Origin of the sequence: Curtobacterium sp. MCLR17_007 (assembly GCF_003234655.2) — a bacterium.
Taxonomy (GTDB): domain Bacteria; phylum Actinomycetota; class Actinomycetes; order Actinomycetales; family Microbacteriaceae; genus Curtobacterium.
In genome coordinates, this window is record NZ_CP126271.1 from 786,640 (window position 1) to 842,221 (window position 55,582).

Here is a 55,582-nt window from a genome sequence, read left to right on the forward strand (position 1 = left end):
GCAAAGCTAGCTCGGATGCGCGAGAGCCCGGCAACTGCAGGCACTCCGTTGGACTCGAAAGGCCCGGTATGAACGACTCGAACTCCCCGCCTCGGCCCGCCGCTGACGCTACCGATCCGAAGCAGCACAGAGCCCCAGTGATCTCCTCTGAGCAGCGTGCTCTCATTGAAGAGATGGAGAGGACTGCGCCAACGGAAGGACGGTTCTCGATAACGCGTGACGATGCCGCTGGCCTTTTCGTGGCTGCGAAGGATGACGTCGAGTTCGGTGGCGTGCTGTTCGCCGAGAGTGATGGTCAGGTGTTGCTTCTGTCGACATCGATCCTGCCGGCTTTCCGCGGCCAGGGCCTCGCTACCGAACTCACTCGGCGCGTACTCAACCTGCTGCGCGCCGAGGGAAAGAGTGTGACCGTCAGGTGCCCGGTGTTCAGGTCCTTCTTGCAGCACTACCCGGAGTATGAACAGCCTCTGCACGAACGGCCCGAAAGTGATCGGAACGAGGATGGTTAGTCAGATGAACGACTTCGGTCCTGTCCTTGAGACAGTGAGCTTCACGAACACGCGGTTCGACCCCAACCAGACCCGCTTCGGCCACTTGGCGGGCGAAATGGCAGCAGCCTTCGGATACGCGGCGGAACTCGTCGGAGATTCGCGCCTGATGCAACTTCTCAGGCTGCGCGTTGCGCAGCTGAACCCGTGCTCTTACTGCCTCATCTTGCATAGTGAGGTCGCAGCCAAGATCGGGATCTCCTCGGTCGTCATCGCGCACCTACCCTCATGGCGAGAGAGCAGGATGTTCTCCGAACCTGAACGAGCTGCTCTCGGGTACTGCGAAGCACTCACCATTTTCGACCAGGAGAGGTTCGAGACGGCGCATGACGAGCTGCGTGCCTACTTCAATGAGCGGGACGTCGCGGAGATCGCCGCGGTGGTGATTAACATGAACGTGTGGACCCGGCTCAAGCTCGCACAAGGTGCCGTGCCTGTCGCCGCGGATGAAGGAACGCGAAACCGCGCGGAGGACGACTCTGTGTGAGTCTCTTCGTACCCCAGGCGCGGCCCTAGCTGATGTCGCCCGCTCAGGCCGGCGCCTCGAAGGCTTTGACCTGGGCCAACGCTGCGTCGAGAGCGGCACGCATGGGATAGACATCCCGCGTAGCTTTGGCTAGCAGGTAGCCACCTTGCATGGCGGCCAGCAGAGTATTCGCGAGCGCCCGGGAGTCTGCTTCAGCCTGAAGAACACCGTGGGTCTTGAGCCGGTCAAGTGCCTTCCCTAGCACCTCGAGCCACTCGTCGAAGTGCGCAGCGATAGCGCGTCGTGCATCCTCGTCGTGATCGGCAAGCTCGTTCGCAATCGAACCAAGCGGGCAACCGTACGCGCCGTGACGGATCGCGTTGCGGTCGACGAGCTCGTCCCGCCACAGCTCGAACCCTCGAAGCGAGACGACTTTGTCGAGCCTGCTCCGCTGCTGCGCGAGCAGACTTTCGGCCCGAACATCGATAACCGTCCGAACGAGATCCCGCTTGTCGGGGAAGTGCTGGTAGAGCTGAGACTTGGACGTGGCGCTGGCGATACGCACGTCGCTCAGCGTGGTAGCGGCCACACCGCGCTCGCTGATCAAAGCATCTGCCGCCTCGATGATGCGCACCTTCGTCGCCGCCCCGCGCGCCGTCAAGCGGCGTTGGGGCCGTGGTTGGCCGCTGTTGCTCACATGAACCAGGATATCCCGCTCGCACCGTACTCGACTGGAACGCTACGGACCGCTGCTAGCGGGCATTCGGGGGATCGAGGCGGGCCGCTGGCCGAGCTCGCATGGCGCGCCGCCCTTACCGAGACGAGCGCATCCCGTGCGTTCGTGGTCTCCAGATCTGGTCCGATCCAGAAACTCGTGGACCAGCATGTCCAGAAGTGACATGAGCAGCGCGCGCAGATAGACACTTCTTGTCTCAGATAATCGGACCCCCTAGTCCATCCGCGCTATGCTCGGGCGATGACTACGGAACTGTCTGGAAACGTGCATCAGGAAGAGCCGAAGGGTTCGGCCCCGCGTGAAGCCGCCACGCTTCGAGCCTCGATCAGCGACGCAACGCCCCTGCAGGAACTACAGGCGCTCATCAGTGGAACGTCGTCGTCGGGCGTCATCGGCTGCAGCTGCGGCCTTGACCATTCCCTGGACCAACTGGCCGTCGAGTTCGACTTTCCCGAGGCATTGCGTGAGAGCTTGTTGATGGCAGGAACGCGTCCGAAGCTCGAAATTCACGGGAAGTCGTACCTGCTCCGCATCACGCGTGCATCCTTCGTCTCCAATGAAGTCGTGATCGCGCCGGTCCAGGTGGTGTGCCACGGACAGTGGATGGTCGTCTTCGAGGATCCGCACGAGGCTGCGACCGCGTGGCATCCGACTTCCACTGCCCCCGAGGGGGCAGGAATCGCGGGCGACACGAGCGGGGTACTGTCCGGCCTCATCGATGCGTCGGTCCAGTCCCATCGCCACGCAATCGACATGATCGAAGACGCGATGATCGATAGCGAAGCGCACGTTTTCAATCGCGAGGGCGAGGGAGTGGAAAGCGTCTACCGTCTCGGACAGCAGGTGACCACGCTCAAGGCTTCACTAACGACCCTGGCGCGGTTCATCAGACAGATCCCGCCGCCCGACGCGATGAACGACCATGACTGGGGCGCAATCATCGTCGGTCATTCAAACGAGGTGGCCGATATTCTCACGCACGTCGTCGACATACATGCGCAACTGACCCAGCTGGTCGCTGTCAACACCGCTCTGATCGCGCGGCGCCAGAACGACGACATGAAGAGAATATCCGCATGGGCGGCGATCCTTTTCGCGCCAACGCTTGTCGGTGCTATTTACGGCATGAACTTCGCCGTGATGCCTGAGCTTGAGTGGACTTTCGGATATCCTCTTGCCATCGGAGCCATGTTCGCCATCGGCGTGATTCTCTTTGTCATCTTCCGTCGTCAGCGGTGGCTGTGATCCGCCCCGAGGCAGGAGCGCATCTCCGCTGGTACTGCGGGTGATGACCTGATCGAAGTACGAGGCGTCGGGCCGATCCCGGGGCGACTCCGGCTGACTCAGCGCTCGGTTCCGTCGGCGATCCCACCCACTTCCTCCAGGGCTATCGCGGCGCGATGAGAGGAATCATCCCGCCGAATCTGATGAGCGTCCTCGAGAACTCGATCAATGTCTGACTCGGGAATGAAGACAGCGCCGGAAGCGTCGCAGAATACGTACTGACCAGGATGCACACCTACCCCACCGATAACAACGGGGACGTTCGTCTGATAGGGCGTCACGTCACCGCCACCCCATGCGATGGCTTCAGCTGAGCACCAGGCCGCGTAAGGCTCGTCGGCCAGCTCGCCGAAATCGCGCAATCGACCATCAGTCAGAACCCCGGCAAGTCCGGCATTCGCGAGCCGAGAAAGCTTGGTTCCTCCTGCAAGGGAAGTGTCGGTGTAGCCGTTGCTCGCCATGACGAGGACAGTGTTTTCAAGCGCTGTCTGCGCACCGGCCACCGCCTGATGGAACAGGCGTCCGAAATTGTAGTGGGCGGGATCCAGAGCCGCAGCGCACGACGGGAAGAACGAGATCGTGATAACTCGTCCGAACAGTTTTCGGTCGGGAGTGGGGCTCACAAGCCCCGTGATATGGGCTCGGTGTCCATGCAGCCTGCCCAAAGCGTCGGTGATGTCGGCGCTTGTGAGCTCCGCCGACAAGCCCACGCGTCGTGCATCGGCCGCTTCCGATTTGATAACTGCGTCGCCCATGGTTGTTCCTCCAGGTCGGTTGTGCGCCGGTCGCGTGGGGCTCTTCCGATCCCCGTTGGCGGCGTCCTATCGTCAGCCAATGCCGAGGCATCACCCGAGCGAAGGCTTTCCGGCGGGTCTATCCACCGTAGGGCATGTTGGACCCCAAAGACCATATGACGAGTGGCTCCGCCAAAATGATCAAGAAGAGCTCAAACTCGGTCTGGGCCGCACCAATGACGAGACATTCGTGACGTCGATGCGGTCGATCAACCGCGTGGTGGTAAACCCGTTGTTCCTGCTGCCGATCTTCTTGCCCCGGTGATCCTCGGTGGGCGGGGCTGCTCGATCAGAGTCAGCCCCGCTGATGGATGCTCGTCACCAGCGGTGTCGTCTTCTTTGCCGGAGCGACCCTCGTCACGGTCGCCGGCAACGTCCCGTTGAACACCGCGTTGGATGACTCGACGTCGGCTGCGACGGGGGCACGCGCTGCATTCGAGCGTCGATGGAACGTGCTGAATGGGGTACGCTCGGCGTCATCGTCGGCTCGGTACGCCCGCTCGAGGAGGCGGCGGACGCATTCCAGAGGCGAGCACGCATGCAGGGAAAGGTCATCATCCGCGTTGCGGATGATGACCTTTCGGGGTGACCCTCGTCCGAGGAGTGGAGACCGGGGCGCCCAGGGGTGTGGGGGGGCTGGGCGCCCCGGGGCTTTGTGATCAGGCAGACGCTGTCCGCTTGGGCAGCACCCATTCCGGGCGCACGAAGTGGCAGGTGTAGCCATTCGGGTAGGTGATCAGGTAGTCCTGATGTTCGGGCTCCGCCTCCCAGAACGGCCCGGCCCGCTCGATGGTCGTCACCGCATCGCCGGGCCAGAGCCCCGAGGCGTTCACGTCCGCAATGGTTTCCCGTGCGACCTCTTCCTGCTCTGAGGTGAGAGGGAAGATGGCAGAACGGTAGCTGGAGCCGAAGTCGTTGCCCTGGCTGTTCAGCGTCGTCGGGTCATGCACCTGGAAGAAGAACGCCAGGATGTCCCGATACGTCGTCTCCGTCGCGTCGAAGACGATCTCAACCGCCTCCGCGTGTCCGGGGTGGTTGCGGTACGTCGCGTGGTCGTTCTCGCCGCCGGTATAGCCCACGCGGGTGTCGAGCACACCGGGCTGTCGGCGGATGAGGTCTTCCAGCCCCCAGAAGCAGCCGCCGGCGAGGACGGCAGTCTCTGTCCCTGGGGTGCGGGTGACCTCGCCGGTGTCATCGATTCCACTGGTCATGATGCCTCCTCCTGAATGGGGGTTTCGTTGCTCGCGGCGTTCGAAGCCTCGAACAGGCCCTTGTACTGGCCGTAGCCCTGCGCGTCCAGCTCGCTGACGGGAACGAATCGGAGGGCCGCGGAGTTCATGCAGTAGCGCTCCCCGCCCTTGGCGGTGGGGCCGTCGCCGAAGATGTGGCCAAGATGGCTGTCCGCGCCACTCGAACGAGCTTCAATGCGCACCATGCCGTGAGACCTGTCGGTGACGCTGACCACCGCCTTGGGACTGATGGGTCGGGTGAAGCTCGGCCATCCCGTGCCGCTGTCGTACTTGTCCGTAGACGAGAACAGGGGCTGACCGGAGACCACGTCGACGTAGATGCCGGGCTCGTGATGGTCCCAATATTCGTTCCCGAACGCGGGCTCTGTCGCCGACTCTTGAGTGACGCGGCGCTGGCGTTCGGTGAGACGGCTGATGGCCTCGGGGGTCTTGCTGTACTCGGTTGACATTGTGCTCTCCTTAGTAACTGTGGCTACCGAAGCCACAAGATGGGGAAAAGTTGCTGGTGCTGTGCCGACTCCGCTGACTGTGGGGAACTCATGTCGCGCGCCACGGGTCGCGTGGCAACAGGTCATGCGCCGCAACAGCAGCGACAAGACCCTGCAGTATTTGTCCGCAGGGCCGACAGTTGACGAAATGATCAGCGGTTCTGGGGCTCCTGGACGGAGCATCTACTCCCGCGCGAAGCTCGTCGACGTACACATTCACCACGGACTGAGCGGCAACGCACGCGAGGCCGCGATGATCTGCGGCCAGCGAACGACGCCTCATCCCACGCTTCGCCATCGCCTTCTTCCCTTCCGCCGGATTTTGCTGTCCATCTATCCATGAGCGACGCTGAGGCTGAGAACCTTACGCGCTGATCTGCCGGCACTCATACTGGACGAAACAATCCCATATGGAGTAGGAAGGGACCGGGTCCCGTAATCCGATTGCGTCTCGAAGCTGTGGCGCCGGCCCGTACAGGACCACCGAGGAACTGGAGCAAGCGTGTCGCAGAATCAAGAGCCACCCGCGGAAGGAATTCGAGACGGCGATCCCATTGGGATGGACGCCCTTGCCGGCGCTCTGACGCGTTCACCGCTCGCCTATAGCGATGGAACTGCGCAGGTCTTCCTGCCCGACGGGAGCACGACGTTCACCGAGCGTGACGGCAGCAGGACAACCGGCGAATGGGGGGTCGATGAGGGGGGACGGTTCTGGTCGTTCTGGCCCCCGTCATACCGCGCGGAGTACGACGTGTCTTGGGCTGTGGAGTCCACTCGCGTGGTCGGTGTGAGATTTCAAGAACGAGCGCGAGGGGCAACCTCGGACGGCAGATATGTGGACGGTGATTAGGGATCATGGCTGTATTCGGAGCTCGACGGCGTAACAATGACCCGGCCTTGCCGCCCGGTCAGCACTTGACGGAGTCCTTTCCGGTGCTCTCAGCCGGCCCCACCCCTCGGATCGAAAGAGAAACATGGTCGTTCTCCATCGAAACCGAGTCCGGTGACGTCCACCGGTGGTCGTGGGAGGAGTTCGTGGCTCTTCCCTCGGAGGAGATCTCTACAGACATCCACTGCGTCACTAGCTGGTCGAAGCTGGGCACGAGCTGGCGCGGTGTGTCGTTGGACACGCTCTTCGCTGACGTCCAGACGAGTCGTCAGTTCGTCATGGCGCACTCCTACGGCGGCTACACGACCAACCTTCCGCTAGCCGATCTCCTGAATGGTCGAGCCTGGATCGCCAATGAGTACGGCGGGGGACCACTCGACCCCGAGCACGGCGGGCCGGCTCGCCTGCTGGTTCCGCACCTGTACTTCTGGAAGAGCGCGAAGTGGGTTCGCGGCCTCGTGATGCAGGACGCGAACCGTCCAGGGTTCTGGGAGCAGTACGGTTACCATCTGCATGGTGACCCGTGGCGGGAAGAACGGTATTCGTGACCGACTCCACGTTCGCCTGGAGGAAGGGACGGCTGGCGCAGTCCGCGACGCTGAGTTCATCGGCGCGCAGTCTGACCTTCGACGTTCCCGGATGGTCGGGAAATCAGCCCGGACAGCATGTTGACGTTCGCCTCACGGCGCCGGACGGCTATCAGGCGGTGCGGTCGTACTCACTTGCCAACTCGGGCGCCGGGGAAAGTCTCGAGTTGGCCGTTGAACGGCTGCCTGACGGTGAGGTGTCTCCATTTCTCGTCGATGAACTGGAAGTTGGCGATGAGGTCGAATTACGTGGTCCCCTCGGGCGGTGGTTCGTGTGGCAGCCCGAGGAAACCCGGCCCGTGCAATTGATCGGCGGGGGATCGGGTGTTGTTCCACTCGTCGCGATGATTCGTGCCCATGCGGACGCGGGTAGCTTCATTCCCATGCAGCTCCTGTATTCGCTGCGTTCCCCCGAGAACGCGCTGTATCAGGAGGAACTGCGTTCCCTGTCCGACACAGCGGCCACGACATGGCACTACACACGAGTGGCGCCCGAAGGTTGGGCAGGCAAGCCTGCCCGTCTTACCGCCGAGGTGCTACGGGCCAAAACGCTTGCGCCAGAGAGCGACCCGATCATTTACATCTGCGGGCCCACGGGATTCGTCGAATCGGTCGCGCACGAGCTGATACGGCTCGGTCACGACCCGGAGGGCATCCGCACCGAACGTTTCGGAGGGGCATGATGACTCATCTAGACGGCAACGTTCTCGCGGGCGTCGCCTCATCATTGTTCGCGTTTGACCTTCCGACGGCAACCGGACAGTGCGATGCGTGCCTAGATGTCGCATCACTCGCGGAAGCGATGGTCTACGGCGCGCCTATGGGCTTCGTCGTCCGTTGCCGAAACTGCTGTGGGGTATTGGCGCTTCTCGTGGAACGCCCGGGGGACCTGAGGTTGGACATGCGCGGTTTACGGTGGCTCACGCCGTCGGCGGCTGACTACCATCGTCCGGCTGCGGTCGCGGAAGGAACCCGCTCTCCGTGATTGTGCCGCTCGCAGGAAGGTAGCGGGCGCGGAGCTTACATCCACATGTCGGCGGGCAAGGCGAGTCTCCTCGGCGTGCAACCACGTCCACGGGCTTCGCTCTTTGAAGGTGTGGCCGACGTTGTAGCTGGCTGCCCGACCTCTCGTCACGACCGCAGCTCTTGAGATCAGCTCTGCGAAAGGGGCACGGCATGAACCAGCTTCAGTACACCAACACCAGGTTCGATCCGAATAGGACCAGACTGCACGACATCGCAAAGGACATGGCGGAGGCATTCGGGTACACAGCAACGCTCGGGATCGATAGTGAACTCGCGCAGCTACTCCGCCTGCGGGTGGCTCAGCTGAACCCCTGCTCGTACTGCCTCATTCTGCATACAGAGGCTGCGCACGCCGCGGGGTCCACGCCGGCGAAGGTGGCGCATTTGCTGAGCTGGCGAGAGAGCACCCTCTTCTCGCCGGAAAGCGCGGCGCTCGAGTGGCTGGTGCCGCGCTACCTGAGATTCTTCCGGTAAGCCGCTTGTCGTGGATGCTTCATGAACGCTGTCGGCAAGCAGCACCGCTACTCCTTCTGATCAACGAGAAGATGGAGCGCCCCCAACGCCCGGCACTTTGGCGTCGCCACAAAGACCTCTCGATCCAGTAAGCTTCGCCGGCCTCACTGTGGAGTCGGTCGCCATGTCCGCCCTTCTTCATCGCGCAGCGATCGCAGACCAGGGTCCTTGCAACGCCTCCAAGCGAGCGGGGGACCTCGCGATTACATTGGACATGTCCAACGTAAATACCCGTTCAGTAGGGAAAAAACCTCTGATACGGTAGCGACCTGTGAGGCATTCATCAGCGGCTCGGACCACCAACCCGTCACTAGCGCGCACTATGTCGGGCTGCTCTCCGGTGTCGGGATGGATGAGCGGACAACAACGGCCGTCGGGCCGGCCTATCGCCTCCGTGTCGCGAGTGAGGTGGGACCATCTCACTACCTGACGGCCCCTATCGCTTGGACGTCGCGACACTTCCCGGTGGTGAGCGGAGGTTCGTCATCGTGGACGCGTATGACCACCTGCACGCATCTTCTTCATGGCTCGCAGCCCTCGAAGACCTTGACAGATCTCCGAACACCGCGGAGCACTACGGGCGCCGTGTTGTCCGGTACCTGAACTGGACGCTCACAACGGCCGACTGGCGGGCGGTTTCCGTGAATCACCTCGTGTTGTGGCGGCGCGCGCTCATGGCGACCTCGACCATGAACGCGGAAACTGTTGACGCGCACATTATCGCTATCCGATCATTCTACGAATGGGCAGCCACCAGGGAGTTGGTCCGGCCGTCCGTGGCAGCCCAGTTTTCAGAGATGAAGTGGTTCGCCCCGGGAAGTCCCGCTGGCGGCGAGCACGGACGTCATCGTTCGGTGACCGCGGAGAGGCTCCGCGGGGAGCCCCGGAAACCGTCTCCGCCACCTCGGTGGATTAGCGACCGTGGCGCGCGCGACAGGCTGGAGACCCTTGCTCTCCCGGCTCGCGACCGATTCCTCATCGATCTCCTGTACTTCACGGGAATTCGGGTGGGCGAGGCGGCCTCGTTGTTCACAGCCGACATGCACTTGGGTGGGGGAACCCGCAGTTCGGGGTGCAACATTCGTGACCCCCACTTCCACGTCAAGATGGACAACCCTGTGACCAACGGCGCCCGCGCGAAGGGGGCCGAACGCACGCTGTTTGCAAAACAACTGCTTGTCGATGGGTACATCGACTACGTCATTCAGCGCAGGGAAATCCTCGGCAATAGTGATAACTCGCCGCACATGCTCGTAAATCTCTACACCCACGGGCGCGCACTGGGCGAAGCCATGAAGGAGGATCGGATAGCAGAGATTGTCGAAGAGTGCGGCAAGAAGATTGACTATCCACTGAGTGGGCCGCACATGCTTCGGCACACCTTCGCCACTCGGCTCGTGCGAGGGTACGACGTCCCTAAACAGCCCCTCGAAGTGGTGCAAGCCCTCATGGGGCACCGCAGCAAGCAATCAACCCAGATCTATGTGCATGACGTTGAGATCGCGATGGTGGCTGCTCTCGACAGCCTTCCGACGCGTCGCCTCAACCTGGAGACACGCCGTGACTGAATTCGCTAACGACTTTCGCACCTCGACGAGCCACGAACTGACGCCCTCACAAGAATGGGCAAATTACATTCGAGGTCGCGTGATGATGGACTGGCGGCCCGGTGAGTTCGATCCCGACACTCTTGTATACACGCCTGACGTCGATAGGGCGGACACGTACCTGAGCCGGTGTTCGAAAGCAGGGTGCGAGACCAGGGTCCAGGGCAAGCTGTGCCCCGTGTGTCATAAAGAACGTAAGCGCCTCATGGCCGAGGGCGCCGACGCATTCAACCTTGCCGAATGGCTCGAAGTCCCACGCGAAAAGATCGAGCGGCCGACCAGTTGTGTGATCACCGGGTGTCAGCGCAGTGTCGTGAATACCGGGTTGTGCGTGAATCACCGAACTGCGTGGTGGGGCTGGAAGCGTCGCACGGGGAGGTCGGACATGGGGGAGTGGATCACTGAGCGGCGTCCGAAGCCCTTCCCTCCAGCCGAGCAAAAGTGTCGGGCGGTGATCTGTAAGCGGGATGGTGCGGGAGCTTGGGTCCTTTGTGACGTCCACGAAGGAGCCTGCCGTTCTTGGGCGAAGCGAATGGGCATCGGGAAGCCCAACCCTGCTGATGTCGAGAGTTGGCTGCACAATTATTTCGAGCTGCCTGTTTCCGCAGACCAGAAGTACACATACGCGCAGCGCACCGCGACGCCATTTCATCTACTTCGAGAGCCGATCCGGTCCGAGTTGCTGTTCGCCCTGCAGCAGAGAGACATATCCGCCAACGCGCACATCCCACCGATCCTCGTTCGCCGCGTGTATCAGTTGCTTCGCAACTCCGAGCACGAGACGCTCGTCGGTCTCAACGCCTTGAACCTCCCGACGCCACACGCGAACATCGCAGGCTTCTATCGGGATCTGCAGTCCAGGATTGACCAGGCGCATCGTGAGTGGGCGGGGGAGCAGGGGCGGACGTTTGGGCTGTATTTCCTCACAGACCTCGACTTGAAATACTCAGTGAAGCCAGTCCACCGGCGGACGCGGATCGACCTGCGTGAACTGAGGCTACGTTGGTGGGTGGAAAGCGTGGATTCATACATCCTCGAGGCTGGTCCCCATGGGCGGAACAAGCTCGAAGCCGCGGTTCGAGTCGCACGGATTGTCGACCAAGTTCTTCACGCGAGAGGAACGCCCGTTGAAGCGCTCGGAGGGGCCGACGCCACCGCCGTCCTGAAAGCGATTCGTAAGGCGTGGGACACGATCCACGCTCAACGGCTCGCCCTCGCCGCGCTGAGGGGAATGCTTGATTTCTTTCGCGCCTCGGAGGACTTTCTCCCGGTCTGGCGACGGCTGCCAGCCACCTTCGACCGCGAATTCCTGCGTCAAAAGGCTGTTGGCAAACCGCCGGGCGGCAAGGAGCATGATGACTCTTTCCGATTCATCCCGCAACCAATTGTCGACTGGTTGATGGACCACCTGCATCTCCTACAGCGACACTCAGCCCTAGTCACGGCCGAAGCGAAGGTCATGATCTACTTGCAAGAGCGATGCGGACGTCGAACTTCTGAGACGGTTCGGCTAAAGGAAGAATGCATCTCGTATGACAGTGCCGGGCAGGCCTACCTCGAGTGGGATCGCGTCAAGCCACCCTTCGGTCGTGGCACGCGTCTCCCGATCCACAAGGATGTTCACGATGCAATCAGGCAATGGCAAGAAATCAAGATCGAGCACGGCATCGAGTCTCAGTGGCTCTTTCCTACGGACCGAGGAAGAAAGGACGCGCCGCGTTCAGCAGCATTCTTGAACGCAAGGATCGACGAGCTCGTAGCCGTTGTGCTCGACGAAGCTCCGTTCATGGAAGAGGTGGAAGGCGCAGACGGAAACTACATCAGGTTCGATCTGACAACTATCGACGCGTACGCCTTTCGCCATGCATTCGCGCAACGTCATGCCGATGCGACCGACCGTGAGGGGCGTCCGACTTGCACTCCGGAGGAACTGCAGGAGTGGATGGGCCATAAGAGTTTCAAGACGACGATGAACTACTTTCTCATCACCAGCAGACGAAAGCGGCACGCGATGTCGTCGCTTCCCTCGCGGCGGCTCAACTGGTCAGGTGAAGCAGTTACTGTGGATCGAGAGCGCGATGGTTTCACCAAGTTGGCTGTCTCTCTTGGGTCATGCACGGAGCCCGCTAACGTGGCGGCCGGCGGTGCTGCATGTGCGATGGATCATGTCTGCGAATCATGCCCGTTCTTCCTGGTCGATCCTTTCGAAAGAGACGGACTGCTAGCAAAGCGTCTGTATCTGCAGGCACAGATTGAGCGCGTGCGAATCATCGCGCCGGACAGTCACATGATTAGTCACTACGAGCGCAGAACACGCGACTGCGACCGAATTCTCGCCGGCATTGATTCCTACATCGATAATCTGCCTGAAATGGAAAGGTCATCAATACACCTAGCTCTCGAGAAGATGGAGGACATTCGGCGTCGAGCTGGCGCTCCCCGTCGTATCGACCTTCGTGCTATTCATGGCGAATTCTCGCATCTGTCGGACATCGAGCGCGCCGGCGCAACGAAGGGCATCGAATGAGTCGTGGCGCAATTCAAGGCCTCCATGCAAGTCGTAGACAAGCGTCTCTTGACAAAAGAGCGGCGGTGTTACGGGCCTTGGACGCGGCGATGGATTCAAGCGAGAAGATCACCATATCCGGAGTCGCCCGTGAAGCGCGCGTCTCGCGCGAGTTCATTCATACTCAGGGTGATCTGGCCGAGCGTATTCGTCAGTCGGGTCGCCAGCAGGCAGAATTACGGCGCCGGCTTGAAAGCGACGAGGCGAACTGGCGCGAGGGTCAGGCGGTAGATCGAGCGACCTTGATGAAGAAGCTTGTAGAGCAGCGCAAACGAATCGGTAGTCTCGAACAGAAAGTCGATGAACTGCGAGCCGCAAGGAGGCGCCTACTAGGCGAGCGGCTGGTCGCGCTTGACTCCCCCAGCTCAATCGAAACGCTCGAGGCGCTGGTGACCTCGGAACACTTCGCTTCAGAGAACGAACGACTGCAACGCGAGCTGGACGAAGCAGTCAAACTGTCCACCCGGTTGAGGGGTGAACTCGGAGGCGCTCGTGAGCTACTACGTGAGTTACTCCGCGACTCGGCCGGGGAAGAGGCATTGCGTCCCATCGTCCCCATTCGTTCAGCCGACCCTAGACCTGGTGATTCGGTTTAGCCACGACGGCCGTGCCTGACAGAGCCTGACACCCCTGGGCCCGCTACTACGGGCAGATCGTTCGTCGACCCCGGATAACCTCAGGGTGGCCCTTGAGTGCGACGCCGCGCTCCCGGAACCAGCGCGCCGCCTGCTGCAGCCGCCCGGTGTCGGGCTTCCCGCGCTCCGGCTCGAACCGACCCCAGTAGAACGGCAGCGTCGCGGTGTTGAAGACGTCCGTGTACAGCGCGGCCAGGTCCTCGGTGCCGACCGGGTCCGTTTCGCCGTTGGCCAGCGGGACGAAGTCGAAGCCGATGTTGCCGAAGGCGAACGCGTGCCGGGTCTGCGCCACCGTGACCGCGACGTCGGGCAGCGGTGCTCCCGCGGCGTCGACGACGGTCAGGACGGTCTCGCCGAACCGGTGCGCGGGAGCGGACGTCGGCATCAGCGCCGCCCGTCACGTTCGCGCAGGAAGGCCACCTGCCGCTCCCAGTGCCGGAAGCCACCGCCCCCGTGGCCGTTGTACGGGTAGACCTCGATCTGTCGGTCCGTCGATGCCAGGGCGTTGTACGCCGCGAACGTCGTCCGCGGGGGCACGACCTCGTCCATGAGCGCGACGGAGAACAGCGCGGGTGCGTCGATCCGCGCGGCGAAGTTGACGCCGTCCAGGTAGGACGCGGTCGTCCACACGGTCTCGGCCGCATCCCGGTGCACGGCCAGGTAGCGGACGAGCTCCTGGTACGGGTCGCTCAGCGCCACGAGCGCGCCGTGCTCCCAGTCGCACAGGAACGCCACGTCGGGCAGCACGGCCACGATCGGTCCCACGTGCGCCTGGACCAGCGCTGCGGCCGCGATCGCGATCCCGCCCCCCTGGCTGCCGCCGGTGAGCGCGATCCGGTCCGGGTCGACGCCGGGCAGCGTGCGGACCGCGTCGACGAGCCGCACGGCGTCGGTGTAGACGCGGCGGTAGTGGTGGTCCTCGGGGCGGTCGATCCCGCTCGTCATCCAGCCGCCGATGTGCGGGCCGGCACCGTGTGGGTCCGGGGTGTCGCCCCCGCCCCACCCGCTGCCCTGACCGCGGGTGTCCATCACGACGTGCACATACCCGGCGAGCGCCCATGCGACTCGTTCTCCCGGGCGACCGCGACCTCCGTTGTAGCCGAGGAACTCGACCACGACCGGCAGCCGTGCGTCGTCCGATCCGGAGCTGGCTCCCGCTGGACGGGTCACCCAGGCGCGGACGGGGTCGGCCGCGAACCCCGGGAAGGTCAGGTCCTCGATCACGAGCCCCGTCACCGGGGTGTCCGCGGGGACGGTCACGGGGTGGGCGCCGGTCTGCTCGGCGGCGGCGCGGGCCTGGGCGATCGTGTCGGCCCAGAAGGCGTCGAAGTCCTCGGGCTCACGGACGCTCGGGCGGTGGGAACGCAGTTCCTCGAGGGGCAGGTCGGTCAGCGGCATCGGTGTCCTCCGGGGACGGTGGTGCCCCCGACACCCGAGCGGGTGCCGGGGGCACGGTGGTGATGTGGGTCAGGACGCGGCGACGGCGTCCCGGTAGTGCTGCAGGACCTCGGGTCGCGGGTCCGCGGCGACGGTCGTCGTCGCGAGCATCCACGTCGGCAGGGTCCCGGTGAGCGCCCAGGCGGCCTGTCGCGCAGCGCCGGCGGCGACGTACTCGCCCGGTTCGGGCAGGTGCACGTCGCGCCCGAACACCTGCGCGGCGATCGTCCGGACGGCCTCGTTGCGCGCAGCCCCGCCGATCAGCAGGAGTCGGTCCACGGTGACACCCGACGCCTCGACAGCAGCGAGGCCGTCCGCGAGCGCGCAGAGCATGCCCTCGAACGCCGCGCGGGCCAGGTGCTCCCGGTCGGTCGTCCCCGGGGTCATGCCGACGAGCGACGCCGTGGCGTCCGGTCGGTTCGGGGTGCGCTCGCCGACGAAGTACGGCACGAGCACCAGCCCCTCGGCGCCGGCAGGAGCACGCAGTGCCAGCTCGCCGAGCTCGCCGTGGTCGACGCCGAGCAGGCCGCCGATCACCTCGAGCACGCGGGCCGCGTTGAGCGTCGTGACGATCGGGAGGCGCGCCCCCGTCGCGTCGGCGAAGCCCGCCACGGTCCCGCTCGGGTCCGCGAGCGCGGCGTCGGTCACGCCGAACACCGTCCCGCTGGTCCCGAGGGACACCGCGACGTCGCCCGGGCCGAGGCCCAGGCCGAGCGCCGCGCCCGCGTTGTCGCCGGTGCCGGCGCCGACGACGAGTCCGCGGTGCAGGACACCGCCGCCGGGCAGCGGCACGTCGGTCTCGAGCGTGCCCATCGCCTGGTCGGGGTCGACGACCCGGGGGACGACGACCGCGTCCTCGTCGCCGGTGCCCGCGATGCGCATCCGGCGTCCCAGGGCGAGCTCGAACAGCTCCGGGTCGTACTCGCGTCGAGCCGGGTCCCAGTACGCGGTGCCGCTGGCGTCCGACGCGTCGGTCGCCAGGGCGTCGAGGTCGGCGCCGAGCGGGCTCTCGTCCGCCGGGCCGTACCCGCGCAGCCGCCATGACAGCCAGTCGTGGGGGAGTGCCACGGCCGCCACCCGGCCTGCGTTCTCCGGCTCGGCGTCGCGGAGCCACCGCAGCTTGGTCCCGGTGAACGAGGCCACCGGGACCAGTCCCGTGCGGGTGACCCAGGCTTCCCGACCGAGCTCGTCGACCATCTGGGCGGCCGCGTCGGCGCTGCGGACGTCGTTCCACAGGAGTGCGTCGCGGACGACCCGGCCGTCCTCGTCCAGCGCGACCATGCCGTGCTGCTGGCCGGCGACGGCGATCGCCGCGACGTCGTCGAGCCCGCCGGCGTCCGCGATCGCGGTGCCGAGCGCGGTCCACCAGTGCTCGGGATCGACCGAGGTGCCGTCCGGGTGGGACGCGCGGCCCTCACGGACGATCGCTCCGGTGTGGGCGTCGCGGATGGTGACCTTGCAGGACTGGGTCGAGGAGTCGACCCCGGCGACGAGCGTGCCGTCGCCGGAGTCGACCGTGCCCGGACGGATGTCAGACGTCAATTCCGCGCGCCCATGAGGTGCTCGACGGCGAGCTGCTGCAGGCGGACGAACCCGAAGCCCTTGGCGCCGAAGTACGCGTCGGCGTCGAAGTCCTCGTACGCCGAGCGGTCGGCGAGCACGTCGTCGTAGGACTCGCCCGGGTTGAGCGTCGGGGTGCTCAGCTCGTCGACCTTCGACGCCTGCAGCGCCGCCTGGACCTCGGGGTCGGCGCGGAATGCCTGCGCACGCTCCTTGAGCAGCAGGTACATGCGCATGTTCGCCGCCGCGGAGTCCCAGACGCCCGAGATGTCCTCGGTGCGGCTCGGCTTGTAGTCGAAGTGGCGGGGGCCGTCGTATGCGACGCCGCCCTGGGGTGCGCCGTGTTCGAGCAGGTCGACGAGCGAGAACGCGTTCTGCAGGTCGCCGTGACCGAAGACCAGGTCCTGGTCGTACTTGATGCCGCGCTGCCCGTTGAGGTCGATGTGGAAGAGCTTGCCCTGGTAGAGCGCCTGGGCGATGCCGGCCGTGAAGTTCAGGCCCGCCATCTGCTCGTGGCCGACCTCGGGGTTCACGCCGAACAGCTCCGGACGCTCGAGGGTGTCGATGAAGGCGATCGCGTGGCCGAGGGTCGGCAGCAGGATGTCGCCGCGGGGCTCGTTCGGCTTCGGCTCGATCGCGAAGCGGATGTCGTAGCCCTTGTCGGTGACGTACTGCGCGAGCAGGTCGACCGACTCCTTGTAGCGGGAGAGCGCGGCCTGCACGTCCTTGGCGGAGTCGTACTCGGCGCCCTCGCGGCCACCCCACATCACGAAGGTCTTCGCACCGAGCTCGGCGGCGAGGTCGACGTTGCGGAGCACCTTGCGGAGCGCGAAGCGGCGGACCTGGCGGTCGTTCGAGGTGAAGCCGCCGTCCTTGAAGACGGGGGCGGAGAACAGGTTCGTCGTGACCATCGGCACGACGATCCCGGTGGACTCGAGCGCGCCCTTGAGGCGGTCGATCTGGGTCTGGCGCTCGGCGTCGGTCGAGCCGAACGCGAACAGGTCGTCGTCGTGGAAGGTCAGGCCGTAGGCGCCGAGCTCGTCGAGCTTCTCGACCGCCTCGACCACGTCGAGCTGGGGGCGGGTGGGCCCGCCGAAGGGGTCCGAGCCGTTGTAGCCGATGGTCCAGAGACCGAAGGAGAACTTGTCTGCACGGGTGGGCGTCGCTGCCATGGTGGTCACCGTTCGTCGTCGAAACAAAATGTTGCCGCGCCCAACATAAGCGGTAGTGTTGACTCTGGCAAGGACGTGATCGCAAGGGAGCGAACGGATGGCACGCAGACCCCTCCGGGTGGCGATGATCGGGCACGGCTTCATGGGAGCCGCGCACTCACAGGCATGGCGGACGGCGCCCAGGTTCTTCGACCTCGACGCCGAGCCCGAGATGACCGTGGTCGTCGGACGTGATCCCGACCGCACCGAAGCAGCGCGCGAGCAGTACGGGTGGCAGACGGCCTCGACCGACTGGCGTGCCGTGGTCGCAGACCCGGACATCGACGTCGTCGACGTGGTCTCGCCGGGGTCCTCGCACGTCGAGGTCGCCGTCGCGGCGCTGCGGGCCGGCAAGCACGTGCTGTGCGAGAAGCCCCTCGCCAACACCGTCGCCGAGGCCGAGGCGATGGTCGCCGCAGCAGCCGAGGCCCGGCAGCACGGCGTGCGCGCCATGGTCGGGTTCAGCTACCGCCGCGTCCCCGCGATCGCGTTCGCCCGCCAGCTGGTGCAGGACGGGAGGATCGGGACCATCCGTCAGGTCCGCGCGCTCTACCTGCAGGACTGGCTGACCGACGAGGAGGGCCCGATGACGTGGCGCCTCGACAAGTCGCTGGCCGGTTCCGGCTCGCTCGGTGACATCGGCGCACACGCGATCGACATGGCCGAGTTCGTCACCGGCGCGCAGCTCGCCAGTGTCTCCGGCACCCTCGAGACCTTCGTGCACGAGCGCCCGCTGCTCGGCGAGGGCGTCGGGCTGTCCGGCACCGCGTCGAGCGAGCGGGGCCAGGTCACCGTCGACGACGCCGCGTTCTTCCTCGGCCGGCTCACCGGCGGCGCTGCCGACGGCGCGATCGGCACCTTCGAGGCCACGCGCTACGCGACCGGACGGAAGAACGGGCTCACGCTCGAGGTCTCCGGCTCGACGGGTGCGATCCAGTTCGACCTCGAGTCGATGAACGAACTGCGCCTGTACGAGTCGTCGGCGCCCGCGGGGGAGCAGGGCTTCCGCCGGATCCTGGTCACCGAGCCCGAGCACCCCTACATGGCCGCGTGGTGGCCGACGGGGCACCTGATCGGGTACGAGCACACCTTCAGCCACCAGGTGAAGGACTTCGTGGACGCCATCACCGCCGGCACCGACCCGTCGCCGTCGTTCGAGGACGGCCTGCACGTGCAGCGTGTGCTCGACGCCGTCGAACGCAGCGCCGCCGACGGCAGCAGCTGGACGCCCACCACCACCGGATCGGAACCCGCATGAGCCCCCAGCGCCAGGCCCTCGTCGTCCGCGGGGGCTGGGACGGGCACCAGCCCGTCGAGACCACCGACGCCTTCGTGCCGTTCCTGCGGGACAACGGCTTCGACGTCGCGGTCCACGACTCCACCGCGGTCTACGCCGACCCGTCCGTGATGGACACGGTCGACCTCATCGTGCAGGTCGTCACGATGTCGACCATCGCCGACGACGAGTTCGCCGGGCTGCAGCGTGCCGTGCTCGGCGGTGCCGGACTGGCCGGGTGGCACGGTGGCATCGCCGACGCGTTCCGGAACACGGCCGACTACCTGCACATGGTCGGCGGGCAGTTCGCCCACCACGCCGCCAAGCCCCCGGCAGAGCGCACCGGGGAGCAGTCGGACAACTACATCCCGTACACGGTCCACATCACCGCGGCCGGGCACGAGCACCCGATCACGCAGGGCATCGAGGACTTCGACCTGGTCACCGAGCAGTACTGGGTCCTCAGTGACGAGTACAACGACGTGCTGGCCACCACCACGCAGGCAGCGCGCGACTTCGACGCCTGGAACCGCCCGGTCACGGCGCCGGCGATCTGGACCCGGCAGTGGGGACAGGGCCGCGTGTTCGTCTCCGCACCCGGGCACCGGCTCGAGGTCGTCGAGTCGCAGCCGCTCCGCACGGTCATCGAACGGGGGCTCCTGTGGGCAGCACGATGAGGGTCGGCATGGTCGGCGTCGGCAACATCAGCCGCCAGTACCTGCAGCACCTGCCCGACCTGGCGAACCTGCGCCTGACCGCGGTCGCCGACCTCGACACCGAGCGGGCGGCGGCCGTCGCGGGCGAGCAGGGCGTCCTGGCGCTCGACGTCGACGAGCTGCTGGCCCACGACGAGGTCGACGTGGTGCTCAACCTGACGATCCCCGCGGCGCACGCCGAGGTCGCGGAGCGCGCGCTCGCCGCCGGCAAGCACGTCTACGGCGAGAAGCCGCTCGCCACGAGCACCGCCGAGGCCGCGCCCGTGCTCGAACACGCCCGCGCCGCCGGTCTGCGGGTCGGCAGCGCGCCGGACACCGTGCTCGGCACCGGCATCCAGACGGCCAGGGCCGCGCTCGACGAGGGCATGATCGGCTCCCCGGTCGGCGCTGCCGTGTCCTGGAGCGCACCGGGCCACGAGCTCTGGCACCCGGCTCCGGCGTTCTACTACCAGCCGGGCGGCGGTCCGCTGCTCGACATGGGGCCGTACTACCTGACCAGCCTGGTGTCGTTCTTCGGCCCGGTCGTCCGGGTCAGCGGCAGTGCGACCCGGTCCTCCCGCGAGCGCACCGTCGCCACCGGGCCCCTGGCGGGCACCCCGATCCCGGTCGACGTCGACACCCACGTGGTGGCCGTCCTCGAACACGAGAGCGGGGTCGTCTCGACGGTCACCGTGTCCTTCGAGGTCTGGGCCACCCGGTCGCCGCTGTTCGAGGTGTACGGCACGGCGGGCACCCTGGCCGTGCCCGACCCGAACGCGTTCTCGGAGACCGCGGCCATCGCGACGGCCGACGACCGCACCTGGCGGGACCTGCCCGTCCGGGGCGGGTACGCCGACGCCGGACGGGGCTACGGCCTGGCCGACATGGCGCACGCGATCGAGACCGGCCGTCCACACCGGGCGTCCGGGGAACTGGCGTACCACGTGCTCGAGGTGATGGAAGCGGTCGGCACCGCGTCCCGCGAGCACACGGTCGTGCCCGTGACCTCCCGGGTCGAGCGACCGGCGACGGTGCCGCTCGGCGCGCGACCCGACACCTGGTGACCACTGTGACGGAAGGAAGCACCATGACGGACGAACCACGAGCCTCCAGGCCGGTGACCCTGTTCACCGGGCAGTGGGCAGACCTGCCCTTCGAGGAGGTGGCCCGACTCGCCGGTGCGTGGGGCTACGACGGACTCGAGATCGCCTGCTGGGGTGACCACCTGGACGTGCGTCGCGCCGCGACGGACCCGGAGTACGTCGCCGACCGCAAGCGCATCCTCAGTGAGAACGGCCTGCAGGTCTGGACGATCGCGAACCACCTGGTGGGCCAGGCCGTGTGCGACGACCCGATCGACCAGCGCCACGAGGACATCGTCCCGCCGCACGTGTGGGGCGACGGCGACCCCGAGGGAGTGCGGCAGCGTGCCGCCGAGGAACTGCAGTGGACCGCCCGCGCCGCCGCGGCGATGGGCGTCGACACCGTGACCGGGTTCTCCGGGTCCTCGATCTGGAAGACCGTCGCCGGGTTCCCGCCGGTGCCGCCGTCGATGATCGACGCCGGGTACCAGGACTTCCACGACCGGTGGTCGCCGATCCTGGACGTCTTCGAGGAAGTGGGGGTCCGCTTCGCGCTCGAGGTGCACCCCTCCGAGATCGCCTACGACTACTGGACCGCCAAGCGGACGCTCGAGGTCTTCGCCGACCGTCCGGCGTTCGGGTTCAACTTCGACCCGTCGCACTTCGTCTGGCAGGACCTCGACCCCGCCGCGTTCCTGCTCGACTTCGCGGACCGGGTCTACCACGTGCACTGCAAGGAGTCGGTGAAGCAGCTCGACGGGCGGAACGGCCGGCTGTCGTCGCACCTGCCGTGGGGCGACCCCCGACGCGGCTGGGACTTCGTGACGGCCGGACACGGCGACGTCCCGTGGGAGCGGGTGTTCCGCGTGCTGAACCACATCGGCTACACCGGTCCGACCAGCGTCGAGTGGGAGGACGCCGGCATGGACCGGCTCGTCGGCGGCCCCGAGGCGCTCGCGTTCGTGCGCCGGCTCGGCACCATCGCTCCGCCGGACGCCGCGTTCGACGCCGCGTTCTCGCGGTCGCGCTGAACGGATGGGGTCGGTGACGGGAGCGGGCGCTCCGCGGAGCGCAGCGGGCGCACCGCGTCGGAACACGGCGCGGCTGCTCCGCCTGGTGCACGAGGAGGGGCCCGTCACCCGCGCCGAACTCACCCGCCGCACGGGCCTGAACCGCTCGACGACGCTGGCGCTCGTCGGTGAGCTGGTCGCGCTCGGCCTGGTCCACGAGTCCGAGAACCCGGCGCCGGGCGCGGTGGCCCCCACGGTCGGGGTGGGGCGCCCCAGCCCCGTCGTCCGTGCCTCGGCCGACGTCGTCGCCGTCGCCGTCACGGTCGAGATCGACGCCGTCACGGTCGCGCTCGTCGGGCTCGACGGCAGCATCCGGCACCGGGTGACCTCGCCGGCCGCATCGCGCCCGAGCGCCCCCGAGGCCGTCGCCGCCGTGGCAGCGCTCCTCGACGACCTGGCCGAGCGGATGCGGCCGGTCCGGACGGTCGGCATCGGCGTGTCCATCCCCGGCACCGTCCGCGTCGAGGACGGCCTGGTCCGGTACGCCCCGCACCTCGGGTGGCGCGACGAGCCGTTCGCGCAGCCCCTCGCCGCCGCGACCGGCCTCCCGGTGCGCGTGGCGAACGACGCCAACCTGGGCGCCCTCGCCGAGCACCTCTACGGCAGCGGCCGGGGCGTCAGCGACCTCATCTACCTCAACGGCGGCGCGTCCGGCATCGGCGGCGGGGTGATCAGCGCCGGTCGGCCGCTCAGCGGCGCCGACGGGTACGCCGGCGAGCTCGGACACACGTTCGTCGCCGACAACGGGATCCGCTGCCACTGCGGCGCGTTCGGGTGCCTGGAGACCGAGGCCTCACGCGCGGCCCTCGTCGCCGTGACCGGGGTCGCCGCCGACGACCTGCCTGCCCTCGCCGTCGCGCTCGACACCGGCGGGCCCGCGGTGCAGGCCGTCGTGGACCGCCAGGTCGCGGCGCTCGCCACCGGCCTGCGGAACGCGATCCACTCCGTCAACCCCGAGGTCGTCGCGCTCGGGGGGTTCCTCGGCACGCTGCTCGGCCACGTCGGGGACCGCATCGTCACCGCGGTGCGGGCACAGTCGATGGCCGCCATGGCCGATCGTGTCCGCATCGTGCCCACCGCCCTCGGTCCCGACGTCCTGCTGCGCGGTGCAGCCGAGATCGGCTTCCGTGACCTGCTCGACGACCCAGAGTTCTCCCCGCAACAGGAAGTGACCACCCCATGAGCACCACCACCCCGCAGTCCGACACCCAGCGTGTCAGCGTCCTGCTCGGTCAGGACGACCTGACCGTCGAGGACCGCCCCGTCCCCGCCGTCGACCCCGGCGACGTGCTCGTCCGTGTCGCCGCCGTCGGCGTGTGCGGCTCGGACGTCCACTACTTCCGGCACGGCCGCATCGGCGACTTCGTCGTCGAGGAGCCGCTCGTGCTCGGCCACGAGCTGTCCGGCACCGTCGTCGCGGTGGGCGAGGGGGTCGACCCGTCGCGCGTCGGGGAGCGCGTCGCCATCGAGCCGCAGCGCCCCTGCCACCGCTGCGCGCAGTGCCTGGCCGGCCGCTACAACCTCTGCCCGCACATGCGCTTCTACGCGACGCCCCCGGTCGACGGGGCCTTCGCCGAGTTCGTGACCATCGAGGCCGAGTTCGCCCACACCCTGCCCGACTCCGTGTCGTTCGAGGCCGGTGCTCTGCTCGAGCCGCTGTCCGTCGGCATCGCCGCCGTCCGCAAGGCCCGCATCGTCCCCGGTTCGTCGGTGCTCATCGCCGGTGCCGGGCCGATCGGGATCATCTGCGCGCAGGCAGCCCGGGCGTTCGGCGCGACCCGCATCGTCATCAGCGACCTGGTCCCCGAGCGGCGTGAGCGTGCCCTGTCCTACGGCGCGACCGAGGTCGTCGACCCCACCGCGGTCGACGTCACCACGGACATCGCCCCGGTCGACGCGTTCATCGACGCCAGCGGCGCACCCCGTGCGGTGTCCGACGGGATCAAGGCGGTCGGTCCGGCCGGCGCCGCGGTGCTCGTCGGTCTCGGCAACTCCGAGATGACGCTGCCGGTCGAGCACATCCAGAACCTCGAGGTCACCGTCACCGGCATCTTCCGGTACACCAACACCTGGCCGGTCGCGATCGAGCTCGTCGCGTCGGGGCAGGTCGACCTGGACTCGCTCGTCACCGGGCGCTACGGCCTCGACGACGTGCGACAGGCCCTCGAGAGCGACACCGACCCCGAGTCGCTCAAGTCCGTCGTGTACCCGGGCGGCGTCCCCGCCTGACCCGCGCCCCGCGCGGCATCGCACTCCGCTGCGCGCATCACGCCCCGCGCGGCATCGCACCCCGCTGCGCGCATCGCGCCCCGTTCCTGCGGGGCGCGATGCGCGAGTGGGGGTGCGATGCGCCCGTCAGCGCGCCACGGGGCGCACGGGAGGCCCGACGTGCGACCGGCACCGGACCTCCCGTCCGCCGTGTGGCCCGGAACGGGGCCACCGGTGCGTCACCGGGACGCGCTACGGTTCGCGCATGACCGTCGCTCCGCCGCCGCAGCGCACCGATCGTCGCGCCCTCGTGTCCTGGGCGCTGTGGGACTGGGGTTCCGCGGCCTTCAACGCGGTCGTCACGACCTTCGTCTTCAGCACCTACCTGGCCAGCCGCGCCTTCGTCGACCCCGCCATCGTCGCCGCCGAGGACACCTCGGCCGCGGCGAAGCAGGCGGTCGAGCGCGAACTCGCGCACAACGCGGGCGTGGTCTCGACGGCGCTGACGATCGCCGGGATCGTCGTCGCGCTCGTCGCGCCCGCGGTGGGCCGGCTCGCCGACTCGTCCGGGCACCGTCGCCGCTCGGTGCTCGTCGCCACGATCGGCGTCGCGCTGTCGATCGGTGCGATGGTGTTCGTCGCGCCCAGCGAGCCGTTCCTGGTGCTCGGCGCGGCCCTCATCGGCATCGGCACCGTCGCGTACGAGATCGCCTGCGTCGGCTACAACGCCATGCTCGGACAGGTCGCCACCGGCCAGAAGACCGGCCGCGTGTCCGCGATCGGGTGGGCGGCAGGCTACTTCGGCGGCATCGTGCTGCTGGTCGTGCTGCTGGTGCTGTGCATCCAGGACTTCGGCGCCGGCGACACGGCGGGGCTGTTGCACCTCCCCGCCACCGTGGCCTCCGGGCAGTGGGACGTGCGCGTTGCGATCGGCATCGCGGCGGTCTGGCTCGCGGTCAGCTCGATCCCGCTGTTCCTGGTCGTCCCCGAGGCACCCGCGGACCCGACCCGCCGCGGCACCCTGTGGTCGGCCTACCGCGACCTCGGGCGCGACATCGCCCGGCTGTGGCGCGAGCGCCGGAACGTGCTGTCGTTCCTGGTCGCCAGCGCCGTGTTCTGCGACGGCGTCGGGGGCGTGTTCACGTTCGGCGGGATCATCGCCGCGCAGGTGTTCGGGTTCAGCGCGTCCCAGGTCATCCTGTTCGCGATCGCCGCCAACATCGTCGCCGGCATCGCGACCTTCGCCTCGGGCCGGCTGGACGACCGGTTCGGGTCCCGCATGCTCATCATGGTCTCGCTCGTCGGGCTGGCGGTGTGCGGTGCGGCGGTGTTCTTCGTCGGGTCGGCCCAGGTCGGCTTCTGGGTGCTGGGGTTGGCGCTGTGCGCGTTCGTCGGCCCCGTGCAGTCCTCGTCGCGGGCCTACCTGAGCCGGCTGGCGACCCCCGGCCGCGAGGGTGAGCTCTTCGGCCTGTACGCCACCACCGGGCGGGCGGCGTCGTTCATCGCGCCGGCGATGTTCGGGATCGCCGTGACCCTCGGGGGCTCCACGCGCTTCGGCATCATCGGGGTCGTGGTGGTGCTCGTCGCGGGGCTGGTGCTGATGGCCTTCGTGCGGGACGAGGGGCGCGCCGCGCGCTGAGGCCGTGGTGGTCGGGCGCTGAGCAGGCGTGGTCGGGCGGCGTGCCGGCGCAGGAATGTGACGGCGGTGCGACGTTTCCGCTGTCGTGCGACGTCGGTGGTGTCGTGCGGGTGGGTGCGTGCCGATGGTGCGACGTTTCCGCTGTCGTGCGACGTCGGTGGTGTCGTTCGGGTGGGTGCGTGCCGATGGTGCGACGTTTCCGCTGTCGTTCGACGTCGGTGGTGTCGTGCGGGTGGGCGTGTGCCGATGGTGCGACGTTTCCGCTGTCGTGCGACGTCGGTGGTGTCGTTCGGGTGGGTGCTTGCCGATCGTGCGCCGTTTCCGCTGTCGTGCGACGTCGGTGGTGTCGTGCGGGTGGGGACGGGTCGGTTGCGGGGGTCCGCGCGGACTCCGCACGAGTCCCCGATGCGTTGGTGCGCCGCAGTCGGGTGGGCCAGGATGGGGGCATGACCGACCAGCGGATCGCCGTCGTCGTCCTCGCCGCCGGGCAGGGCACGCGCATGAAGTCCACGACCCCGAAGGTGCTGCACCGGATCGCCGGGCTGCCGCTCGTCGCCCACGTGCTGCGCACCGCCGAGTCCCTCGAGCCCGAGCACATCGCCGTGGTCGTCCGGCACGAGCGCGAGCGCGTCGCCGCCGAGGTCACCGAGCGCGTGCCGGACGCGATCGTCGTCGACCAGGACGAGGTCCCCGGCACCGGGCGTGCTGTCGAGGTCGCCGTCCAGGCCCTGCCGGCCGACTTCGACGGGGCCGTCGTCGTGCTCTCGGGGGACGTGCCGCTCGTCGACCCCGCATCGCTCCGTCGGCTGGTACAGGTGCACGCCGACGCGGCCAACGCCGTGACGTTCCTCAGTGCGATCGCACCCGACCCCACCGGGCTCGGCCGGATCCTCCGCGACGACCAGGGCGCCTTCGTGGGCGTCGTCGAGCACAAGGACGCGACCGACGAGCAGCGCACGATCACCGAGGCGAACGCGGGCATCTACGCGTTCGACGTCACCCACCTGCGCGCCGTGCTGCCCCAGCTCACGACCGAGAACGTGCAGGGCGAGATGTACATCACCGACGCGCCGTCGCTCATCGCGGCCCGCGGCGGACGCATCGACGTGCTGCGCTTCGACGACCCGTGGCTGCTCGCCGGCATCAACGACCGCGCACAGCTGGGCGACGCCGCCCGTGTGCTCAACGACCGCATCGTCCGCGCGCACCAGCTCGCCGGGGTCACCGTGCAGGACCCCCGGTCGACGTGGATCGACCTGGACGTGACGATCGAGCCCGACGCCGAGATCCTCCCGGACACGCAGCTCATCGGCGCCACGGCCATCGCCGCCGGTGCCGTCGTCGGACCGGGCACCACGCTCCGCGACACCGAGGTGGGCGCTGGTGCCACCGTGAACCGCGTCGACGCCACCCTCGCCGTCATCGGGGACGGGGCGTCGGTCGGGCCGTTCGCCTACCTGCGCGCGGGCACCGTGCTCGGCGACGGCGGCAAGATCGGCACCTTCGTCGAGACCAAGAACGCCACGATCGGTCGGGGCAGCAAGGTCCCGCACCTGTCGTACATCGGCGACGCCGAGGTCGGCGAGGACTCGAACATCGGCGCGAACACGATCACCGCGAACTACGACGGTGTGCACAAGCACCGCACCGAGGTCGGGTCGCACGTCCGTACAGGCTCGCACAACGTGTTCGTCGCCCCGGTTAGGATTGGGGACGGGGCGTACACCGGTGCAGGTACGACCGTCCGCAAGGACGTGCCGGCCGGGTCGCTCGCGATCAGCTACGCCCCACAGCGCAACACCGACGACTGGGTCTCGGAACACCGACCCGGCACGCCGGCGGCCGAGGCGGCTCGGCGCGCGCACGGAGCATGACACCTTCTCGACGGCCACCCGCCGTCACACGGGGACCCGGATCCGGGTCCTCGGACACACGGCCCCGTGGGGCCAGGGAGTGAGTACGGCACTTGTCCGGAATCAAGACAACCGGCCAGAAACGACTCGTCCTCGTCTCCGGGCGAGCACATCCCGAGCTGTCGAGGCAGATCGCTGAGGAACTCGGCGTCGACCTCGTCCCGACCGACGCCCGCACCTTCGCGAACGGCGAGCTCTACGTCCGCTTCGACGAGTCCGTCCGCGGCTGCGACGCGTTCGTCATCCAGTCGCACACCGCCCCGATCAACGAGTGGCTCATGGAGCAGCTCATCATCGTCGACGCGCTCAAGCGTGCCTCGGCCAAGCGCATCACCGTCGTTGCGCCGTTCTACCCGTACGCGCGGCAGGACAAGAAGGGCCGCGGCCGTGAGCCGATCTCGGCGCGCCTGGTCGCCGACCTGTTCAAGGCCGCCGGCGCGCACCGGATCATGAGCGTCGACCTGCACGCGGCTCAGATCCAGGGCTTCTTCGACGGGCCCGTCGACCACCTCTTCGCGATGCCGGTGCTGCTCGAGCACTTCAAGGCGATCCTCGACCCGTCGATCCTGACGGTCGTGTCGCCCGACATGGGGCGCGTCCGCGTCGCGGATATCTGGTCCGAGAAGCTCGGTGCGCCGCTCGCCATCATCCACAAGCGGCGTGACCCGCTCGTGCCGAACCAGGTCACCGTGCACGAGATCGTCGGGGACGTCTCGGGTCGCTGGTGCCTGCTCGTCGACGACCTCATCGACACCGGCCGTACGATCGCCAAGGCCGCCGAGGCGCTCAAGGCCGCTGGTGCGATCGGCGTCGTCGTCGCTGCGACGCACGCCGTGTTCTCCGACCCGGCCACCGAGCTGCTGCAGAGCGAGTTCATCGACCGCGTCGTCGTCACCGACACGCTGCCGGTGCCGGTCGACAAGCGCTGGGACCGACTCGAGATCCTGCCGATCGCGCCGCTGCTGGCCCGCGCCATCCACGAGGTCTTCGACGACGGGTCCGTCACGTCGATGTTTGACGGCGCAGCGTAGCGGAGCCGTCGAACCAATGGGCACAGCCGACGGCGCATCACCACGGGGCGGACGCAACGAGCCTGCGCGACGTTCGTGACTCCCACCGCCCGTGACGCCCTCGCCGCCCGACTCCGGGCGGCGGGGAGCGTCTACGCCGAGGACGAGGCCGACCTCCTCCTCGAAGCCGGCGACGGTGACCCGGTCCGCCTCAGATCGATGCTGCAGCGACGTCTGCGCGGGGAACCCCTCGAGGTCGTCCTCGGCTGGGCCGCCTTCGACGGGCACCGGATCCGCGTCGTGCCCGGGGTCTTCGTACCGCGGGCCCGGTCGACGGTGGTCGTCGACCAGGCCGCCCGGCTGCTGCACCGCTACGACCGGGTGGTCGACCTGTGCTGCGGTGCGGGCGCGATCGCCGTCGCCCTGCTCGAGCGGGTCGGTGCACTCGACCTCGTCGCGTCCGACATCGACCCCGACGCCTCGGACGTCGCGGCCGAGAACATCGGCGACCGCGGCATCGTCGTCACCGGTGACCTGTTCGCTCCGCTGCCCGCGCGGTTCCGCGGCGCGGTCGACGTCATCGCGGTGAACGCCCCCTACGTGCCCACCGAGGCGATCGCGACGATGCCGACCGAGGCCCGGGACCACGAGCACCGGGTCGCCCTCGACGGCGGACACGACGGGCTCGACCTGCACCGTCGGATCGCGGCGGGCGCCGGGGAGTGGCTGTGTCCGGGTGGCGCCGTGGTCATCGAGGTCTCCGACGGACAGGCCGAGGCGTCAGCATCGGCGTTCCGTGCTGCGGGCTTCGTGACGCGGGTCGAGCGGGACGACGCCGTGGACGGCACCTGCGTGGTGGCGAGCCGACCCGTGTGACGCGCACCGGGCCTCCAGGCCTGGTGGTCAGCGAGCGCTGATCGTGATCGTGTCCCAGCCGGTTGCCCCGTTGGGGGCAGGCGGACGCTGGACGCTCGTCTGGACCTGTCCGTCGGTGCTGACCGCGCGGACACGGACCTCGTGGTCTCCCGAGGTGGCGGTCCAGCGGTACACCCACTGCCGCCAGGTGTCGGCGGACACTGATGCGGCGAGTTCGGCGTCCTGCCACTCGGCACCGCCCACCTTGACCTGCACCGCCTTGACGCCGGTGTGCGGCTGCCAGGCGACCCCGGCGATCGCGACGCGGTCGCCGACCGTGACGCTCGTGCCGTTCGCGGGGGTGTCGATCCGCGACTCGAGCTTGACCGGCCCCCGCTCCGACCACCCACGGGGCGTCCAGTAGCCCTGCGCGTCGGCGAAGCGGGTGACCTCCATCTCGGTGACCCACTTCGTCGCCGAGACGTACCCGAACAGGCCCGGCACGACCATGCGGACCGGGAACCCGTGCTCGGCGGGCAACGGCTGCCCGTTCATGCCGACCGCGAGCATGGCCTGTGTTCCCGTGTCCTGCAGGACGTCGAGGGGGGTGCCGGCAGTGAAGCCGTCGATGCTGCGGGAGAGCACCATGTCGGCGTCGCCCGTGGGCTTCGCTCGCGCCAGCAGCTCGCGGATCGGGTAGCCCAGCCACAGTGCGTTGCCGATGAGGTCGCCGCCGACCTCGTTCGAGACGCAGCTCATCGTGGCCATGTGTTCCTCGAGCGGGAGGGCCATCAGCTCGTCCCAGGTCAGTGTGACCTCGTTCTCGACGGCGCCGTGGATGCGCAGGCTCCAGTCGGCCGGGTCGATCGACGGCACACGCAGGGCCGTGTCGATGCGGTAGAAGTCGGCGTTCGGGGTGACGTAGGGGGTGAGCCCCGGGACGTCGAGCGACGCACCCGCCGGCACGGCTGGTGCCGCCGTCGCGGGAGCCGGGAGGCGCACCGACCGTCGGATCGCCGCCGTGCGTTGCATCGCGGCCGACCCGAGCCGCGAACCGGTCCCGACCACCAGCGCGAGTGCGCCCGCGGTCACCGTCCATACGATGAACGACCGGCGCTCGGGGCGCGCTGCGTCGGTGCGGGTCGGCGTCTGGGCGACGGTCTCCCAGCGGCGCAGCCGGGTGACGAGGGGACGCAGGACGCCGATCGCGGCGCCGACGCCGAGCACCGATGGCAGGCCGTCCCACATGCCCGACCCGGACCGGGTCGTGACGGCGATGAGCGAGAGGGCGCCACCGAGCGCGAAGACCATCGCGCCGAACGGCGGTCGGCGGCGCTCGAGGATGCCGGCACCCGCGGAGATCGCGACCATGAGGACGCCCATCAGCACGAACAGCGCGACCTTGTCGCCCGTGCCGAACAGGGAGACCATCAGGTCCTTCGCGCCGGCGGGGGCCAGGTCGATGACCGCGCCACCGACGGCCACGAGCGGGCTGCCGGCTCCACCGAGGAACAGTGCGGCGAGTTCGGCCGCGGCGAGGAAGGCCAGGGCGGCGACGACGCCGGAGGCCGCGGCCAGCAGGCGCGGCCGCATCGACGTTCGACTGGTGGGCACGGGAGGATGCTACGTCCGGTGGTCTGGGACCCAGCCGCGTCCGGCATCCGAGTTCCTCAGGGTGCGGTGCCGCTGCCGCGGTCGCCGTGCGAGGATCAGGGTGTGCTGAGGCGTCGCGACCGTGTTCCGCGGGATCCGCACGCCCGCCGAGCGATGTCGCCGGACGGCCGCCTGCTGGTCGTGCGGTGGATCGTCGTCGGCGTCTGGGCTGCACTGCTCGTCGCGCGCGTGGTCGTCGTGGCGCGCAGCCCGGAGACGGACCTGACGTTCTTCGGCATCGCCGAGGTCGCGGTGATCGGCATCGGCGTCGCCGTCGTCCTGGTCGGGATCGTCCGCATGCAGGGCCTGCGGCGCCGGCGCGAGGACGAGTCCCTCGCCTTCGCCATCCGCCGGATCGATCCCACCGTGTGGCTCGTCCCGGCTGCACCGACCGCGGAGCTGCGCGAGGTCGTGCGGGAGAACCGTTCGGACGTCGCGCTCGGCCCGCGTGTGACCTGGGCGTTCGGCGCGACCGAGGCGTCGCTCTGGGAACTCGACGAGCGACGGGCCACACGACTGCTCGTGGTCCGGTGGAGCCGTGTCATGCACATCGGACTCGAGGACGTGCCGGCACCGGGCAGCCGCGACGCGTGTGCGATCGCGATGCACTACGTGCGGCCCGACGACTCCACCGCGGTCGCGACGTTCCACGTGCGCACTGCGCCGGGGTCGAGGCGTCTGCTCGGCCGCGGTCCGAAGCTCGAGCGGCTGCTCGCGGAACTGGCGCGGGAGCGCATCGTCGCCTGAGTCCGGGCCGAGTCCGCCCGGATGAGGCACCGCCAGCGGACGACGCCCCATCCGGGCTGACTGTTCTCAGTGGGTGGAGGGCTCCTGCTCGACCTCGCGACGGTCGTCGTCCGACCACAGCGTGTGGAAGGTGCCGTCCTTGTCGATGCGCTGGTAGGTGTGCGCCCCGAAGAAGTCGCGCTGTCCCTGGATCAGCGACGCCGGCAGCCGGTCGGACGCGAGCGAGTCGTAGTACGACAGCGCCGACGAGAACCCCGGAGCAGGGATGCCCGACGCGGCTGCGATGCCGACGATGCGGCGCCATGCGGCTTCGCCCTCGGCGACGGCGTTCGCGAAGTACGGGTCGACCAGGAGGGACTCGAGCTCCGGGTTCTTGTCGTAGGCCTCGACGATGCGGTTGAGGAACTGGGCGCGGATGATGCAGCCGCCGCGCCAGATCTTCGCGACGTTGCCGAGGTTGACGTCCCAGTCGTACTCCTTGGCCCCGGCGATGATGAGGTCGAACCCCTGGGCGTACGCGACGACCTTCGACGCGTAGAGCGCCGCGCGGACGTCGTCCTCGAAGGTGTCCGGGACCTGGGCGACCTCGGGACGGCTCTGCACCGACCGCTGGACCGCTGCGCGCTGCGAGGGCTTGGAGGACACCGCGCGGGCGAACACAGCTTCACCGATGCCGGACACGGGGATGCCGAGACCGACCGCGTTCTGCACGGTCCACACGCCGGTGCCCTTGGAGCCCGCTTCGTCGCGGATGACGTCGACGAGGGGCTTGCCGGTGTCGGCGTCCTGCTGCTTGAGGACTTCGCCGGTGATCTCGATCAGGTACGACTCGAGGTCGCCTTCGTTCCACTTGCTGTAGATCTCGACGAGCTCGTCGACGCTGTGCCCACCGGCGCGACGGAGCAGGTCATAGGACTCCGCGATCAGCTGCATGTCGGCGTACTCGATGCCGTTGTGGACCATCTTGACGAAGTGGCCGGCACCGTCGGTGCCGATGTGCGTCACGCACGGTTCGCCCTCGGCGACCGCGGCGATGGACTTCAGGATCGGGCCCAGGGTCTCCCACGCTTCGTCCGAGCCGCCGGGCATGATCGACGGGCCCTTGAGCGCGCCTTCTTCACCGCCGGAGATCCCGGTGCCGACGAAGTTCAGGCCCTGCTCGCGTAGGTCGTGCTCGCGGCGGATGGTGTCGTGGAAGTTCGCGTTGCCGCCGTCCACGATGATGTCGCCCGCTTCGAAGCGCTCGGCGAGCTGACCGATCACCGCATCGGTGCCCTTGCCTGCCTGCACCATGATGATCGCGGTGCGGGGCTTGGAGAGCGACGCGACGAAGTCGTCGATGTCCTCGGACGCGATGAACCCGGCGTCACCGTGTTCCTGCATCAGCTCTTCGGTCCGTGCGTAGGTGCGGTTGTAGACCGCGACCGTGTTGCCCTCGCGCGACGCGAGGTTGCGGGCGAGGTTCGACCCCATCACCGCGAGTCCCACCACGCCGATGTTCGCCTGTCCGTTGCTGTCTGCCACCATGGTCTCCTTCGTCCTGACGTCGCGATGTCGACGCCCTGGCGCGTGCAGCGCCGGTGTCGGTGTCCTGCGGCCAACCTACGGATGCTCGCCCGGGAACGCACGAGAGTTGCGGCAACCTGTGCAAGGTGTCCACCGCACTCCATACGGTGGAGGGATGAGCGACCGAACCGTCCCGCCGCCCGTCATGGTCATGGGGGTCTCCGGCTCCGGCAAGTCGACCGTCGGCGAGGCCCTGGCACGTGCCCTCGCGGACCGCGGCGAGCCCGCCGAGTTCGTCGACGCCGACGGCCTGCACCCCGCCGCCAACAAGGAGAAGATGCGCCAGGGCACGCCCCTGACCGACGAGGACCGCTGGCCCTGGCTCGACGCCTGTGCGGCGCGGATCGCCGAGGTCCAGGCCACCGGCAAGCGCTGCGTGATGGCGAACTCGGCGCTCAAGCGCGCGTACCGCGACCGGCTCCGGGTGACCGCGCCCGACCTGGTCATCGCCTACCTCGACGGTTCGCGGGACCTCATCGCCGAGCGGCAGTCGCACCGGCACCACGAGTACATGCCGAACTCGTTGCTCGACTCGCAGTTCGCGACGCTCGAGCGTCCCCAGGCGGACGAGGCCGCGGCCTCCGTGTCGATCCACGGGTCCGTGGACGAGACGGTCGCCGCGATCCTCGCCGCCCTGCCGTCCGTCACTTCCGACTGAGCTCCGACAGCCGCGCGCGGTACTCGTCGGCGCCGATCTCACCACGGGCGAAACGGTCGGCGAGCACGGACCGCGCGTCTGCCAGGGCACGCCAGCTGCCGCGGCGGAACACCCCGAAGACCAGGAACACGACCAGGAACGCGACGAAGAAGAACACGGGGAACACGAAGAACGGGAACCCGCCGCCGTGCCAGTAGGGCGCGGTGGCAGCGAGGGTGGTGAGCATGGTGACCTCCTGGGTCGGATCCGGTGCCGCAGTTGCGACCCTCCAAGACTCCGGTCGGGAGGCCCGCCCCGCGTCCGTCGCCGAGGCCCACTTCGGCCTCCTCCCGCGGTCGCAGGGCCCGGCTCCCTCCACAGGGACGTACTCCCGGTGGAGTAGTCCACAGGTCCACCGTCGGCCCGATGCCACGCGGGACGGGCGACCCTAGAGTCGGAGCATGACCACCGACACGCCGGCCACCGAGCCGCACGGACCCCGCGCCTGGCGAACCGGGCCGCGACGGTTCGCGCGCGTCGGCCGTGTCGTCCCGGTGGCCCTCGTGCAGGTCGGTGGGACGATCGCCGCCTCGCGCTGGTCCGGAGGCGTGACGGACGGGTCGGGACCGCCCTGGGCACGTGGCAGCGCGGCGGGTGCAGCACCGGTCGAGCTCGTGCCGCTCGCCGTCGTGCTGCTCGTCGCCGGGGTGGTCGTGCTGCCGTTCCGGTGGCGCTGGCCCGTCGCCGTGCTCGCCGTGACCCTGGGCACGACCATCTGCTTCGCCGTGGTGGTCAGTCCGCGCGGGCCGTTCGTCGCCGCACTCACGATGGCGCTGGCGAACGCCTGGTTCCGGGGGCACCGGACCAGCGTCTACGTCGCAGCGGGCATCGCTCAGGTCGTCCTCCCGACGGCGGACACCCTGACCGACCGTGCGGCGTTCCCGAGCGTGATGACCCTGACGCTCTGCCTGGCTTGGCTCACCGCGACGATCGCGATCACCGAAGTCGTCCGGGTGCGGGTGCAGCGCGCCACTGAGGCCCGTCGTGCCCGCGCCGCGGCCGAACGCGCCCGTGCCGACGACGAACGCGTCCGCATCGCCCGGGAACTCCACGACTCGGTCGCACACAGCATGTCCCTGATCAACCTGCAGGCCGGGGTCGCGCTGCACCTCGGCGGGGCGCTGCCCGAGCCGACCCAGCAAGCCCTGACGAGCATCCGCGACACGAGCAAGCAGGCCTTGGTCGAGCTCCGGACCGTGCTGGGCGTGCTGCGAGCAGTCGACGCCGACGTGGCCGAGCGCACCCCGACGCCCGGACTCGCCCGCGTGTCCGACCTGGTCGAGCGTGCCCGCGCTGCCGGGCTCGACGTCACGGCCGAGGTCCACGGCGACCCGTCGGCGATCGACGGGGTGGTCGACCGCAGCGCGTTCCGCATCGCGCAGGAGTCGATCACGAACGTCATGAAGCACGCGCCCGACCACCGCGCGACCCTGACGGTCGACATCGGGAACGACGTGGTCGACCTGGTCGTCGTGGACGAACCGACCGCGGCGTCCGACTCCGCGAGCCGTGCCGCGGGGGCGCCGTCGGCCCTGTTCGGGGAATCCGGCAACGGGATCATCGGCATGCGCGAACGTGCCGCCGCGGTGGGCGGCGAACTCCGCGCCGGACCCCGACCGGACGGCGGGTGGACCGTCGTGGCGCGCCTGCCGTCCGGGACACCGGAGCAGGACGCATGACCGATCGCCTCGCCGACCCCGTGGCCACCCCGGCATCACCGATCCGTGTGGTCCTGGCCGACGACCAGGTCCTCATCCGCGCTGGCCTCCGTGCCCTCGTCGACGCCGAGCCCGGCATGACCGTCGTGGGTGAGGCCGGCGACGGTGACGCCGCGGTGCAGATCGCCACACGTGAGCGCCCGGACGTCGTGCTTATGGACATCCGGATGCCCGGCATCGACGGGCTCGCGGCGACCCGGCGCATCTCGGCCGACCCGGCACTGGCCGACGTCCACGTCGTGGTCCTCACCACCTTCGAAGAGGACGACTACGTGTTCGAGGCCATCCGCGGTGGCGCCGCAGGGTTCCTGGTCAAGGACACCGAGCCTGCCGAGCTCCTCCGCGCGATCCGGACCGTGGTCGCGGGGGAGTCGCTGCTGTCCCCGGGCCCCACCCGTTCGCTCGTCGAGGCCTTCGCGACCCACGCCAAGTCGGCGGCACTGGCACCGGGGCTCGACGTCCTGACCGATCGTGAGCGTCAGGTGATGCGGCTCGTCGCTGCCGGGCTGACCAACTCCGAGATCGCCGAGCGGTTGTTCGTCAGCCCGACCACCGCGAAGACCCACGTCTCCCGCGCGATGATCAAGCTCGGTGCGCGGGACCGTGCCCAGCTCGTGGTGTTCGCCTACGAGACGGGGCTGGCGACGCCCGGGTGGCAGGCATGACCGACCTGCTGGAAGACGACACCAGTATTGATGCCATCTGGTGCATGGCGATGACCCTGCGACTCGACGACACCGAATCCGACGCGCTCCGCAAGCGTGCCGAGTTCGAGTCGCGATCGATGCAGGAAGTCGCTCGCGAAGCCATCCGCGAGTACATCGAGCACCACAGCCGCAGTGACCTCATCGACGGGATCCTCGACCGTGAGTTGCCGCGGTACGCCGAGGCACTCGACCGCCTCGCACAGTGATCCCTGTCGCACCGTGATCCCTGTCGCACCGTGATCCACCTGACCCACGACGAGGCGCTGCACGTCGTCCAGCGCACCGTGGGACCCGATGCCGTGGTGCGCGACCCGGGGCTGTTGCAGGCCGCGGTCGCCCGACCGGCCGCGACGGTGGGCGGACAGGACGCGTACCCCACCCTCGCCGACAAGGCCGCGGCCCTCGTCCATTCGACGGTCTGCAACCACGCGCTGGTCGACGGCAACAAGCGGCTCGGGCTCATGGTGTTGATCGTGTTCCTCGGGGTGAACGGCCGCACACTGACGATGTCGAACGACCAGGCGTACGCGTTCATCGTCGCGATCGCCGAAGGACGACTCGACGACGTCGACGACGTCGACGCCATCGCCGGGCAGCTCCGCGGGGCGGTGGCGCCGACCTGAACCACCGCGCAACGAGATCGTGGAGCAGCCTCGGCTCCGGACAACGCGCGGTCCAAGGGTCAGGATCGTTCCATGGGGATCGTGGTCCGCGCAGCGACGTCGTTCGACGACGTCCGGACGATGGTCGGGCCGAAGCGGCCTGACGCCAACGTCTGCTGGTGTCTGAGCTACCGCATCCCCTCGCGCGAGAACCAGCAGCTGAGCGGGACGGCCCGCGGTGACCGGGTCCGTGAACTCGTGCGGCAGGACCCGCCACCCGGGGTCCTGGCGTACGACGGCGACGAGGTCGTGGGATGGGCTGGCGTCCATCCGCGGCCCGACACGACGTTCGCCCGGAACCGCCGGATCCCGCACCTCGACGACCCCGGCGACACCAGCGTGTGGAGCGTGTGGTGCATCCGTGTCCGCCCCGGGCGCCGCGGGCAGGGCATCTCGCATGCGCTGCTGGACGGCGCGGTGCGATTCGCGGACGAGCACGGTGCGCGGGCGATCGAGGGCTACCCGGTCGACAACGGGTCCGCGAAGGTCGACCTGACGATGGCCTACGTCGGGACACGTCGGCTGTTCGAGCGAGCGGGCTTCGAGCACGCGGCAGACACCACCTCGGTGCTCAACGGCTTCCCACGAGTCCTGATGCGCCGGATCCTCCGGTGAGCGTCGCAACGCCTGGCAACGCACGGCAACGACGCACGGTACGGCGGTCGGGGAGCAGCATGGCCGCATGGCCTTCAGCGGGATCGGCATCGTCGCCGGCGCAGCACTGACCGACGCCGTCCGCCGAGCGGGTGCGGACCACGTCGAACCCGGCATCGCGGGCAACCTGGTCCATCGTGACGGCGACAGGTGGCTGCGCGATCCCGCCTACGACGACGAACGGTTCGGCTCGTTCGCCCTGTTCGTCCCGCCTGACCTGCCGCTCCTGACCGCCGACCCCGACGTGGTCGACGGGTACTTCGGCGCGGTGGTGCCGATCGTCGCCTCGGTCGCAGCGCCCGGGGCGAGGATCGTGTTCGGCTCGGGGACCGCGCGGACGGCACCGCCGGACATGCCGATAGCTCAGGCCTACGAGCGCTTCGCCCGGGTGGTCCGGGTCGCGCGGGACCTCGGGGCCGAGCAGGACCTGAGCATCGTGCTGGAACCGCTGAACCACGACGAGACGAACGTGGTCCACACGATCGAGCAGGCCGTGGCGTTCCTCGACGCCTTCGAGCTGCAGGGCGTCGGTGTGGTCGCCGACCTGTTCCACGTGCAGGCCGAGCGCGAGTCGTTCGACGTCGTCCGGTCCCTGGCCGACCGGATCGGGCACGTGCACGTGTCCGATCGGGATCGCCTGCCGCCGGGCGCGGGGGACTGGCCGTGGCCGGAGTTCCTGGCGGCGGTGCACCAGGGCGGGTACCGCGGCCCGGTGTCGCTGGAATGCCGGTGGTCCGACGACCCCGAGCCGCAGATGGCCGCCGCACTCCGCGACGTCCGCGCCGCGGCCCCGTACTGACTCCCTCGTGCGAGGACGATCGCCCCGTGCCGCGGATCAGCGCAGCACGGGGCGGCCAACCTCGCACCCGGCGAGACGGCACCGGCACCGGCACCGGCACCGGCACCCGCGCAGCGTCAGAGCTTGAACGTGGCCTTCGGGATGTCCGACACGATGCGCTGGGCGGTGCGGACGGCGTCCTCTTCCGAGACCTGGTGCGTGACCACGAGCGACGCCAGGTACGCGGCATCGGCACGCCGAGCCATGTCGTGCCGAGCGGGGATGGAGCAGTACGCCCGGGTGTCGTCGATGAAGCCGGACGTCTTCGTGAACGACGCCGAGTCGGTGATCGCGCCGCGGTACCGCCCGATCGCCGCCGGGGTGTCGATGAACCACCACGGCGCGCCGGCGTACACGGCGGGGTAGAAGCCGGCCAGGGGCCCGATCTCGCGCGAGAACACGGTCTCGTCGACCGTGAACAGCACGATGTGGAAGCCGGGCGCGGTGCCGAACGCCTCGAGCAGCGGGCGGAGCGGCTCGGTGAACGCACCGACGGCGGGCAGGTCGTGCCCGGTGTCGGGGCCGAAGCGCTCGAGCGTCGGGGTGTGGTGGTTCCGGATGACACCGGGGTGGAGCTGCATGACGAGTCCGTCGTCGACGCTCATCTCCGCCCAGCGGAACAGCATGTCGTGCCGGTACGCCACGGCGTCGGCCGCTGCGACGTCCCCGCGCAGCGCCTCGGCGTGGATGCGCTCCCGGTCGGCAGCGGGCAACGGCGTCGACCCGGCGTCGATGACCCCGGTGTCGGTGGCGGTCGCGCCGTGCTCGATGAAGTACCGGCGGCGAGCACGGAGTGCCGCCAGCAGGCCGTCATGGTTGCCCGTGTCGATCCCGGCTGCCTGTCCGATGGACGCGACCACGGTCCTCCAGTCCGGTCGGGACGGGTCGAAGACCGCGTCCGCGCGGAAGGTCGGCAGCACGCGACCGCGGAAGCCCGGGTCGGCTGCCAGCTGCGCGTGCGCGGCAAGGTCGGCGGTCGGGTCGTCGGTGGTGGCGAGCACCTCGATGCCGAACGCGTCGAACAGCGCACGGGGGCGGAAGGACGGCTCGAGGAGCGCCGAGGCGATGTGGTCGTACTGCGCGTCGGCGTTCGCGGCCGACGGCTGCCGGTCGAGGCCGAACACGTCGTGCAGTTCGGTCTCGAACCAGTACCGGACCGGGGTGCCGAGGAAGTCGTCCCAGTGCTCGGCGAGACGGCGCCAGATCGCGCGACCGTCAGCCGGACCGTCTCCGCGGCCGAGGGCGTCGAGCGGGACGCCGTTCGCGTGCAGCAGCCGCAGGACGTAGTGGTCCGGCGTGACGAGCAGCGCGGCCGGGTCCGGGAACGGCTGGTCCGCGGCGATCATCGCGGCGTCGACGTGCCCGTGGGGCGAGATGACCGGGGCGTCCGCGACCGCCTGGTAGACGGTGCGGGCGATCGTGCGCGTCGCCGGGTCGGCCGGGAACAGCCGGTCCGGGTGCGGCGCGAGCACGGCGGGCGTGGTGGCGGTCGTCTGGGACATCGTCGACCCTTTCATCAGGAGGTCGGGGTGGGCGCGGGGCCGGTGGACTCGCGCACGGTCAGGTGGGTGGGGAGTGCCACTGCGCCGCGCATCCGCTCGCCGGGGAACTGCTCGGCCGGGATCGCACCGAGCCGCCCGAGCAGCATCGTGATGGCGACGCGGCCGGCGCGTTCGATCGGGGACGTCATCGTGGTGAGCGGCGGGTTGCAGAAGTCGGCGCCGAAGATGTCGTCGCAGCCGACGATGCTCATGTCCTGCGGGACCCGCACGCCGCGTTCGCGTAGTCGCCCGAGCATGCCGATCGCGATCAGGTCGTTGAAGGCGATGCAGGCGGTGGCCCCCGCGTTGACGGCGGCGTCGGCAGCGGCGGCACCCGAGTCGACGAACGGCGCGTGCGGTCCGATGCGGGCGACGCGGACGTCGAGCCGGTTGGCGACCTGCACCAGGGCTTTCCACCGGCGTTCGTTCGACCACGAGCTGTCGGGGCCGGCGACGTAGAGCACGTCCCGGTGCCCGAGCGAGACGAGGTGCTGCACGGCCTGCTCGACACCGCCGGGGGTGTCGATCAGCACCGAGGGGACGCCGGCCGGACGGCGGTTCACCACGACCAGGGGCGTCCGCTCCGCGTACCGGGCGATCTGCGTGTCGGACAGTCGCGATGCGGTCAGAACCACGCCGTCGGCCTTGGCGGAGATCGCACTGAGGGCAGCCATCTCGGCGTCGGGCGACTCCTGGGTGTCGACGAGCAGCTGCGTCCACCCCGCTGCGGCGAGCTGGTGCTGCGTGCCGCGGATGACGTCGAAGTAGAAGGGGTTCGTGATGTCGGACACGAGGACGGCGACCGCCCGCGTGCGACCGGACGTCAGGGCCCGCGCCTGCGAGTTCGGGACGTAGCCGAGCTCGCGCGCCGCGTCCTGGATCCGCTGCTGGGTCACGCGGTTCACGCGGTCCGGCATCGACAGGGCTCGGGACACGGTCGAGGGGGCGACCCCGGTCGCGTCGGCGACGTCACGGATCGTGACCCGACGGAGCGTGTCGGGTCCTCGGGGCGACGAGTCGGCGGTGCGCCGGGTGGCGTCGGTCTCGGTCATCGTGCCTCCGATCGTCGGACGTGGTGGCGCCGCGGCACGGGCGTGACCCGGCACGAGGACCGGGGCGGCGGTGCTCCGGTGCCCTGACGCTATTCGGATCTGGCAACAAGTGGCAACCGGTTGCCGGTTGTTGCCACCGGCGGGACAGTGGGTGCACCACCGGCAGCGTTGCCCGTGGACGCTTCGAGGAGGAACCCCCATGAAGACACGGACCCTGATCGGTTCCGTGGTCGTGGTCGCCCTCGCCGCGCTCTCGCTGCAGGGATGCGCGATCGTGAACGGCAGCGGCGACGACCCGAACACCCTCCGCGTGATGATGGGCGCGGACACGACCTACCCCAAGGAACGCAAGCAGTGGCAGCAGGACACCGCTGCCGAGTTCAAGCGCACCACCGGCGCGGACATCCAGTGGGAGACGTACTCCTCGGCGCAGGAGGAACTGACCGCCATCCAGACGAGCGTCATCTCCGGCCAGGGCCCGGACGTCTACGCGATCGGCACGACGTTCACCCCCACCGCCTACGCCACCGGCGCCTTCGTCCGGATGGGTGCGAAGGAGTGGAAGGCGGTCGGCGGCAAGGACCAGTTCGACCCGGCGTCGTTCGGCATCTCCGGTCCGAGCGCGTCGAAGCAGATCGGCATCCCCTTCGCCAGCCGCCCGTTCGTGATGGCGGTCAACAAGGACCTGCTCGCGAAGGCGGGCATCACCGAGATGCCGACGACGTGGGACCAGCTGACCGCCGACGCGAAGGCCACGACGAGCGGTGACGTGCACGGCATGGCGATCGCCTACGCCGACGGCTTCGACCCCTGGAAGTTCATCTGGGGCATGTCCGAGAACGCCGGCAACACGCTGGTCGACGGCACGAAGGCCGAGCTCGACGCCCCGGCGGTGCAGAACGCCTACCGCACCTACTTCGACTGGGTCACGAAGGACGGTGTCGTCGACAAGTCCGCGATCGGGTGGAACAACGCCCAGGCCCTGGCGCAGTTCACCGAGGGCAAGGCCGCCTTCTTCCCGATGACCACGACCACGGCGATCAACTCGTTCGCGGGCACGAAGATCGACGGCAAGTACGAGTTCGCGCTGCTGCCGACCGTGCCCCCGGGCGCCACCGAGCGTCCGGCCGACGGCATCGAGGCCGCCAGCATCCTGTCCGGCGACAACTTCGTCGTGGCGGACTACGGCACCAAGCAGGACCTGTCGTTCGACTTCATCAAGCAGGTCAGCAGCAAGCGGGCCCAGCTGGAGTACTACAAGCTCTTCGGCAACCTGCCGACGAACGCCGACGCGGCCAAGCAGCTGGCGGACGACAACCCGCAGCTCAAGCCGATCATCGACGCCGGCAAGCTCTCCAAGCCGACCGCGTTCACGGGCGCCTGGTCCGACATCCAGCTCGCGCTCGTCGACGTCGTCGTGCAGTCGATCCCGTCGCTCAAGGGCGGCGAGGTCACCGACGACCAGCTCCGGAAGCGTCTGCAGGACGCGCAGAAGGACGCCCAGTCCACGCTCGACCGGCAGAAGAACGGAGGTCTGTGATGACCGCCACCGAGACACGCACGCCCGTGCAGCACCCGCAGCGGACCGTCCGCCCGCACGGCACCACCCCGCTCTACAAGAAGGAGCGCCCGCTCTGGATGCTCATCCCCGGCGGTGTGCTCATGGCGGCGATCATCGTGGTGCCGCTGCTGGTCGGGTTCTTCATCGCGATGCTCGACCTCGACCAGTACACGCTCCGGCAGTGGTTCAGCGCCCCGTTCGTCGGGTTCGCGAACTTCGCCGACGCGATCACGGACTCGCCACTGCTGCACTCGATCTGGATCTCGTGCTCGCTCGCGGTCCTCGTCACCGCGGTGACCGTGCCGATCGGCGTCGCCGCGGCGATCTCGACGCAGAACCGGTTCCCGGGTCGTGGGCTGGTCCGCTCGATCTACCTGATCCCCTACGTGCTCCCCGCCTTCGTCGTCGGCACGTTCTTCCGCACGATGCTGCAGCCGCAGGGGGTCGTGAACGCGATCTTCCACACCGACGTGCTCTGGCTGAACGGTGCGGCGTCCTACTGGGCGCTCGCCGCGGTCATGGTGTGGACGTCGTGGCCGTTCGTGTACCTGCTGAGCCTGGCGGGCCTCCAGGCAGTGGACCTGGAGGTCCACGAAGCGGCGTCGCTCGACGGCGCGACCTGGTGGATCAAGCTGCGCTACGTGGTCTTCCCCTACCTGCGGGGGCCGCTCAGTCTGGCGGTGATCATCGCGATCCTGCACAACATCAACAACTTCACGCTGCCGTTCGTCCTGTTCGGCATCCCGCTCCCGTCGAGCGTCGAGGTCATGCCGGTCCTGACGTACATCGCCAGCTTCCAGTCGTTCCGCTTCGGCCTGTCGGCCGCGATGGCGATCTGTTCGCTCGTGATCGTCGCCATCCCGCTGTTCGTCTACCTGCGAGCGGTGCAGCTCGACACCGGCGACGACGCCGGGCCCAACCGGAAGCAGCGCCGCGCCGACCGCGCCACGCTCGCCGCCCCGGCCGCCGCCGACATCGAGGGAGCACGCGCATGAGCGGCTACAGCGCGACCCGGACCCGCCCGACGGCGACGCTCACCGAGAGCATCACCTCGACCGGCAACACGAAGCGCCACAAGCGTCCGTACGACACCGACGTGACCCGGCTGCTGCCCAGGTGGCTCCTGGTCACCGTGATCGCGGTCATCATCGCGTTCATCGCCGTCCCGGTGCTCTACATCGTGTTCGGTTCGGTGAACTCGGACGTGGCGGTCGCCCGCGGCGAGTACTTCCCGTCCGAGTTCACGCTCGCGAACTACGTGGACATCTGGTCGACGGTCGCGCTCGGCCAGGGCCTGGTGAACAGCATGCTCACCGCCGGCGCGGTCGCGGTCGCGAGTGCGGCGCTCGCCGTGTCGACGGCGTACGTCCTGGTCCGGTTCCGGTTCCTCGGGCGCCTGACCTTCCTGCGCGGCCTGCTCGCGCTGCAGTCGATCCCCGGGACCCTGCTGCTGCTGCCGGTGTTCGTGGTGTTCTCGAACATCGCGAGCGCCACCGGCGTGCAGATCATCGGCACGCGCTGGGGCCTGTTCGTCACGTACCTGACGTTCGCGCTCCCGTTCTCGACGTGGGTGATGGTCACCTACCTGCGCGGGCTCCCGAAGGAGCTGGAGGAAGCGGCGCGCATCGACGGTGCGTCCTCGACGAAGATCCTGACGAAGATCGTGCTGCCGCTGTCGTGGCCGGGCATCGTCGTCTCGGCGATCTTCGCGTTCCTGCTCGGCTGGAACGACGTGCTCTTCTCCACGATCATGACGACCCCGAACACGCGCACGGTCGCGGTGGTCCTGCAGGTGCTCGGCACCACGCAGGAAGGCGGCGCGGTCCCGATCTACGGCCAGATGATGGCCGCCTCGATCGTGTGCGCCGTCCCGGTGGTCGCCCTCTACCTCATCTTCCAGCGCTACCTCGTCGGCGGTCTGACCGCCGGCAGTGTGAAGTAGCGCGAGTTCTCCACAGACTGCCTGGAGGCCCGGTGCGGGCCCGCCCCGCTCCTCCAGGATCGAAGCAACGAAGGGAATCCAATGGCTCAGCCCACATGGGAACTGTCCGGCTTCGGCGACGAGATCGACGCGGACCCCGCGGTGCAGGTCGCGGTGCTGCAAGCCCTCGGCGCCAGTGCGATCGAGGTCCGCAGTGCCTGGGGCGTCAACGTCGTCGACCTCGACGACGACCAGCTCGCCGGCCTGCACCGCCTGTTCGACGAGCGCGGCCAGACCGTGTCCGCCATCGCGTCGCCGATCGGCAAGGTCTCCGTCGACGAACCCGTCGAGCACGAGACCGAGCGCCTCGGCCGGGCGATCCGCGCCGCGCACGCCCTCGGCACCACCAACATCCGGATCTTCTCCTTCTACTTCGAAGGCCGCACTCCGGAGTCCGTCCGCGACGACGTGCTGGTCCGGATGCGGGCACTCGCCGAGCTGGCGTCGCGCGAGGGCGTGACCCTGCTGCACGAGAACGAGAAGGACATCTACGGCGACGTGCCCTCGCGGGTGCTCGACATCGTCGAGAGCGTCGGGTCGCAGTCACTGCGGCTCGCGTGGGACAACGCCAACTACGTGCAGTGCGGCGTCCGGCCCTTCACCGACGGGTGGGCCCAGCTCGCGCCGTACGTCGACTACCTGCAGGTGAAGGACGCCCTCGCCGCCGATTCGTCCGTCGTCCCCGCTGGCGAGGGCGACGGTGAGCTCCTGCTCACGCTCACGGCGCTGCGTGACGCCGGGTACTCCGGGTACGCCTCGCTCGAACCCCACCTCAGCGACTTCACCTCCCTCGGCGGGTTCTCCGGTCCCGCCGCGTTCGGCCGTGCCGGACGAGCCCTCCGGACCCTCACCGACCAGATCGGAGTGACCCTGCGATGACCGCAGCCACCACAGCACCCCTCAAGCTCGCCGTCGTCGGCGCCGGTGTGATCGGCCGTCACCACGCCCGCGTCGCACTCGCGAACGACGGCCTCGACGTCGTCGCCCTCGTCGACGCGATCCCCGAAGCCGCCACCAGCGCCGCCGACGAGATCGAGGCGTCGGGCGCCCCCCGCCCGCTCACCACCGCCACCATCGAAGAGGCGATCGCCCAGACCGACATCGACGTCGTCGCGATCTGCTCGCCGTCGGGCATGCACGTCGCGCTGGCCGAGGCCGCGCTCGCCGCGGGCAAGCACGTCGTCATCGAGAAGCCGCTCGACACCACCATGCCCCGCGCCCGGCAGATCGCCGCGCTCGCCCAGGCGGCCCGCCAGCGGGGGTTGATCGTCAGCGTGATCAGCCAGCACCGGTTCGACCCGGCGTCGGTCGCGGTGGCCCAGGCCGCGCACGGCGGCGGGTTCGGGCGGGTCACCTCGGGTGTCGCGAGCGTCGCCTGGTACCGCTCGCAGGGGTACTACGACTCCGGTGACTGGCGCGGCACCTGGGAGCTCGACGGCGGTGGCGCGGTGATGAACCAGGGCGTGCACACCGTCGACCTGCTCGTGTGGACGCTCGGTCGTCCGGTCGAGATCTCGGCCCAGGTCGGGCTGCTCGCCCACGAGCGCATCGAGGTCGAGGACACCGCGGTCGCCACCGTGCGCTTCGACAACGGGGCCCTCGGGGTGATCCACTGCACCACGGCCGCGTACCCGGGCCTCAGCGCCCGGTACGCGATCTACGGCACGCAGGGCTCGGCCGTCGTCGACGACGACAAGCTCGGTTACTTCCACGTCGCGCCCGACGCCGCCGCCCTGGCCGCGGCGGCCGCGAGCGCGAACACCACTGCCGTGGCCGACCCGGTCGACCAGAAGGCCGACGTCGTCCCCGCCGAGCACGTCGTCGGAGGGCCGCCGGAACCCGACCACTTCCTCGCGGGGCACGGTCGCCAGTACAGCGACATCGTGGACGCGATCCGCACCGGGCGTGAGCCCGGCGTGACCGTCGACGCCGCGCTGGTCTCGCTCGCGACGGTGCGCGGGCTCTACGTCAGCGCGACGCTCGGACAGCCCGTGCTGATCGACGACGTGATCGACGGCAAGTACGACGACGTCGTGCCCGTCGTCGCCACCGCGACCGAAGGAGTCACCCGATGAAGTTCTCCGTGTTCACCGCGTCCACCCCCGACTGGACCCCGTCGCAGGCGGCAGCGACGCTCGCGGCCCAGGGCTGGGACGGCATCGAGTGGCGGGTCGTCGACGACCGCCCGGCCGACGGCACCACGGTGCCGGCAGAGCGCGCCTTCTGGGCGGGCAACCGGTCGACCTGGCAGTTCACGGGGATCCAGGACCAGGTCGGCGAGATCGCGCGGATCACCGACGACGCCGGCTTGGCGTACTCGGGCATCGGCGGCTACCAGCAGGCGTCGAACCGCGACGGCGTCGAGACCATGCTGCGCGTCACCAGCGAGCTCGGCGCCCGGCAGGTCCGCGTCAGCATGCCGGTCTACCGGCAGGAGCGGGAGCGCACCGGTGAGTCCTACCCGCAGCTCTTCGACCGAACCCGTGCCGACCTCGAGTGGGCGGTGGCCCGTGCGACCGAACTCGGCGTGAAGGCCCTCGTCGAGCTGCACCACATGACGATCACCCCGTCGGCCTCGGCCGCGCTCCGGCTCGTCGACGGGCTCGACCCGGAGCACGTGGGCGTCATCCACGACCTCGGCAACCTGGTGATCGAGGGACGCGAAGACCACCTGGCCGCGTTCGAGCTGCTCGGGCCGTACCTGGCGCACGTGCACGTGAAGAACGCCCGGTGGGTCGACACCGGCGACACCCGGGCCGACGGCAGCAGCGTCTGGCAGCACGAGTGGGCGCCGCTCCGCTCCGGCCAGGCATCGGTGGCCGAGTACTTCGACGACCTCCGCGCGTTCGGGTACGACGGCTGGGTCACCATCGAGGACTTCTCCACGGACCTGCCGCTCGAAGCGCGCACCGCCGACAACCTGGCGTTCCTGCGGTCGCTCGTGCCGGTGTCGGCATGACCGATCGCCGCTCCGGCGTCGTGCACCTCGGGGTGGGGGCGTTCGCGCGCGCCCACCTCGCCTGGTACACCCAGCACGCGACGGGCGATCCGTGGGGCATCACGGCGTTCACCGGGCGCTCCCCGGACATGGCCGACGCGCTCACGGCGCAGGGCTGCCGGTACACGCTGGTGACCCGGGCAGCGGACGGCGACACCGCCCAGGTGATCGACGCCGTCGTCGCGGCGCACCCGGGCAGCGACGTCGACGCCTTCGCCCGAGCACTCGCCTCGCCGCACACGACCATCGTCACGCTCACCGTCACCGAGCAGGGGTACCGGTCGGGGTCCGACGTCCCCGCGCGTCTGGTCGCCGGACTCGACGCGCGGCGCCGGGCTGGCGCGGGGCGGATCGCCCTGGTCAGCCTCGACAACCTGACCCACAACGGCGAGGTCCTCCGTCGGGCCGTGCTCGACGCCACGACCGACGACGACCTCCGCGCGTGGATCGAGGCGACCGTCGTGTTCCCGAGCTCGATGGTCGACCGGATCACCCCGGCGACCACGGCCGACGACGTCGCCGGACTGGGCGAGCTCCCCGGCGCGCTGCCGCAGGACCGCGTCCCCGTCGTCACCGAACCCTTCGCCGAGTGGGTGCTGCAGGACGTGTTCGACGGCATCGACCGTCCGGCGTGGGAGACGGCGGGCGTCCGCCTGGTCGACGACGTCACGCCGTACGAGCAGCGGAAGCTCTGGCTGCTCAACGGATCCCACTCGCTGCTGGCCTACCTCGGACTGCTGCTCGGGCACGAGACCGTGGCGCAGGCGATGGCTGACGACGTGTGCCGCAGCGCGGTCGAGCAGCTCTGGGACGAAGCCGCCGTCGAGCTCCCGCTGCCGGCGACCGAGATCGCCGAGGCCCGCGCCGCGCTCGTCGACCGCTTCGCCAACCCCCGCATCCGGCACACCCTGGCGCAGATCGCCTCGAGCGGCTCGCAGAAGCTGCCGGTCCGCGTGGTCGACGTGCTGCGGCACCGCCTCGGCCGCGACCCTGCGGCCGGCGTCGGCCCCGGAGCCGCGACCCTGATCGCCGCGTGGTGGCTGCACCAGACCGAGCAACCCGGGCTCGTGAACGACCCCGGCGCACCCGGTGCAGGCTCGGACGTGCACGACGTCCTCGGCGTGATCGCCCCCGACCTCGACACCACCCCCGTGGTCGCGGCCGTCACCGCCGCCGCCGACCGCATCCGCGCAGCCCGCGCTCGCTCGTCCGAAGGAGTACCAGCATGACCGACACCGGCACGACCAACCCCGCCGCGCCCGTCCCCGGCGCCGTCGACGACCGCGCTGCCGACACGACCTCGGGCCGTCCCGACACGTGGCCGTCCGCCGACCGCGGGCAACTGATCGACAAGGCCGAGGTCATCGTGACGAGCCCGGACCGCAACTTCGTGACGCTGAAGGTGACCACGGCCGACGGGGTCACCGGTCTCGGCGACGCGACCCTGAACGGCCGCGAACTGGGCGTCGCGTCGTACCTGTCGGAGCACGTCGTCCCGCTGCTGATCGGTCGCGACGCCAGCCGGATCGAGGACGCCTGGCAGTTCCTCTACCGCTCGTCGTACTGGCGTCGCGGCCCGGTCACGATGGCCGCGATCGCCGCCGTGGACATGGCGCTCTGGGACATCAAGGCGAAGGTCGCCGGGATGCCCCTGTACCAGCTGCTCGGCGGTGCGTCACGCACGGGGCTGATGGCCTACGGACACGCCTCCGGCAAGGAGCTGCCCGAGCTCTTCGACTCGATCCGTGCGCACCAGGAAGAGGGCTACCGCTCCATCCGCGTGCAGACGGGCGTGCCCGGGCTCGAGTCCATCTACGGCATTGCGTCGAACGCGACGACCGAGGGCAACAGCGGCGTCCGCTACGACTTCGAGCCGGCGCAGCGCGGTGCCTTCCCGGCGATGGAGGACTGGGACACCCGCGCGTACCTCCGGCACGTACCCACCGTGTTCGAAGCCGTCCGCAACGAGTTCGGCCCCGAGCTGCCCCTGCTGCACGACGGCCACCACCGGATGACCCCGCTGCAGGCCGCGAAGCTCGGCAAGTCGCTCGAGCCGTACGACCTGTTCTGGCTCGAGGACTGCACCCCGGCCGAGAACCAAGAGGCGCTCAAGCTCGTCCGGCAGCACACCACGACACCCCTGGCGATCGGCGAGGTCTTCAACACGATCTGGGACTTCAAGGACATCATCCGCGACCAGCTCATCGACTACGTCCGCGGTGCCGTCACGCACATGGGTGGCGTGACCCCGCTCAAGAAGACGATGGACTACGCGGCGATGTACCAGATCAAGTCCGGGTTCCACGGGCCGACCGACATCTCGCCGGTCGGGCTCGCGGCGCAGATGCACCTCGGGATGGCGATCCACAACTTCGGCATCCAGGAGTACATGCAGCACGGCGACCGCACCAACCAGGTCTTCCAGCAGACCTTCACGTTCACCGACGGCTACCTGCACCCGGGCGACGAGCCCGGGCTCGGGGTCTCGCTCGACGTCGACGAAGCGGGGAAGTACCCGTACGAACAGGCATACCTGCCGTTCAACCGCCTGGCCGACGGCACCGTCCACGACTGGTGACCCGGCGCGGGTAGCCTCGGCGACCGTGGACATCGACGCGCTCGCCGAGGCCGCCCGCGACCTGCTGCTCGTCGCGCCCGCGGACTTCGTCGCCGAGCGCACCGCCCGGCAACGAGCAGCCCGGCAGGACGACCGCGACCTCGCGACGGCCATCGGGAAGCTCCGGAAGCCAGCTCCGGCGGCATGGGTCGTCGACCTGCTCGCCCACGACGGAGCACTGGACGAGGCTGTCGACCTGGGTCCGACGATCCGCGACGCCCAGGCGAGCGCCGACCCGCAGCAGATCGCCGTGCTCCGCCGACAGCGCTCCGGCGTCGTGGCCGCGCTGGCCCAGGCGGGCGCCGACCTCGCCTCCGATGCCGGCCACGCCGCCGCCCCGGCCGTGCTCGACCAGGTCCGCGCCACCATCGAGGCCGCGATGGCCGATCCGCACGCGGGCGCCGCGGTGCGGTCCGGGCTCCTGGTCCGACCGCTCGAGAGCGCGGGGTTCGACGACGTCGACCTCGACGGTGCGCTCGCCGTGCCGGACGCGGTCCCGGATGCCTGGTCCGGCAGCGGGGCCGACCCCATCCCGATCACCAGCGCGCGACGAACGACCAAGCCGAGCCGAGCCTCCAGGCCGGAACCGGAACCGGAACCGGAACCGGAACCGGATCCGGAACCGGCCCGCGACACCGCGGCGGACCGCCGCGCAGCACGCCAGGCCGAGACGGCCGCGCGCGCCGAGTCCCGCGACGCCGATGCCGCGCTGGACCGAGCCGAGACGGAACTCGACGCCGCCGAACAGCGTCGCGCCCAGCTCCAGCGCGATCTCGACGCAGCGACTGCCGAGGTCGCACGCCTCGAACTCGCCCGCGACGACGCCGAGGCCGCCAGCGACCGGGCGCGGGACCTCCTCGCCGCCGCCCGACAGCACCGCCGCGACCTCGGACGCTGACGGACCTGCGCTCGTGGACGATCCTGTCCACTTGTCGCATGGTGAGCGGAGGCGTACCGTGCAGCCACCCGACCCGAGGGGTGCTCATGCGAGTCACCGTCGTCCGCATCACCGTCACCGTCCTCACCGCGCTCAGCGTGGGGGTGGTCCCCCTGGCCGTCGCGCCCGTCGCCGCAGCGTCGGTCGGGTCGTCGATCCGCGCCGCGACGTCCGAGTCGCTGATCGCCGCGCCGAACGGGCCGGGCCTCCGGGCCCCGAACCGTTGCGCCACGACGTCTCCGGGACTGGTCCCGGCCACCCTGTACGGCGGGGTCTCCACGCTGTCGGCCGGGTACTGGTTCGAGGAGTGCCGCTTCGGGGACTCCGTGTTCCTGCGGAACCTGACCCCGTCGGTGTGGACGATCGACCTGCTCCGGTCCGGTGCCCTCGACCCGCGGCCGACCCCGTCGGCCGTCGTCGCACGGTACGAGCTGTTCCACAGCCAGTACCCGCCGGTGACCCTCTGGGACGAGACGATCGCGCCGGGGGAGACGCTCGTCTTCAGCGATGTCGACCAGTTCGTGCTCACCCACGACCTGGACGCGACCGCCGCCTGGCTGACGTCGCGAGCGACCACGAAGTGGATGCGCGACGTGGCGGAGATCGATCTCGGCAAGCAGGTGCTCCTCGCGGCGGCCGGCCGTCGGGGGACCGCGGGGGCAGCGCTCGCGGACTGCTTCGGAGCCGTCGAGACCGTCACGGACGAGTGGACGTCGCTGAGCAGTGACGAGGTCCTCAGCCGGATCACCGCAGCGGTCTCCATCGGCATGGAGTCGCGGACGTGCGTCCGTGCGCTCGAGGCCTTCCACGCGAACCCGACGATCACCCGCGCAGCGGAGTCGGAGAGCACGTCGATCCTCCACACGGTTGCGTCCTCGGTCGGCAAGACGTCGGCGGTGTCTGCCCTCGAGCGGTTCGGTCCGGCGCTCCGGGCCTTCCTCGCCGCGCGGTGAACCGTCCCGTCACACACTGAGCCGTCCCGTCACACACCGAGCCGTCCTCATCACCTCGGATGAAAAGGCCGGGGGCGGCTCGGTGACCCGGCCGGCGTCCCCCTACGCTCAGCCGCATGCTCCTCTTCCTCCGCCGCCGTGGACGCCACCTGGTCGCTCCCGTCGCCGGCGCCGTCTTCCTGGCGCTCTGGATCGTCGCCGAGGCCGGCCGGTCCGGACTCGCCGACCACGTCATCGTCGTCTCGGCCTTCGCGGTCGCGATCGGACTGTCGAACTGGATGCCCTCGACCGCCCTCGGACTCGTCGTCGTGGTTCCGCTCCTGCAGGCGCTCCGGCTGCTGCACCGCCCGACCGACACGACGTGGCCCGAGTACCTGGCCATCGTGATCGTCGTCGGCATCGTCGGTGCCGGACGGTCGGACCTGCTCCGGTGGCTCGCGGTCCCGGTCCTCGCGGTCGCCAGCGCTGCGGCAGCGTGGGCCATGGTCGTGCCGACGGCGGCGGACCCGGACGTCTGGGGTCTGTGGGTCGGATCGTCGTCGGGCACCCGGAGCGACCTCGTCTTCATCGCACTGGCGATCGCCGGCGCGAGCGGCATCGGGTGGGCGGTCGGCGTCGCGTTCGGGGCGTCGTGGCGGATCGGTCTCGCGAGGGTGCGGGTGGTCGAGGCCGAGCGGGAGACCGAGGTGACGACCGTGGAGCTGCAGGCCGAGCAGGAGCGTGCCAGGATCGCCCGGGACGTGCACGACTCCCTCGCGCACTCGCTCGCCGTGGTCGTGTCGCAGGCCCAGGGCGCCGCGGCCATCGCGGCCCGTGACGAGCACGCGGCGCAGGCGCTCCAGGACATCGCCGAGGTGAGTCGTGCCGCCCTCGGTGACGTCCGGGCGCTGGTGGAGCGCATCCAGGGCGCCGGTGACGAGGCGCGTCACGGTCTCGACGACGTGCCGCCGCTGGTCGAGGACATGCGGGAGCTCGGGATGTCTGCCATGTCCGAGTCCCACGGCACCCCGTCCGCGGTGGCCCCGGCGGTCGGGGCGGCGGTGCACCGCATCGTCCAGGAGAGCCTGACGAACGTCCTCAAGCACCAGGGGCGCACCGCCGTCGTCCGGGTGGTCCTCGACTGGCGCGGTCCGGGTCTCGGCCTGGTGGTGACGTCGAACGGCGAGGCACCGCTCGTCGAGCTCGACGGCCCCGGTTCGGGGATCGCTGGGATGCAGGAGCGTGCGCGCCTGGCCGGAGGGTGGCTGCGCGCCGGCACCGGTGACGAGGACCACGACTTCGTCGTGACGGCGTGGCTGCCGACCGTCGACGTCCCGGCCCCGACTCCGGTGCCGACGCTCGAGGTGGCACGGTGATCCGGGTCGCCGTCGTCGACGACCAGCGGCTCTTCGCCTCCGGGATGCAGATGCTCGTCGACGCCCAGGACGACATGACCTGCGTCGGGACGGCTGCCGACGGCCTCGAGGCCCTCGACCTCTGCGCAGCCGAGCACCCCGACGTGCTCCTGCTCGACCTCCGGATGCCCGTGCTCAACGGCATCGAGACCCTCGGACGCCTCGCCGCTGTCGACGGCGACCGCCCCCGTGTGGTCGCACTGACCACCATCCGCCGCGACGACGCCGTGCTCGCCGCCCTCCGCGCCGGAGCTGCCGCGTTCCTGACGAAGGACGCGCTGCCGGACGTCGTGACGGCCACCATCCGCGACGTCCACGAGGGCCGCCCCGCGCCGACCGAGGCCGAGGCGCTCGAGCTGCTCCGCGCGCAGGGCACCCCGGCCGAGACGAGCCGACGCGACGAGATTCTCGACGCGCTGACCGCCCGCGAGCGCGAGGTGTTCCTCCTCGTCGCGAAGGGCCTCAGCAACGCCGAGATCGCCGCGAGCGTGTTCCTCAGCGAGGCCACCGTGAAGAGCCATGTCCGCTCCGTGCTGATGAAGCTCGGCCTCCGGAACCGGATCCAGGTCGTCATCACCGCACACGAACGCGGCCTCGTCCGCGCCTAGGGGGAACCATGCAGATCACCAGTCGCGCCACGAAGACCGGCACGCTCGCCCTGGTCGTCATCGGCCTCGCCGCGAGCGTCGTGCACGGCCTGCCCGAGCCCGTCGACGTCGCCGTCTTGCCGACGACCGAGCGGGACCCGGCAGCCTGGACGATGCCGCTCGACGGCTACGTCCAGCCGGGCGGCCGGAAGGACACCTACGCGACGAACCTCGTCATCCAGCCGTGCCTGCGCGATGCCGGGATCGACTTCCCGGTGCCGTGGGCGACGACCGCCGGGCTCGACGCGGTCTCCGACCAGGACGAGACACCGGAGCGTGGCAACACCTCACCCGCCCTCTCCTGGAGCACACCGCTCGACGCCGAGACGGCTCGGACACGCGGTTACCACGGCCCGTCGACGGTCGGAGCCAACGAGGACGGCATGAAGGCGTGGGGTGAGGACCCGAAGCGGAACGCGGCGTTCGCGAACGCCTCCGAGCGGGAGACGACCCGGTGCTTCCGGCAGGGCTCCCGCACGCTCGGCACCGACGATGGAAGTGGCGCCGTGCAGAGCGCCTCGATCGTGGCGAAGCGCTTGACGTACCTCGCCGCAACGGCCGCCCGCGAGGACGACGCCGTCGTCGCAGCAGCCGCGAAGTGGCACGCGTGCATGGCGCCGGCCGGGCTCCCCGACCTGCCGGCGACGCCGAACGGGATGCCCTCGCGGTCGATCCGCTCGGACTACGGCACGACCATCTCCACGACGCCCGTGCAGGACGGCGAGGTCGCCATCGCGAAGCGGGACGTCGCGTGCCAGGCGTCGTCCGGCTACCGGAGGGCGCTGTATGACGCCGAGTGGGACCGCCTCCGGCACGTCACGGCGAGCGACGCGTCCGTGCTCCACGGGGCGCCGGCGGACCAACTGGCGGTGGACCGTCGACTCGACGCGACGATCCGTCGCCTCGCCCCGGCGGCGCCGGCCGACGTGGACTGACCGACGGACCGAAAGACCGACGGACCAACGGACCGACGGACCGACCGTCCGACCGACGTCGGATCGTTACACAACAGTTGTCGTTCTTGACGACGAGCGTTGGAGCGGTCTAATCTCGGGCACCATGCTTCGGGCCGGCGATGGTCCGCCGGGGACCGGATCCGCACAGCAGCATCGGGCCGCCCCGGGACCATGACCCGCATCATCGCCGACGACCCCCGCCGCCCGCAGCCACAGCGCAGGCACGGAGGCCGGTGCGCGGCGCACCCCGGAGAACAGCCGCGATGCAGGGTCGAGCACTCCGGGGGCCCACCAGGAGAGACGCATGTCGAACCGATCCGTCACCGCCCCACCCCTGCACGACCCCGCCGCACGAGGA

At 69.4% G+C, this 55,582-nt stretch carries 57 protein-coding genes (1 of these 57 cut by a window edge); 44 read left to right on the forward strand and 13 right to left on the reverse strand.

Annotated features, from left to right (window positions below; genetic code table 11):
• Positions 1-137 precede the first annotated feature (137 nt).
• The gene (locus tag DEJ13_RS03865; protein ID WP_181437026.1) at positions 138-509 is read left to right on the forward strand and encodes a GNAT family N-acetyltransferase; all 372 of its coding nucleotides are present in this window, start codon (positions 138-140) and stop codon (positions 507-509) included.
• Positions 510-513: 4 nt separating this feature from the next.
• Entirely contained in the window at positions 514-1,035 is a 522-nt protein-coding gene (locus tag DEJ13_RS03870; protein ID WP_111106887.1) for a carboxymuconolactone decarboxylase family protein, read from the forward strand.
• A gap of 43 nt (positions 1,036-1,078) precedes the next feature.
• On the opposite strand, the gene DEJ13_RS03875 is transcribed toward DEJ13_RS03870, so the two are convergent.
• On the reverse strand, positions 1,079-1,711 hold the full coding sequence (locus DEJ13_RS03875) for a TetR/AcrR family transcriptional regulator (RefSeq protein ID WP_258374093.1): 633 nt from the start codon (positions 1,709-1,711) through the stop codon (positions 1,079-1,081).
• Positions 1,712-1,990: 279 nt separating this feature from the next.
• Between DEJ13_RS03875 and DEJ13_RS03880 the strand changes: the two genes are divergently transcribed.
• Positions 1,991-2,995 carry a CorA family divalent cation transporter gene (locus tag DEJ13_RS03880; protein ID WP_111106889.1) on the forward strand — a complete coding sequence of 335 codons (1,005 nt, stop codon included), beginning with the start codon at positions 1,991-1,993 and terminating at the stop codon, positions 2,993-2,995.
• A gap of 98 nt (positions 2,996-3,093) precedes the next feature.
• Here the strand turns inward: DEJ13_RS03880 and DEJ13_RS03885 are convergent, their stop codons facing one another.
• Entirely contained in the window at positions 3,094-3,789 is a 696-nt protein-coding gene (locus DEJ13_RS03885) for an RraA family protein (RefSeq protein WP_111106890.1), read from the reverse strand.
• A gap of 350 nt (positions 3,790-4,139) precedes the next feature.
• On the opposite strand from DEJ13_RS03885, the gene DEJ13_RS18125 reads away from it, so the two are divergent.
• Entirely contained in the window at positions 4,140-4,487 is a 348-nt protein-coding gene (locus DEJ13_RS18125; RefSeq protein ID WP_349815052.1) for an anthrone oxygenase family protein, read from the forward strand.
• Here DEJ13_RS18125 and msrA read toward each other — a convergent pair whose 3' ends face one another.
• Together msrA and msrB are read right to left on the reverse strand one after the other, a co-directional pair.
• Entirely contained in the window at positions 4,488-5,039 is a 552-nt protein-coding gene (gene msrA / locus DEJ13_RS03890) for a peptide-methionine (S)-S-oxide reductase MsrA (RefSeq protein WP_111106891.1), read from the reverse strand. It lies immediately after the preceding gene.
• Positions 5,036-5,527: a peptide-methionine (R)-S-oxide reductase MsrB gene (msrB, locus tag DEJ13_RS03895; protein ID WP_111106892.1), complete on the reverse strand. Its 492-nt coding sequence runs from the start codon at positions 5,525-5,527 to the stop codon at positions 5,036-5,038. Before msrB ends, msrA begins: the two co-directional genes overlap by 4 nt.
• A gap of 124 nt (positions 5,528-5,651) precedes the next feature.
• Here msrB and DEJ13_RS03900 point away from each other — a divergent pair, with 124 nt between their 5' ends.
• From DEJ13_RS03900 to DEJ13_RS03935, 8 genes are all read left to right on the forward strand, one after another.
• Positions 5,652-5,909, forward strand: coding sequence for a hypothetical protein (locus DEJ13_RS03900; protein ID WP_146245238.1), 258 nt, complete (start codon positions 5,652-5,654; stop codon positions 5,907-5,909).
• Between the two features lie 590 nt (positions 5,910-6,499).
• Positions 6,500-7,003, forward strand: coding sequence for a molybdopterin-dependent oxidoreductase (locus tag DEJ13_RS03905; RefSeq protein WP_258374101.1), 504 nt, complete (start codon positions 6,500-6,502; stop codon positions 7,001-7,003).
• Complete coding sequence (locus DEJ13_RS03910; protein ID WP_111106894.1) at positions 7,000-7,725, forward strand: ferredoxin reductase; 726 nt, start codon at positions 7,000-7,002, stop codon at positions 7,723-7,725. Before DEJ13_RS03905 ends, DEJ13_RS03910 begins: the two co-directional genes overlap by 4 nt.
• Entirely contained in the window at positions 7,725-8,027 is a 303-nt protein-coding gene (locus DEJ13_RS03915; protein WP_220037581.1) for a DUF6510 family protein, read from the forward strand. The genes DEJ13_RS03910 and DEJ13_RS03915 overlap by 1 nt, the downstream gene beginning before the upstream one ends.
• Before the next feature lie 191 nt (positions 8,028-8,218).
• Entirely contained in the window at positions 8,219-8,542 is a 324-nt protein-coding gene (locus tag DEJ13_RS03920) for a carboxymuconolactone decarboxylase family protein (protein WP_111106895.1), read from the forward strand.
• A 527-nt stretch (positions 8,543-9,069) separates the two neighbouring features.
• A complete protein-coding gene (locus DEJ13_RS03925; protein WP_146245239.1) occupies positions 9,070-10,149 on the forward strand; it encodes a tyrosine-type recombinase/integrase in 1,080 nt (359 codons plus the stop codon).
• A complete protein-coding gene (locus tag DEJ13_RS03930) occupies positions 10,142-12,715 on the forward strand; it encodes a site-specific integrase (RefSeq protein ID WP_181437027.1) in 2,574 nt (857 codons plus the stop codon). Before DEJ13_RS03925 ends, DEJ13_RS03930 begins: the two co-directional genes overlap by 8 nt.
• A complete protein-coding gene (locus DEJ13_RS03935) occupies positions 12,712-13,350 on the forward strand; it encodes a DUF6262 family protein (RefSeq protein WP_502868724.1) in 639 nt (212 codons plus the stop codon). The genes DEJ13_RS03930 and DEJ13_RS03935 overlap by 4 nt, the downstream gene beginning before the upstream one ends.
• A gap of 46 nt (positions 13,351-13,396) precedes the next feature.
• Here DEJ13_RS03935 and DEJ13_RS03940 read toward each other — a convergent pair whose 3' ends face one another.
• The 4 genes from DEJ13_RS03940 to xylA form a co-directional block, all read right to left on the reverse strand.
• On the reverse strand, positions 13,397-13,774 hold the full coding sequence (locus DEJ13_RS03940) for a hypothetical protein (RefSeq protein WP_111106898.1): 378 nt from the start codon (positions 13,772-13,774) through the stop codon (positions 13,397-13,399).
• Positions 13,774-14,787 (reverse strand): acetylxylan esterase, encoded by a 1,014-nt coding sequence (locus DEJ13_RS03945; protein ID WP_111106899.1) that lies wholly within the window; start codon positions 14,785-14,787, stop codon positions 13,774-13,776. Before DEJ13_RS03945 ends, DEJ13_RS03940 begins: the two co-directional genes overlap by 1 nt.
• A gap of 69 nt (positions 14,788-14,856) precedes the next feature.
• Positions 14,857-16,368, reverse strand: a complete 1,512-nt coding sequence (gene xylB, locus DEJ13_RS03950; protein ID WP_258374094.1) for a xylulokinase — start codon at positions 16,366-16,368, stop codon at positions 14,857-14,859.
• Positions 16,365-17,558, reverse strand: coding sequence for a xylose isomerase (gene xylA, locus DEJ13_RS03955; protein ID WP_111106949.1), 1,194 nt, complete (start codon positions 17,556-17,558; stop codon positions 16,365-16,367). Before xylA ends, xylB begins: the two co-directional genes overlap by 4 nt.
• 97 nt (positions 17,559-17,655) lie before the next feature.
• Between xylA and DEJ13_RS03960 the strand changes: the two genes are divergently transcribed.
• The 10 genes from DEJ13_RS03960 (at position 17,656) to DEJ13_RS04005 (ending at position 29,366) form a co-directional block, all read left to right on the forward strand.
• Positions 17,656-18,855: a Gfo/Idh/MocA family protein gene (locus DEJ13_RS03960; RefSeq protein WP_258374095.1), complete on the forward strand. Its 1,200-nt coding sequence runs from the start codon at positions 17,656-17,658 to the stop codon at positions 18,853-18,855.
• Positions 18,852-19,550 (forward strand): ThuA domain-containing protein, encoded by a 699-nt coding sequence (locus tag DEJ13_RS03965; RefSeq protein WP_111106900.1) that lies wholly within the window; start codon positions 18,852-18,854, stop codon positions 19,548-19,550. The genes DEJ13_RS03960 and DEJ13_RS03965 overlap by 4 nt, the downstream gene beginning before the upstream one ends.
• Positions 19,547-20,632 carry a Gfo/Idh/MocA family protein gene (locus DEJ13_RS03970; protein ID WP_181437028.1) on the forward strand — a complete coding sequence of 362 codons (1,086 nt, stop codon included), beginning with the start codon at positions 19,547-19,549 and terminating at the stop codon, positions 20,630-20,632. Before DEJ13_RS03965 ends, DEJ13_RS03970 begins: the two co-directional genes overlap by 4 nt.
• Positions 20,633-20,655: 23 nt before the next feature.
• A complete protein-coding gene (locus tag DEJ13_RS03975; protein WP_056122510.1) occupies positions 20,656-21,681 on the forward strand; it encodes a sugar phosphate isomerase/epimerase family protein in 1,026 nt (341 codons plus the stop codon).
• Positions 21,682-21,685: 4 nt separating this feature from the next.
• Positions 21,686-22,903: an ROK family transcriptional regulator gene (locus tag DEJ13_RS03980; RefSeq protein WP_056122508.1), complete on the forward strand. Its 1,218-nt coding sequence runs from the start codon at positions 21,686-21,688 to the stop codon at positions 22,901-22,903.
• Entirely contained in the window at positions 22,900-23,949 is a 1,050-nt protein-coding gene (locus tag DEJ13_RS03985; protein ID WP_111106902.1) for an NAD(P)-dependent alcohol dehydrogenase, read from the forward strand. Before DEJ13_RS03980 ends, DEJ13_RS03985 begins: the two co-directional genes overlap by 4 nt.
• Before the next feature lie 244 nt (positions 23,950-24,193).
• A complete protein-coding gene (locus DEJ13_RS03990) occupies positions 24,194-25,567 on the forward strand; it encodes an MFS transporter (RefSeq protein WP_111106903.1) in 1,374 nt (457 codons plus the stop codon).
• Positions 25,568-26,013: 446 nt separating this feature from the next.
• Positions 26,014-27,441, forward strand: a complete 1,428-nt coding sequence (gene glmU / locus DEJ13_RS03995) for a bifunctional UDP-N-acetylglucosamine diphosphorylase/glucosamine-1-phosphate N-acetyltransferase GlmU (protein ID WP_056122499.1) — start codon at positions 26,014-26,016, stop codon at positions 27,439-27,441.
• A gap of 92 nt (positions 27,442-27,533) precedes the next feature.
• Positions 27,534-28,511, forward strand: coding sequence for a ribose-phosphate diphosphokinase (locus DEJ13_RS04000; RefSeq protein WP_056122497.1), 978 nt, complete (start codon positions 27,534-27,536; stop codon positions 28,509-28,511).
• Between the two features lie 75 nt (positions 28,512-28,586).
• The gene (locus DEJ13_RS04005) at positions 28,587-29,366 is read left to right on the forward strand and encodes a putative protein N(5)-glutamine methyltransferase (protein ID WP_111106904.1); all 780 of its coding nucleotides are present in this window, start codon (positions 28,587-28,589) and stop codon (positions 29,364-29,366) included.
• A 27-nt stretch (positions 29,367-29,393) separates the two neighbouring features.
• Here the strand turns inward: DEJ13_RS04005 and DEJ13_RS04010 are convergent, their stop codons facing one another.
• Positions 29,394-30,938 (reverse strand): molybdopterin-dependent oxidoreductase, encoded by a 1,545-nt coding sequence (locus DEJ13_RS04010; RefSeq protein WP_111106905.1) that lies wholly within the window; start codon positions 30,936-30,938, stop codon positions 29,394-29,396.
• Between the two features lie 174 nt (positions 30,939-31,112).
• Here DEJ13_RS04010 and DEJ13_RS04015 point away from each other — a divergent pair, with 174 nt between their 5' ends.
• Positions 31,113-31,745, forward strand: a complete 633-nt coding sequence (locus DEJ13_RS04015) for a hypothetical protein (protein WP_111106906.1) — start codon at positions 31,113-31,115, stop codon at positions 31,743-31,745.
• A gap of 66 nt (positions 31,746-31,811) precedes the next feature.
• Here the strand turns inward: DEJ13_RS04015 and gnd are convergent, their stop codons facing one another.
• Positions 31,812-33,272: an NADP-dependent phosphogluconate dehydrogenase gene (gnd, locus tag DEJ13_RS04020; protein ID WP_111106907.1), complete on the reverse strand. Its 1,461-nt coding sequence runs from the start codon at positions 33,270-33,272 to the stop codon at positions 31,812-31,814.
• 154 nt (positions 33,273-33,426) lie between these two features.
• Here gnd and DEJ13_RS04025 point away from each other — a divergent pair, with 154 nt between their 5' ends.
• Complete coding sequence (locus tag DEJ13_RS04025; RefSeq protein WP_111106908.1) at positions 33,427-33,969, forward strand: gluconokinase; 543 nt, start codon at positions 33,427-33,429, stop codon at positions 33,967-33,969.
• On the opposite strand, the gene DEJ13_RS04030 is transcribed toward DEJ13_RS04025, so the two are convergent.
• The gene (locus tag DEJ13_RS04030) at positions 33,956-34,195 is read right to left on the reverse strand and encodes an SHOCT domain-containing protein (RefSeq protein ID WP_056122478.1); all 240 of its coding nucleotides are present in this window, start codon (positions 34,193-34,195) and stop codon (positions 33,956-33,958) included. The genes DEJ13_RS04025 and DEJ13_RS04030 overlap by 14 nt on opposite strands.
• 214 nt (positions 34,196-34,409) lie before the next feature.
• On the opposite strand from DEJ13_RS04030, the gene DEJ13_RS04035 reads away from it, so the two are divergent.
• The 6 genes from DEJ13_RS04035 (at position 34,410) to DEJ13_RS04060 (ending at position 38,548) form a co-directional block, all read left to right on the forward strand.
• Positions 34,410-35,687: a sensor histidine kinase gene (locus DEJ13_RS04035; protein ID WP_111106909.1), complete on the forward strand. Its 1,278-nt coding sequence runs from the start codon at positions 34,410-34,412 to the stop codon at positions 35,685-35,687.
• Entirely contained in the window at positions 35,684-36,391 is a 708-nt protein-coding gene (locus DEJ13_RS04040) for a response regulator (protein ID WP_111106910.1), read from the forward strand. Before DEJ13_RS04035 ends, DEJ13_RS04040 begins: the two co-directional genes overlap by 4 nt.
• Positions 36,388-36,639: a YlcI/YnfO family protein gene (locus tag DEJ13_RS04045; protein ID WP_258374097.1), complete on the forward strand. Its 252-nt coding sequence runs from the start codon at positions 36,388-36,390 to the stop codon at positions 36,637-36,639. Before DEJ13_RS04040 ends, DEJ13_RS04045 begins: the two co-directional genes overlap by 4 nt.
• Positions 36,640-36,669: 30 nt before the next feature.
• Positions 36,670-37,056, forward strand: a complete 387-nt coding sequence (locus tag DEJ13_RS04050) for a type II toxin-antitoxin system death-on-curing family toxin (RefSeq protein WP_111106911.1) — start codon at positions 36,670-36,672, stop codon at positions 37,054-37,056.
• A gap of 72 nt (positions 37,057-37,128) precedes the next feature.
• Positions 37,129-37,710, forward strand: a complete 582-nt coding sequence (locus tag DEJ13_RS04055; RefSeq protein ID WP_111106912.1) for a GNAT family N-acetyltransferase — start codon at positions 37,129-37,131, stop codon at positions 37,708-37,710.
• Between the two features lie 67 nt (positions 37,711-37,777).
• Positions 37,778-38,548 carry a sugar phosphate isomerase/epimerase family protein gene (locus DEJ13_RS04060; protein ID WP_111106913.1) on the forward strand — a complete coding sequence of 257 codons (771 nt, stop codon included), beginning with the start codon at positions 37,778-37,780 and terminating at the stop codon, positions 38,546-38,548.
• A gap of 116 nt (positions 38,549-38,664) precedes the next feature.
• Here DEJ13_RS04060 and uxaC read toward each other — a convergent pair whose 3' ends face one another.
• Together uxaC and DEJ13_RS04070 are read right to left on the reverse strand one after the other, a co-directional pair.
• Positions 38,665-40,089, reverse strand: coding sequence for a glucuronate isomerase (uxaC, locus tag DEJ13_RS04065; protein ID WP_111106952.1), 1,425 nt, complete (start codon positions 40,087-40,089; stop codon positions 38,665-38,667).
• 14 nt (positions 40,090-40,103) lie between these two features.
• Positions 40,104-41,180, reverse strand: a complete 1,077-nt coding sequence (locus tag DEJ13_RS04070; RefSeq protein WP_181437029.1) for a LacI family DNA-binding transcriptional regulator — start codon at positions 41,178-41,180, stop codon at positions 40,104-40,106.
• Positions 41,181-41,379: 199 nt separating this feature from the next.
• Here DEJ13_RS04070 and DEJ13_RS04075 point away from each other — a divergent pair, with 199 nt between their 5' ends.
• The 14 genes from DEJ13_RS04075 to DEJ13_RS04140 all read left to right on the forward strand — a co-directional run.
• Positions 41,380-42,720 (forward strand): ABC transporter substrate-binding protein, encoded by a 1,341-nt coding sequence (locus DEJ13_RS04075; protein WP_111106914.1) that lies wholly within the window; start codon positions 41,380-41,382, stop codon positions 42,718-42,720.
• A complete protein-coding gene (locus DEJ13_RS04080) occupies positions 42,720-43,736 on the forward strand; it encodes a carbohydrate ABC transporter permease (RefSeq protein ID WP_056122460.1) in 1,017 nt (338 codons plus the stop codon). The genes DEJ13_RS04075 and DEJ13_RS04080 overlap by 1 nt, the downstream gene beginning before the upstream one ends.
• Entirely contained in the window at positions 43,733-44,683 is a 951-nt protein-coding gene (locus tag DEJ13_RS04085; protein ID WP_258374098.1) for a carbohydrate ABC transporter permease, read from the forward strand. Before DEJ13_RS04080 ends, DEJ13_RS04085 begins: the two co-directional genes overlap by 4 nt.
• Positions 44,684-44,764: 81 nt before the next feature.
• Positions 44,765-45,601: a sugar phosphate isomerase/epimerase family protein gene (locus tag DEJ13_RS04090; protein WP_111106915.1), complete on the forward strand. Its 837-nt coding sequence runs from the start codon at positions 44,765-44,767 to the stop codon at positions 45,599-45,601.
• On the forward strand, positions 45,598-46,797 hold the full coding sequence (locus tag DEJ13_RS04095) for a Gfo/Idh/MocA family oxidoreductase (protein WP_111106916.1): 1,200 nt from the start codon (positions 45,598-45,600) through the stop codon (positions 46,795-46,797). Before DEJ13_RS04090 ends, DEJ13_RS04095 begins: the two co-directional genes overlap by 4 nt.
• A complete protein-coding gene (locus DEJ13_RS04100) occupies positions 46,794-47,681 on the forward strand; it encodes a sugar phosphate isomerase/epimerase family protein (RefSeq protein WP_111106917.1) in 888 nt (295 codons plus the stop codon). Before DEJ13_RS04095 ends, DEJ13_RS04100 begins: the two co-directional genes overlap by 4 nt.
• Positions 47,678-48,949 (forward strand): mannitol dehydrogenase family protein, encoded by a 1,272-nt coding sequence (locus tag DEJ13_RS04105; RefSeq protein ID WP_111106918.1) that lies wholly within the window; start codon positions 47,678-47,680, stop codon positions 48,947-48,949. Before DEJ13_RS04100 ends, DEJ13_RS04105 begins: the two co-directional genes overlap by 4 nt.
• Positions 48,946-50,298: a D-mannonate dehydratase ManD gene (gene manD, locus DEJ13_RS04110; protein WP_258374099.1), complete on the forward strand. Its 1,353-nt coding sequence runs from the start codon at positions 48,946-48,948 to the stop codon at positions 50,296-50,298. The genes DEJ13_RS04105 and manD overlap by 4 nt, the downstream gene beginning before the upstream one ends.
• A 25-nt stretch (positions 50,299-50,323) precedes the next feature.
• Complete coding sequence (locus tag DEJ13_RS04115) at positions 50,324-51,235, forward strand: hypothetical protein (protein ID WP_111106919.1); 912 nt, start codon at positions 50,324-50,326, stop codon at positions 51,233-51,235.
• A gap of 86 nt (positions 51,236-51,321) precedes the next feature.
• Positions 51,322-52,227, forward strand: coding sequence for a hypothetical protein (locus DEJ13_RS04120; RefSeq protein WP_146245241.1), 906 nt, complete (start codon positions 51,322-51,324; stop codon positions 52,225-52,227).
• Positions 52,228-52,343: 116 nt separating this feature from the next.
• A complete protein-coding gene (locus DEJ13_RS04125; protein WP_111106921.1) occupies positions 52,344-53,582 on the forward strand; it encodes a sensor histidine kinase in 1,239 nt (412 codons plus the stop codon).
• Entirely contained in the window at positions 53,579-54,229 is a 651-nt protein-coding gene (locus tag DEJ13_RS04130) for a response regulator transcription factor (RefSeq protein WP_111106955.1), read from the forward strand. Before DEJ13_RS04125 ends, DEJ13_RS04130 begins: the two co-directional genes overlap by 4 nt.
• 8 nt (positions 54,230-54,237) lie before the next feature.
• Positions 54,238-55,203 carry a hypothetical protein gene (locus DEJ13_RS04135; protein WP_111106922.1) on the forward strand — a complete coding sequence of 322 codons (966 nt, stop codon included), beginning with the start codon at positions 54,238-54,240 and terminating at the stop codon, positions 55,201-55,203.
• A 325-nt stretch (positions 55,204-55,528) separates the two neighbouring features.
• On the forward strand, positions 55,529-55,582 hold the 5' portion of the coding sequence (locus DEJ13_RS04140; RefSeq protein WP_111106923.1) for an RbtT/DalT/CsbX family MFS transporter. It continues 1,290 nt past the right edge of the window; only the first 54 of its 1,344 coding nucleotides appear in the window; its start codon is at positions 55,529-55,531; its stop codon lies off the right edge, out of view.

What these genes read in the sequence shown, in the direction of transcription:
- msrB (WP_111106892.1), bottom strand. Translation starts at nt 5,527, where the DNA reads ATGTCAACCGAGTACAGCAAGACCCCCGAGGCCATCAGCCGTCTCACC.
- DEJ13_RS04075 (WP_111106914.1), top strand. Translation starts at nt 41,380, where the DNA reads ATGAAGACACGGACCCTGATCGGTTCCGTGGTCGTGGTCGCCCTCGCC.
- DEJ13_RS04015 (WP_111106906.1), top strand. Translation starts at nt 31,113, where the DNA reads ATGTCGCCGGACGGCCGCCTGCTGGTCGTGCGGTGGATCGTCGTCGGC.
- DEJ13_RS03990 (WP_111106903.1), top strand. Translation starts at nt 24,194, where the DNA reads ATGACCGTCGCTCCGCCGCCGCAGCGCACCGATCGTCGCGCCCTCGTG.
- DEJ13_RS04100 (WP_111106917.1), top strand. Translation starts at nt 46,794, where the DNA reads ATGAAGTTCTCCGTGTTCACCGCGTCCACCCCCGACTGGACCCCGTCG.
- DEJ13_RS03880 (WP_111106889.1), top strand. Translation starts at nt 1,991, where the DNA reads ATGACTACGGAACTGTCTGGAAACGTGCATCAGGAAGAGCCGAAGGGT.
- DEJ13_RS04025 (WP_111106908.1), top strand. Translation starts at nt 33,427, where the DNA reads ATGAGCGACCGAACCGTCCCGCCGCCCGTCATGGTCATGGGGGTCTCC.
- gnd (WP_111106907.1), bottom strand. Translation starts at nt 33,272, where the DNA reads ATGGTGGCAGACAGCAACGGACAGGCGAACATCGGCGTGGTGGGACTC.
- DEJ13_RS04070 (WP_181437029.1), bottom strand. Translation starts at nt 41,180, where the DNA reads ATGACCGAGACCGACGCCACCCGGCGCACCGCCGACTCGTCGCCCCGA.
- manD (WP_258374099.1), top strand. Translation starts at nt 48,946, where the DNA reads ATGACCGACACCGGCACGACCAACCCCGCCGCGCCCGTCCCCGGCGCC.
- DEJ13_RS04060 (WP_111106913.1), top strand. Translation starts at nt 37,778, where the DNA reads ATGGCCTTCAGCGGGATCGGCATCGTCGCCGGCGCAGCACTGACCGAC.
- glmU (WP_056122499.1), top strand. Translation starts at nt 26,014, where the DNA reads ATGACCGACCAGCGGATCGCCGTCGTCGTCCTCGCCGCCGGGCAGGGC.
- DEJ13_RS04040 (WP_111106910.1), top strand. Translation starts at nt 35,684, where the DNA reads ATGACCGATCGCCTCGCCGACCCCGTGGCCACCCCGGCATCACCGATC.
- DEJ13_RS03915 (WP_220037581.1), top strand. Translation starts at nt 7,725, where the DNA reads ATGACTCATCTAGACGGCAACGTTCTCGCGGGCGTCGCCTCATCATTG.
- DEJ13_RS03900 (WP_146245238.1), top strand. Translation starts at nt 5,652, where the DNA reads ATGCGCCGCAACAGCAGCGACAAGACCCTGCAGTATTTGTCCGCAGGG.
- DEJ13_RS04125 (WP_111106921.1), top strand. Translation starts at nt 52,344, where the DNA reads ATGCTCCTCTTCCTCCGCCGCCGTGGACGCCACCTGGTCGCTCCCGTC.
- DEJ13_RS04120 (WP_146245241.1), top strand. Translation starts at nt 51,322, where the DNA reads ATGCGAGTCACCGTCGTCCGCATCACCGTCACCGTCCTCACCGCGCTC.
- DEJ13_RS03920 (WP_111106895.1), top strand. Translation starts at nt 8,219, where the DNA reads ATGAACCAGCTTCAGTACACCAACACCAGGTTCGATCCGAATAGGACC.
- DEJ13_RS03870 (WP_111106887.1), top strand. Translation starts at nt 514, where the DNA reads ATGAACGACTTCGGTCCTGTCCTTGAGACAGTGAGCTTCACGAACACG.
- DEJ13_RS04035 (WP_111106909.1), top strand. Translation starts at nt 34,410, where the DNA reads ATGACCACCGACACGCCGGCCACCGAGCCGCACGGACCCCGCGCCTGG.
- DEJ13_RS04135 (WP_111106922.1), top strand. Translation starts at nt 54,238, where the DNA reads ATGCAGATCACCAGTCGCGCCACGAAGACCGGCACGCTCGCCCTGGTC.
- DEJ13_RS03935 (WP_502868724.1), top strand. Translation starts at nt 12,712, where the DNA reads ATGAGTCGTGGCGCAATTCAAGGCCTCCATGCAAGTCGTAGACAAGCG.
- DEJ13_RS04030 (WP_056122478.1), bottom strand. Translation starts at nt 34,195, where the DNA reads ATGCTCACCACCCTCGCTGCCACCGCGCCCTACTGGCACGGCGGCGGG.
- DEJ13_RS04080 (WP_056122460.1), top strand. Translation starts at nt 42,720, where the DNA reads ATGACCGCCACCGAGACACGCACGCCCGTGCAGCACCCGCAGCGGACC.
- DEJ13_RS03975 (WP_056122510.1), top strand. Translation starts at nt 20,656, where the DNA reads ATGACGGACGAACCACGAGCCTCCAGGCCGGTGACCCTGTTCACCGGG.
- DEJ13_RS18125 (WP_349815052.1), top strand. Translation starts at nt 4,140, where the DNA reads ATGCTCGTCACCAGCGGTGTCGTCTTCTTTGCCGGAGCGACCCTCGTC.
- DEJ13_RS03885 (WP_111106890.1), bottom strand. Translation starts at nt 3,789, where the DNA reads ATGGGCGACGCAGTTATCAAATCGGAAGCGGCCGATGCACGACGCGTG.
- DEJ13_RS03945 (WP_111106899.1), bottom strand. Translation starts at nt 14,787, where the DNA reads ATGCCGCTGACCGACCTGCCCCTCGAGGAACTGCGTTCCCACCGCCCG.
- DEJ13_RS03960 (WP_258374095.1), top strand. Translation starts at nt 17,656, where the DNA reads ATGGCACGCAGACCCCTCCGGGTGGCGATGATCGGGCACGGCTTCATG.
- DEJ13_RS04010 (WP_111106905.1), bottom strand. Translation starts at nt 30,938, where the DNA reads ATGCGGCCGCGCCTGCTGGCCGCGGCCTCCGGCGTCGTCGCCGCCCTG.
- DEJ13_RS03985 (WP_111106902.1), top strand. Translation starts at nt 22,900, where the DNA reads ATGAGCACCACCACCCCGCAGTCCGACACCCAGCGTGTCAGCGTCCTG.
- DEJ13_RS03980 (WP_056122508.1), top strand. Translation starts at nt 21,686, where the DNA reads ATGGGGTCGGTGACGGGAGCGGGCGCTCCGCGGAGCGCAGCGGGCGCA.
- xylA (WP_111106949.1), bottom strand. Translation starts at nt 17,558, where the DNA reads ATGGCAGCGACGCCCACCCGTGCAGACAAGTTCTCCTTCGGTCTCTGG.
- DEJ13_RS03965 (WP_111106900.1), top strand. Translation starts at nt 18,852, where the DNA reads ATGAGCCCCCAGCGCCAGGCCCTCGTCGTCCGCGGGGGCTGGGACGGG.
- msrA (WP_111106891.1), bottom strand. Translation starts at nt 5,039, where the DNA reads ATGACCAGTGGAATCGATGACACCGGCGAGGTCACCCGCACCCCAGGG.
- DEJ13_RS04085 (WP_258374098.1), top strand. Translation starts at nt 43,733, where the DNA reads ATGAGCGGCTACAGCGCGACCCGGACCCGCCCGACGGCGACGCTCACC.
- DEJ13_RS03970 (WP_181437028.1), top strand. Translation starts at nt 19,547, where the DNA reads ATGAGGGTCGGCATGGTCGGCGTCGGCAACATCAGCCGCCAGTACCTG.
- DEJ13_RS03940 (WP_111106898.1), bottom strand. Translation starts at nt 13,774, where the DNA reads ATGCCGACGTCCGCTCCCGCGCACCGGTTCGGCGAGACCGTCCTGACC.
- DEJ13_RS04055 (WP_111106912.1), top strand. Translation starts at nt 37,129, where the DNA reads ATGGGGATCGTGGTCCGCGCAGCGACGTCGTTCGACGACGTCCGGACG.
- DEJ13_RS04045 (WP_258374097.1), top strand. Translation starts at nt 36,388, where the DNA reads ATGACCGACCTGCTGGAAGACGACACCAGTATTGATGCCATCTGGTGC.
- uxaC (WP_111106952.1), bottom strand. Translation starts at nt 40,089, where the DNA reads ATGTCCCAGACGACCGCCACCACGCCCGCCGTGCTCGCGCCGCACCCG.
- DEJ13_RS04095 (WP_111106916.1), top strand. Translation starts at nt 45,598, where the DNA reads ATGACCGCAGCCACCACAGCACCCCTCAAGCTCGCCGTCGTCGGCGCC.
- DEJ13_RS04105 (WP_111106918.1), top strand. Translation starts at nt 47,678, where the DNA reads ATGACCGATCGCCGCTCCGGCGTCGTGCACCTCGGGGTGGGGGCGTTC.
- DEJ13_RS04090 (WP_111106915.1), top strand. Translation starts at nt 44,765, where the DNA reads ATGGCTCAGCCCACATGGGAACTGTCCGGCTTCGGCGACGAGATCGAC.